The sequence below is a fragment of the Sphingomonas sp. FW306-05-A genome (assembly GCF_058782275.1).
Genome location: NZ_JBYSXN010000001.1, coordinates 1,601,152 through 1,647,872, shown reverse-complemented (window position 1 = coordinate 1,647,872; position 46,721 = coordinate 1,601,152). Strand labels below are relative to the sequence as shown.

Here is a 46,721-nt window from a genome sequence, read left to right as displayed (position 1 = left end):
AGCGGGTGTAGCTCAGTTGGTTAGAGCGCCGGCCTGTCACGCCGGAGGTCGCGGGTTCGAGCCCCGTCACTCGCGCCATCCTTCCGAAATTTTCGGTGCAGGGTGGTGTGGAACGTGTCATAATCCGTATCTCGGGCCCTAACCGGTCCGATCTGCGCGGGTGTAGCTCAGTTGGTTAGAGCGCCGGCCTGTCACGCCGGAGGTCGCGGGTTCGAGCCCCGTCACTCGCGCCATTCCTTGCCCCTCGGGCGGCGGGAATGGCGCTTCGCACTATGGTTCGATCAGCGCGGCGCGTTCAGCCCCAGCGTCCGGTTTCCATCCAGACCAGCATGCGCCTGAGCGGCAGCACCCAGATCCACGCAATCCCTGCGACCAGATAATAGACCGCCTGCAGCAGCGGATGCCATCCGCCCACGACGGTGGACAGGCTTGCGGCGAGCACGCACCAGATCGTCACTGCAGCGAGAATCACGAGCATCCCCACCGGTTTGCGCCAACTCGGGGTCATTGTGCTGAGTCCATCGTTCGGGCGATCCATCCGCGTTCGGTGATGATCGCGTGGAGCGGCATGTCCCACGCGTCGGTCGGCAGGATGTCGACCTGTTGCACGCTCCACGCAACCCCGATCCTGCGCGCTTCCGGATAGGCCGCGAACGCGCGATCGTAATAGCCCGCGCCCTGACCGAGCCGGTCGAGCTTCTCGTCGAACGCGAGGAGCGGGGTGAGGATGATGTCGGGCGCGAGGGCGAGTGATTCGGCATGGGGCTGGCTGAGGCCGAACGGGCCGGGGTGGAGATCCTCCGCCGGATCCCAGGCAAGGAAGCGCATCGGCGCGGCGCGCGTGGTGACGTGCGGCAGCGCGATGCGGCATCCCGCGGCCAGGGCGGCGCGGACGAGCGGGGCGGGGTCTGCCTCGCTGCCGACGAAAATGTAGGCGGTGAGGGTGAGGCCGGGCTTGAGGAGCGCCAGGAAGGGGGCAGGCGGGGTGAGTTCGGGGGCGGCGGCGGCGTGGAACGCGTCGCGCGTGGCGCGGACCTTGGCGCGGAGCGCGGGTTTGTCGGTTGCGGGGGTGGCGGGGGGCTTCATTTGGCGAGTGATAGGCTGAAGCCGCGTTGGGCGTCGATAGCGTCGCGGCCACCCACCGCACCCCGTCACCCTGAACTTGTTTCAGGGTCCACTGTGGTGCGCGCTCTGCGGCCGCAGGATTGGCGGCACGGTGGATCCTGAAACGAGTTCAGGATGACGGTTGTGTTGGCGTGGGCGCTGTCATTGCGACGGCGTGGTCGCGGCTCGCGCTCACCTGCCTCGAAGCCCTCATCGACGCGGACGGACGCAATTACAATAAGCGGGTGGCGGGACCGCCGTGGCCGTGTGCCGGGTTATCCTCTGACGCACGGTACGTCAGGTGGGGATCATGTGCGTCGGGCCAGGGCCCGGGCAGGGACAACCCCCTTGGATGAAGAATAGCCTCAGGGATAATAAAGGCTCGTACCGGGCAGTGCCCGCCACCGATGGATATAGGCGCTCGCGTCCTATTGCTCAAGCCGGTGCGCGAGCAATTCGAGTTGCTCGGCCACCAGCCCGAGCAGGACTTCGTCGGTATTGATCGCCGGGGCGACCGCGGGGCGGCGATCGGCCTCGTCGAGCGCATCGGCGAGCATCAGCGCGATGAACAGCATCGTGCGCTCCCCGCTCAGTCCGGCCGAGGCGCGTTCCGCGACCTCATATTTGCTGGCGAGCATCGCACCGAGGCGGCGGAGGTGTTCTTCCTGCCCGTCGGGGCAAGCGACGGTGTGACGGCGCGTGCCGATCGTGAGCGTAACCTCGGCCATCAGGCGTCTTCCCCCTTGTCGACAGTCCTGTTGTCATCGCTTTCGGCGTCGCCATCAGCCCCAGCCTCGGCCTCGGCTTCAGCCGCGTTGGCGGCATCCGCCGCGGCAAGGACCGTATCGAGCGTCGTGATCGCCTGGGTCATCCTGTCGCGCAACACGTCGTGACGCTGCTCCATTCTGGTCATGTCGTCCACGCGCTTGCGCGTCGCGACGTCGATCCGCGTGAGCGCATCCTCGATGCGATCGATCAAGATCCTTTGCGCGTCTTCGGGGGATACTGCTGAGGGTGCCTGGGTGGCGGTGGGGTCTGCCATCGTCGCGAGATAGCATGGCGCAGCGCCGCGACAAGGCGCATTTGTGACGTCTTTGCGTCATGCCGGGCGGTTGACGCGCCCGCTTGCGCCCCGCAAAGACGCGCACGTCCAATAAGAGTCGGCGCTGGCCCGTGGCCGCGCCCGGCACAAGCTTGAGGAGCGCATCACGATGACGGTCAAGGTAGCGATCAACGGTTTCGGGCGCATCGGTCGCCTCGTCGCGCGCGCCATTCTCGAACGCGCCGATTGCGGACTCGAACTCGTCACGATCAACGATCTCGCCGACGCCAAGTCGAACGCGTGGCTGTTCAGCCGCGATTCGGTCCACGGCCGCTATCCGGGCGAAGTCTCGGCCGAGGGCAATGACCTGGTCGTCGACGGCAAGCGCATCCGCGTCACCGCCGAGCGTGACCCCGCCAATCTGCCGCACGCCGAGCAGGGCATCGACATCGTGCTCGAATGCACCGGCTTCTTCACCGATCGCGAGAGCTGCCAAAAGCATATCGACGCGGGCGCCAAGCGCGTGCTGATCTCGGCACCGGGCAAGGGCGTCGACCTGACGGTCGTCTACGGCGTCAACCACGACAAGCTCGAAGCGGGTCACACGATCGTGTCGAACGCCTCGTGCACGACCAACTGCCTCGCGCCGGTGGCCAAGGTGCTCAATGATTCGATCGGGATCGAACGCGGCCTGATGACGACGGTCCACGCCTATACCAACGACCAGAAGATCCTCGATCAGATCCACCCCGATCTGCGCCGCGCGCGTGCCGCCGCCATGTCGATGATCCCGACCACCACCGGTGCTGCCCGCGCGGTCGGCGAGGTTCTGCCCGAGCTCAAGGGCCGGCTCGACGGGTCGGCGATCCGCGTTCCCGTGCCGGACGGCAGCCTGGTCGACCTGACCTTCATGCCCAAGCGCGACACGACCAAGGAAGAGGTCAACGCGATCCTCAAGGCAGCATCCGAAAGCGGCCCGCTCAAGGGCGTGCTGGTGTATTCGGACGAGCCGCTGGTTTCGATCGACATCGTCCACACGCCCGCGTCGTCGACGATCGACAGCCTCGAGACCACCGTGCTCGACGGCAAGCTCGTCCGCGTCGTCAGCTGGTACGACAATGAGTGGGGCTTCTCGAACCGCATGATCGACACCGCGGGGGCGATGGGCAAGTTCCTCTGATGGGAACGCTGGCGGGGATCGCTCGCCACGGTCGCCCCAAGGGACCGATGGAGACCATCGACCACGTCGAGGTGACGCTGGAAGGCGGTCTCCACGGAGACTTTCGGGGGGCGATCAAGCCCGGCGGCAGAGGGCGGCGTCAGGTGACGCTGCTCGAGCGCGGCGACTGGGAGGCTGCGCTGGCCGAGGTCGGGCATAGCCTGCCGTGGCAGGAACGGCGCGCCAACCTGCTGGTCGACGGGCTCGACCTGCCGCAGGTGGCGGGCGCGCGGGTGCGGATCGGCGATACGGTCGAGCTGATGATCACGCGCGAGACCGATCCGTGCGAGCGGATGGACGCGCTCGCGCCGGGCCTGCGCGCGGCGCTGACGCCCGACTGGCGTGGCGGCGCGTGTTCGCGCGTGGTGGTCGGCGGGACGATCCGCGTCGGCGATACGATTATAGTTCTCGAGGAGTGACGACATGACACGGGCCTTCAAGACGCTGGACGATATCGGTGACGTTCGGGGCAAGCGCGTGCTGGTGCGCGAGGATCTCAACGTGCCGATGCAGGACGGCGCGGTCAGCGACGACACGCGGTTGCGTTCCACGCTGCCGACCGTCACCGAGCTGGCCGACAAGGGCGCGATCGTCCTGATTCTTGCGCATTTCGGGCGTCCCAAGGGCAATCCTTCCGCCGAGCTGTCGCTTGAGCAACTGGTCGAGCCTTATGCCAATGTGCTCGGGCGGCCGGTTACCTATGTCGACTGGGAAGGCGATGCGGCGGCGGTTGCCGCGCTTGCACCGGGCGATGTCGCGATCCTCGAGAATACGCGCTTCTTCGGTGGCGAGGAGAAGAACGATCCGGCGGTGGTCGATCGGTTTGCGGCGCTTGGCGACTTTTACGTCAACGACGCTTTTTCCGCCGCGCACCGCGCACATGCCTCGACCGAGGGGCTGGCGCACAAGCTGCCCGCATTCGCCGGCCGCGCGATGGAGGCCGAACTCGATGCGCTCGACAAGGCGCTCGGCAACCCCGAGCATCCGGTTGCGGCGGTCGTTGGCGGGGCGAAGGTTTCGACCAAGCTCGACGTGCTCAAGCATCTCGTGACCCGCGTCGATCATCTCATCATCGGCGGTGGCATGGCGAACACCTTCCTCGCGGCGCGCGGTGTGAACGTCGGCAAGTCGCTGTGCGAGCATGAGTTGACCGGCACCGCGGACGAGATCTTCGCGGCGGCGGACGGGGCCAATTGCACGATCCATCTGCCTTATGACGTGGTGGTCGCGAAGGAATTCCGCGCCAACCCGCCGATCCGCACGGTCAACGTGCATGAGGTCGCAGCGGACGAGATGATCCTCGACGTCGGCCCCGCCGCGACCGAGGCTTTGGCCGATGTTCTCAAGAACTGCCGAACCTTGGTGTGGAACGGGCCACTTGGCGCGTTCGAGACGCCGCCGTTCGATACGGCGACGGTTGCCCTGGCGAAAACCGCGGCGGCGCTGACCAAAAGCGGGTCGCTCGTTTCGGTCGCCGGCGGCGGGGATACCGTTGCTGCGCTCAATCAGGCGGGCGTGGCGGACGACTTCACCTTCGTCTCGACCGCTGGCGGCGCGTTCCTCGAGTGGATGGAAGGCAAGGACCTTCCCGGCGTCGCGTCGCTCGCGCGCGGCTAAGCTTTCGGCATATTTGAACGACTTCTGTTCTCCCGCGAAAGCGGGAGTTCTGCAAAACCGTTCGTCATCCTGAACTTGTTTCAGGATCCAGTCCACCGCGAGTCCGGACTATGCCTGTTCCGCGGTGGATGTTGAAACAAGTTCAGCATGACGGCAGCTTTTGGGGCGCGGGCTGGCGATCAAACCGCCGACTACCGTTATGCAGAGGTCTCGCGAAAGCGGGAGTCCAGGGGGCCGGGAACAACAGGTGTTGAACGGCTAGGCCTTCACGGGACCACAGCTACGTCAGGCGGGCTTTAACCGCGCCTGGATCTCCTGAATGCGTGCCGCTTGCCTCTGAAGTGCGGCCTGCGCCTTCTGCCGCAAGGTCGCGATCGCGGGATAATCCGGCTTGCCGGCCGCGGCCCGGGTCAGCGCCAACTCATCCAGATCGGTAATCGCGGACGACGTCGTGGCGCGCAGCCCGTCGAGCTGCCCCAGCGCTGTCTGCGCAGCGATCCAGCGCTCGCTGCCCACCGCATCCCCCTGCGCAGCTCTGGCGAGGCGGTCCGCGCCGTCCGCAGCGGCTTCGAACGTCTTGCCCGCAGCATCGATCGCCTTCTCCAGATCGACCAGCGTCGCATCGGTGGCGGGTTCGGCCTCGATGATCGTGACCGGCGCGACCGGCTCGGCATCGCTGCGCGATTCGATCGGGCGGGGCAGCAGCGATGGGAAGCTGGCAGCGCGCGGTGCGGCGCATCCGCCGGTCAACAGGAGCAGTGCCACGACAATGCGGCGCGGATGTGGACGGTTGGTCATCTGCAATCGCTCTATGCGGATGCTTCCGCGTTCGCAACGTTCGAGGATCACCACAAAAAAATGCGGCAATGCGGAAAAGTTCTTGCGCCCCCCGAACGGCCCGGCTAACAGCGCGTCTCCAGGCACCCATAGCTCAGCTGGATAGAGCATCAGACTACGAATCTGAGGGTCGGGCGTTCGAATCGCTCTGGGTGCACCATCTATTTCCGCGGGAGCGGGCAGGGGTCGGGACAGCAATGTTCCGGCCCTTTTTGCGTCCAGGCGCAGTGGTTTGCCGTGTTCCTGCACAGGCAGGAACCCAGAGTAGCATACGCTATCAGGCGTTGTTCGGTTGAACCCTGGGCTCCTGCCTTCGCAGGAGCGCTGCAACGATCAACTGTGCCGCAGACGGCAGCTTACGCGCTTGCCTTGGCAACCTCGGCCAACACGCGCTCGGCATATTCGGGACGGCAGATCAGCACGTCGGGCAGCAACGGATCGCGGCAATTATAGACGAGATCGCTCCCGTCGATCCGCGACGTATGCAGCCCGGCGGCGCGTGCGACCGCGACGGGGGCGCAATTGTCCCATTCATACTGTCCGCCCGCGTGAAGGTAGATTTCAGCGCGGCCGTCGACCACCGCCATTGCCTTCGCCCCGGCCGACCCCATCGGGATCAGTTCGGCGCCAATCGCCACGGCGACTGCGGTGACGATCGGGTGCGCGCGCGTGCGGCTGACGACCATCCTGGGGCGCGCCGGGGCGGCGTCCCATTGCGGCGGCGCATCGTCGGAGGCGAAGACCCGCTCCGCTGCGGGGAGTGCGACCGCCCCGACCGCGGGCACGCTGTCGATCGAGAGCCCGATATGCACTGCCCAGTCGTCACGCCGCTCGCGGAATTCGCGCGTGCCGTCGAGCGGATCGACGACCCACACCCGCCGTTCCGCGCAGCGAAGCCCGTCATCTGCGGATTCTTCGGAAAGGATGAAGTCGTCGGGGCGTGCCTGGCGTAGCAGGTCGAGGATCAGGACATTCGCCTCGGCATCGCCACGCGGACCGAGATCCGCATCCGCGCACGCCCCGGCCACGCACAGATCGCGCAACAATGCCGCCGCCGCCAGCGCGACGCTCCTCGCGACCTGCGCATCTGTCTGATCGAGGTGGCTCAAAGATCGGGGCTCCACACACCAAGGATATGTTCGACAATTCGCTCGGCCGCAGCTTCGGGGCTTTCGCGGGTGGTGTCGATCCGGATGTCGGGACGCTCTGGCGCCTCATATGGGCTACTGATGCCGGTGAAGTTGGCGATCTCGCCGCTGCGCGCCTTGGCGTAGAGCCCCTTGACGTCGCGTGCCTCGGCTTCCGCCAGCGGGGTGTCCACGAAGATCTCGACGAATTCGCCCGGCAGCATCGCCCGCACCATGTCGCGCTCGGCGCGGAACGGCGAGATGAACGCGGTCAGCACGATCAGCCCGGCGTCGGTCATCAACCGCGCGACCTCGCCGATCCGCCGGATATTCTCGACCCGGTCGGCATCGGTGAAGCCCAGGTCCTTGTTAAGCCCGTGACGCACATTGTCGCCGTCGAGCAGGAAGCTGTGGCGGCCGAGCGCGAACAGCTTCTTCTCGACCAGATTCGCGATGGTCGACTTGCCCGACCCCGACAGGCCGGTGAACCACAGCAGGCGAGGGGTCTGCCCCTTCTGTTGCGCATGTGCTTCGCGCGTGATGTCGATCGCCTGCCAGTGGACATTCTGCGCGCGGCGCAACGAGAAGCTTAGAAGCCCGGCGGCGACGGTCGCGTTGGTGGTGCGGTCGATCAGGATGAACCCGCCCAGGTCCGCGCCGTCCTCGAACGGTTCGAACACCAGCGGGCGATCGGTATAGACTTCCGCCACCCCGATGTCGTTGAGGCTGAGCGTCTTGACCGAGAGTTCGGCCATCGTGTTGACGTCGATCGCGTGGCGCGGCTCCTGCACCGTTGCGCCGACGGTCTGCGTGCCCAGCTTGAGCCAGTAGCTCCGCCCGGGCAGCAACGCGGTTTCGCCGAGCCACACGATCGTCGCCTGGAACTGGTCGGCGACTTGCGGCGGCGCATCGGCGGTGGCGAGAACGTCGCCGCGCGAACAGTCGATCTCGTCCGCGAGCGTCAGCGTGACCGACTGGCCCGCGACCGCCTGGGGCAGGTCGCCGTCCATCGTCACGATCCGCGCAACCCGCGACGTGCGACCGCTCGGCAGGACGCGGACGGGATCGCCGGGGCGGACGGTCCCGCTCGCGATCAGCCCGGAGAAGCCACGGAAGTCGAGGCTCGGGCGGTTGACCCATTGCACCGGCAGTCGAAACGCGCGCTGCTGCGCGGCGTCGGTGCCGATATCGACGGTCTCGAGATGCTCGATCAGCGTCGGCCCGGCGTACCACGGCATCGTGTCCGATCCCGCGGCGATATTGTCGCCCCCGAGACCCGAGATCGGAATGGCGGTGAAGTCCGCGATGCCGATCGAGTCCGCAAAAGCGCGATAGTCGGCGACGATCCGGTCGAACACCGCCTGGTCATAGCCGACGAGGTCCATCTTGTTCACTGCGAGCACGACGTGGCGCAGCTTGAGCAGGTGGACGAGGAAGCTGTGTCGGCGGGTCTGAGTCAGCACGCCCTTGCGCGCATCGATCAGGATCACCGCGGCGTCGGCGGTCGAGGCGCCCGTCACCATGTTGCGGGTATATTGTTCGTGCCCGGGCGTGTCCGCCACGATGAACTTGCGCTGCGCTGTCGAGAAGAAGCGGTACGCGACGTCGATCGTGATGCCCTGCTCGCGTTCGGCCGCAAGGCCGTCGACCAGCAGCGCGAAATCGATGTTCTGCCCCTGCGTGCCGACTCGCTTGCTGTCCGCCTCGAGCGCGGAAAGCTGATCGGCGAAGATCGCGCGGGTGTCGTAGAGCAGGCGGCCGATCAGTGTCGACTTGCCGTCATCGACCGACCCGCAGGTGATGAAGCGGAGCAGCGACTTGTTTTGGTGCTGGAGGAGATAGGCGCCGATGTCCTCCGCGATGAGGGCGTCGGGCCGATACTCCCTCTCCCCGCTTGCGGGGAGAGGGCCGGGGAGAGGGGCAGTATCGAGCGGTGTCGCCATTGGCAGCCCCTCTCCCCGACCCTCTCCCCGGAGGGGAGAGGGAGAAAATGTGGTGCCGCTCATCAGAAATACCCCTCCGCCTTCTTCTTTTCCATGCTCGCGCTCTGGTCGTGGTCGATCGCGCGGCCCTGGCGTTCGCTCGTCGTGGTCAGCAGCATTTCCTGGATCACCTGCGACAGGTCGCTCGCCTCGCTCTCGACTGCGCCGGTCAAGGGATAGCAACCCAGCGTGCGGAAGCGGATCGAACGCTCGACCGGTACTTCGCCGGGGGCGAGCCGGAAGCGGTCGTCGTCTACCATCAGCAGCATTCCGTCGCGCTCCACGGTCGGGCGCGGCGCGGCGAGATACAAGGGCACGATCTCGATCTGCTCGGCCAGAATATATTGCCAGATGTCGAGCTCGGTCCAGTTGGACAGCGGGAAGACGCGCATGCTTTCGCCGCGCGCCTTGCGCGCATTGTAGAGCCGCCACAGTTCGGGGCGTTGCGCTTTCGGGTCCCAGCGTTGATGCGCGTTGCGGAAGCTGAAGATCCGCTCCTTCGCGCGGCTCTTCTCCTCGTCGCGCCGCGCCCCGCCGAACGCCGCATCATAGCCGCCCGCGGTGAGCGCCTGCTTGAGCCCTTCGGTCTTCCACAGATCGGTGTGGAGGCTGCCATGATCGAACGGGTTGATCCCCTGCGCCTCGGCGTCGGGGTTCTTGTGGACGATCAGCTCCATTCCGGCGTCGGCGGCGGCACGATCGCGCAGCTCGTACATCGCGCGGAATTTCCACGTCGTGTCGACATGGAGCAGCGGGAAGGGCGGCGTGCCCGGGAAGAATGCCTTCTTGGCCAGATGCAGCATTACCGCCGAATCCTTCCCGACCGAGTAGAGCATCACCGGCCGTTCGGCTTCGGCGACGACTTCGCGCAGGATGTGGATGCTTTCGGCCTCTAGGCGCTGCAAGTGAGTAAGCGAGACGGTCATGGTTGGCCTGAATAAGGCACATTCGGGACAAGGCGACCAACTTCTACTGTTGGCTAAGAAAGCTGACGGCACCTTGGCCTGCCGTTGTGGGACACCGCCGTGCCGCGAGTCGCTTGCGCCGTACGTGCCCGACAGGTAGCGATGATCCGTCGTGTTCCCAGTAGCGTAGCGTAGAGTATTGATGGATAATATTCCAAGTATCGCGCCACGCGCAGGGCGCAGTGCGTCCAATCGCATCGGGTTCGTGATCCTGTCGCATGGGGATCAGGCGTTGCTGGCGCGGCTCGTCGCGCGGCTCGACGACCTGTACGGCAAGCCGCCGATCGCCTGCCATCACGACTTTTCGCAATCCCGCATCGACACAGCGGCGTTCGCGGACAACGTCCGTTTCGTGAAGCCGTCGGTCGCGACCGGCTGGGGGAAGCTGTCGGTCGTGACGGCGGGGCTGGCGGCGCTGCGGCTGCTGGTCGAGACCGCCGACCCAGACTGGTTCGTGTTGCTCAGCGCAACCGACTATCCGGTGCGCTCCGCCGAGGCGGTGCTTGCCGAACTCGAATCGGCGCCGTTCGACGCCTATCTCGATGCGCGGCCCGTGCGCGGGCAGGCGCCCGGCGCCGCGACGTTCGGCGGTGCGCCCAATCCCAAGCTCGATCACTTTGTCCTGCCAAGCAATATCCAGCTCAAATGGCGGTTCTACGTCGGGGCACAATTGTGGGTGCCGGTCGTCAAGAACAAGCCGCACTGGCGGCTCGGGCGCGTGACTTTCCCGCTGCCGTTCGCCGCGTCGGGGCCATTCGGGCCAAGCTTTTCAGCCTATTACGGAGATCATTGGTTTACCGCCAACCGTCGCGCGGCGGCCGCGTTGCTGAAGGACGATGACCGGGCGCAGGCGCTGCGCAAGCATCTGGTCCGCCGCGCGCAGGCGGACGAATGCTATTACCAGACGATCCTCGCCAATACGCCCGGCTTACGGATCTGCCTCGACAACAAGCGCTATGCCGAGTGGAATGGCGGCGGCGCGCATCCGGTGGCGGTGGAGGTCGACCACGTGCCCGCGATCCTCGCCTCGGGCCAGCATTTCGCGCGCAAGTTCGCGCTCAAGTCGCCCGCGATCGCCGAGATCGACCGCGCCGTCGATGCCGGCGTGGCGGATGTCAGCCGTGATCGAGCTCGACCGAATCCAATATCCGCGCGCCGGCCATGAAGACCGCGATCGGGCAGACCGCAAACAGAAGCCAGCCGCCGAAACCGGGATATTGCTCGAGATAATGCGCCCCGCGCTCGACGGCGCCGACCGCCAGGGCGTAGATCACCCCAAAGGCTTCAAATTTGTTCTTGATGACGAACAAGCTGGCGAATTTGCTCCACATGCAACCATAACAGCAACAACCGAGCCAACCGCGGATTGCGGTCGGTTCACCTTAACGGCCGTGGTTAATCGTAAGCTAACGCGACGATAGTACGCCGATCCGTCAGGTGAGGACGCTCAGATCCAGGGATGCCAGCAAGGCGTTCCGTGCCGCACGGATCGTGCTCACCAGTGCGAGATCGGGTACCTCGCCGAGGATCTGCGACGGCACGATCGTTTCGGGCCAATAGTCTGCGATGATCGCGGAGATGCGGTCGAGCTTTGCCGCATCGACGAGAAAACGCGGATCGATCGTGGCCGGATCCGCAACGACGCGGAGCCGTAGACAGGCTGGCCCGCCGCCGTTCGCCATCGATTGCCGCACGTCCACCGTCCTGAACGCGCGGATCGGGCCGTTGCTCTCGGTCATCTCGGTCAGGTACGCCGCGACCGCCGGATCACCGGATGCTTCGGCGGGGACGATGAGGGTCATCCGTCCATCCGCTGGCGTGACGAGCTGCGCATTGAACAGATAGGACTTCACCGCCTGAGCCAGCGATACCCGGTTGGCGGGAACCTCGACGATCTCGACGAACGGCGCCGCTGCCCTGATCGCGGCGTAAGCGGTGGCGGGATCGGCGAACGCCTGTTCGTGGACGAACAGTACGCGTTCGTTGGCGACCGCGACGACATCGTTGTGGAATGCGCCCGCCGCGATCGCCTCGGGCGATTGTTCGATGAACACGGTCCGAGCAGGGTCGAGGCGGTGCGCGCGCGCGATTGCCGCGCTGGCGTCGCGCGACTGGCGCGCGGGGAAGGCGCCACCCGTGACGCCATAGACGAACAGTTCGACACCCGCCTCGCCGTGCGCAGGCGCCAGACGCATATGGTTCGCAGCACCCTCATCGCCGAACGGCGCGGGGATCGGCGCATGATGTACGAAGCACGCAGGATCCGCAAAGGCGAGCGCGAGCTGGCGCGCGGTCTGCGCGGCTTCGTGGCTGCGATGCGGCATGGTGACGAGATTGGCGGGGGTAAAGTGGCACCGCCCGTCCGCGCTATCCGCGGCGGGGGAGACCGTTGCGGCATTGGCCGCCCACATCGCCGACGCGGACATCGCCTGAGCGCGCAGGATAGGCGGTGCGTCAGCATAGGTCGTGGCCAAAGACGCGAGCCAGCGATCGTCGGGGCGGTCGTGCGGCAGCAGGATTCCCTGCACCAGACCGAGCGACAGAGCAGTGCGCATCTTGTCGATCCCCTCCAGCGCGGCGCGGCGCGGGTAGGATGGCGTGCCCGCATTCTGGGTCGCCGCCAGATTGCCGTGGCTCAGCCCCGCATAATTATGGCTCGGGCCGATGATCCCGTCGAAGTTAATTTCGGTCGTCATCATACTCTCGCGACATGGCAGACATCGGTATCCTCGGCGATCTCGAGCGCGCGCGCGGATTTGGGGGATATCACCACGCCACCGGTACACGGCCGGACATCTCCATAAACGCACCGAAACTCCGACAGCCGACCGCTGGCGATCAGCGACGGATCGCCGCCATCGAAATCCAGCGCGACGACGTTGGCGGACCGGACGTCTCGGATCGTGCGGACCGAATCCGTCCGCGCAATCATGGTCGGGCCGCCATCGAAGATGTCGACGTAATTCTCATACGCAAACCCTTCGTTTTCCAGCATTCTCATTGCCGCGCGGCCGGAGGGATGCGGCAATCCGATCACCGCGCGCGCGGTCTCGGGCAGCATCGCGGTGTAGATCGGATGCTTCGGGAACAGGTCGGCGATGAACTGATGCCCCTGGACCGCATTGAACTGGTCGGCATCCTGGAAGTTCATCCCGAAGAACCGCCCAGCAAGCCCGTCCCAGAACGGCGATCCGCCTGCCTCGTCGATGATCCCGCGAAGTTCGGCGAGCACCCGGTCGGCGAACCGCTGGCGGTGCTTGGCGATGAACAGATAGCGGCTCCGCGCAAGCAGCAGCCCAAGGCCCCCCGCACGTTCGCCGGGATGAAGGAACAACCCGCCGACCTCGCTGCAGCCCTCAAGGTCGGTGGTCAGCCCGAGCATATCCGCCCGGAAGGTGCGGTTGAGTTCCTTGGAATGCTGGGTCAGCGTGCCCAGCCGGTAGCTGTAGAAGGGGTAGCTTTGCCCAACATGCGTGAAGATCTGGCAGGTGCCCCGCACCTCGCCGGTCTCGGTATTCTCCAGCACCAGCACAAAGAGGTCGTCTGCCTTGGCATTGTCATCCCGTGCGAACGCCGCAGCGCTCCGCTCGAGCTTGGTGGCAAGCGCGGTGCGATCCGGCGGGAGGTTGGTGAAACCGCCGCCCGTCAGTTTTGCCATTTCGTACAAGGGCTTGAGGTCGGCGTCGCGCGCGGCGCGGATACGGTAGGTCACAACTGGCCCTTTTCGGCGATACGCAAGATGGTGAGCGCGGACAGCGCCGCACGTTCGGGAAGGGAGTCGACGATCAGATACTCGTCGGGCGAATGGATCGCGCCGCCGCGCGCACCCATCGTGTCCACGACGGGAATGCCGCACGCCGCGATCGTGTTGCCGTCGCACACGCCCCCGGTGGCGCGCCAGCCGATGTCGAGGCCGAGGTCGGCGCCGCAGGCCTTGACCAGATCGAACAGCTTTGCGGCACCTTCGTCGATCGGTTTTGGCGGGCGGTTGAAGCTGCCGTGGAGCGCGATGGTGACGTCATGCTGCGCCGCGACCGCAGCGATCGTCGTGTCGAGCAACGCCTGCGCGCGGGCGATCGCACCGTGATCGGCGGGGCGGAAGTTGAGCCGCAGCACGGCGTGGTCGGGAATGACGTTGTTGGGGCCACCGCCTTCGATCCGCGCCGGGTTGACCGCGAGGCCAGCACCCCGCGCCGCATGGAGCCGCACAGCAAGGTCCGCCGCCGCGACGATCGCATTGCGACCCTCCTCGGGATTGCGTCCGGCATGTGCACTGCGCCCGGTGACGACGATCGAGAAATTGCCCGTCCCCCCGCGCGCGCCAGCGAGCGTGCCGTCGGGAAGGGCGGGTTCGTAGGTCAGCGCGGCGATCTTGCCCTGTGCGCAGTGCCGGATCAGCGCGGTGGACGAGAAGGAGCCGGTCTCCTCATCGGAATTGATGACGACATCATAGCCGATCCGTTCCGCAAGCGGGCTGCTTTCGACCGCGATCAGCGCGGCGAGCATCACCGCGAGCCCGCCCTTCATGTCCGCGACGCCGGGTCCGTTGAGGCTCCCGTCGTCCCGCATCGTCAGCAACTGGAACGCGTGATCGACCGGATAGACCGTGTCCATATGTCCCGTCAGCAATAGCTGGACTGGCGCGTCAGGCCGGACGCGAAGATGCAGGTGTCGGCCATGATCAAGCACCGCGACACTTCCATCCGAGCCTACGCTCTCGGCAGTATCCCCCTCGACGAGCGTGACTTTTCCGGGAAGCTTACCGAATGCCGCAATGAGCCTTTCCGCAACCTCCGCCAGCCCGCCAAGATTGCGCGTTCCGGAATTGACCGTCGACCATTGCTCGACCTGCCGCAGCATCGGCTGCGCGCGCGCGACCGCGATCGCCGCGATTTCGTGTTCGTTTAATCCCCTCATCCGAGCAGCCTAGCGTTTCATCTCGATCGGCTCCAGCCCGTTGCAAACGAAACGATCTGCGGCCCCGGCAAGAAGGTGGTCGTGGTCGAGCTTCCGCAACGCATCACCCCAGGGCCATCCCGAAGTGATGCATCCTTGCGAGGAAGACTGCTTTCAACCGAGATGGTCGGCAAACGCCTCAAGGACTTGCCGATACAGCGGTGCCTTGAATGCGACGATGATGTCGGGAAGCGCCGCCGGGTCCACCCACATCCATTCCTTGAATTCCTCATGCTCGGTCGCGATGTCGATGTCGCTGTCCAAGCCCTTGAAGCGATAGAGAAACCACGTCTGTCGCTGGCCGCGCCACTTGCCCTTCCACACGCGCCCGACCAGCTCGTCCGGCAGGTCGTAGAACAGCTCTTCGGGCGACACTGCGATCAGGTCGACCTTGTCCGCGGTGATCCCGGTCTCCTCGCGCAACTCGCGCAGGGCTGCCGTTTCCGCATCCTCGCCGTCGTCGATCCCACCCTGCGGCATCTGCCACGCCTCGACCTCGGTATCGATCCGCTGGCCGACGAACGCCTTGCCCTCGGCATTGAGGATCATCAGCCCGGCACACGGGCGATAGGGAAGTGTCCTTGGGTCGGTCATGCGGCTTGCTCCATCACGCGCTGGGCTTCGGCCTCGGCGATGATCGCCTTTGCGGCGGTCAACGCGCCTGCGACGTCGCCGACCGACGACGGGATCGCCTTTCGCAGCGTGATGAAGCCGTGGATGTTCCCGACGGCCTCGCGGAACACCACCGCAACCCCGGCCTCCGCCAGAGCCGCGGCATAGGCGCGACCCTGGTCGCGGATCGGATCGAGGCTGGCGGTGACGATGACGGCGGGGGGCATGCCGCGCAGATCGCCTTTGAGCGGGGAGGCGCGGACATGCTCCGCCTCGGCCTGATAGGCGGCGTTGAACCAGTCCATGCTCGCCCGCGTCAGCAGATACCCCTCGGCAAAGGCCGAATAAGACGGATATTCCCGCGTCGTGTCGGTTGCGGGGTAAAAGGGCAGGTGCGCGATCACCGGCACGGCGGCAGGCGCGTCGCGCAGGGCGGCGGTCACGACGATCGCCAGGTTACCGCCCGCGCTGTCGCCGCACGGGATCAGCGCGGTCACGCTCCGTCCGAGCTCTGCGGGCGATCCCGCCGCCCAGCGGGCTGCGGCTTCGCAATCGTCCGGCGCGGCGGGCCACGGTGCCTCGGGCGCCAGCCGATAATCGACCGCGAGCACGGGCAGATCGAGCGTACGCGACACCTCGGCGCAGAAGCTGGCGTGGGTGTCGAGATCGCCAATCACGAACCCGCCGCCGTGGTAGAACATCACGAGCGGGCCGGGCAGGCGGCTTTCCTGCACGTCGAACAACCGCGCCGGGATCGCCCCGGCGGGACCGGGAATCGCGATATCCCGGATCGTCCCCAGTTCGCCGACCGGCGGGTCCGCGACGTCCTTCATCGCCTTGTAGGTCGCACGTGCCGCTGGCGGCTCCATTTCGTGCGTGCGCGGGCCGGGGAGGTTGTTGAGGAACGCGAGGAAGCCCGCGACATCGGGGCGAACATAGGGGGAAGGGGTTTGGGGCGGGGTGCTGCTGTCGGCCATGCGGCGCTCTCCATTGGTCTCTGCCAGTCTCATGCCTACCTAGGCAGGATGATCCCGGTCGTCCATCACCCCGCCTATGTCGCTACCGGACAGGCAAACAATCCCAGCCAGCTCAGCAAGAACGCGGCGATCCGCAATCGCCTGGAGGCGGAAGGCGCGGGGGTCGCGTGGCATGTGCCCGACGCGATGCCGCTATATTGGCTCGAGGCGGTGCACGACGCCGACTATGTCGCTGAAGTGCTCGGCGCCCGCGTCCCCCGCGAGAAGGAGCGCCGGATCGGCTTCGCGGTGACCGAGTCGGTCGCGGCGCGCGCGGCGGTGGTGCCCGGCGGCACGTGGCTTGCCGGAAAGATCGCGCTGGAACGCGGGTTCGCCGCCAATACCGCGGGCGGCAGCCATCACGCGCTCGCGGCGACGGGGGCGGGCTATTGCGTCTTCAACGATCTCGCGATCGCGGCCGTGCGGCTCGCGGAGGAGGACGGCTTGCGCGTGCTGGTGGTCGATTGCGACGTCCATCAGGGCGACGGTACCGCTGCACTGACCGCCGGCTATCCCCAGATCGCGACCTACTCGATCCACGCCGAGAAGAACTTCCCGGTGCGTAAGGCGCGCTCGACACTCGATGTCGGCCTGCCCGATGCGACCGGCGACGCGGCCTATCTCGCGACGCTCGAGTCGACGCTGGTGCCGATGCTCGACGAGGTTCGACCGCAGATCATTCTCTACCAAGCCGGAATCGATCCGCTCGCGAACGACCGGCTGGGGCGGCTCGCGCTGACCGATGAGGGGCTGGTCGCGCGCGAGAATCTCGTCGCGCGGATTGCGATCGATCGGGGCATTCCACTGGCGAGTACGGTCGGTGGCGGCTATGGCGCGGACACGGTCGCGCTTGCCGAACGGCATGTGCGGGCGATCCTGACGCTCGGCACGGCCTTCGCCGCGGCCGGGTGACCGGAAAGCAGCGGTTGCACCGCCCTTTACTGAAACTACCTTGGCCCTGCGCCGTTCGAGGCATAAGGGCATGACAACGATTACCCGTAGGACAAGACGCTGATGGCGACCGCCGCGCACGAAGTTACCCCCCAAGAAGCCTCCGCCCACCCCACCGCAGAGTCCGTCGTCGTCCGGTTCGCCGGCGACTCGGGTGACGGTATGCAGTTGACCGGGGGGCAGTTCACGCTGTCGACCGCGCTGTCGGGCAATGATCTGGCGACCTTCCCGGATTTCCCCGCCGAAATCCGCGCGCCGCAAGGCACGCTGTTCGGTGTGTCCGCGTTCCAGATCAACTTCGGCTCGACCGCGATCGAGACTGCGGGCGACGCGCCCGACGTGCTGATCGCGATGAACCCGGCGGCTTTGAAGGTGAACGCGCCTGCGCTGAAGGCCGGTGGCCTGATCATCGCGGACGAAGGCGAGTTCGGCGAGCGCAACCTCGCCAAGGCGAAATACGCCGCCAACCCGCTGACCGACGGCAGCCTCGCCAAGTGGCAGCTCCTCAGCTTCAACATCTCGCAGCTGACGCTCGACGCGGTGAAGCCGTTCGGCCTTGGCAACAAGGAAGCGCTCCGCTGCAAGAACATGTGGACGTTGGGGCTCGCGCTCTGGATGTTCGATCGGGATCGCGCGCCGATCGTCGACTGGCTCAAGACCAAGTTCGCCAAGGCCCCAGTGCTGGCGGAAGCCAACATCGCCGCCTTGAACGCTGGCCATGCTTACGGCGAGACCGCCGAACTGGCGGGCCCGATGAAGCAGCATCACATCGGCGTCGCACCGACCGCACCCGGTCTGTACCGCACCGTCACCGGTGCCGAGTCGATCTCGCTCGGGCTGGTGGCAGGCGTCCAGCTTGCCGATGTTCCGATGTTCTTCGGCGGCTATCCGATCACGCCTGCGTCGGCGATCCTGCACTTCCTGTCGCGCCTCAAGGAATATGGCGTCACCACCTTCCAGGCGGAGGACGAGATCGCCGCGATCGCCTCGGCGATCGGTGCGTCCTATGCAGGCCAGCTTGGCGTCACCTCGTCGTCGGGCCCGGGCATCGCGCTCAAGGGCGAGGCGATGGGTCTCGCGATCATGACCGAGCTGCCGCTCGTCATTGTCAACTCGCAGCGTGGCGGCCCGTCGACCGGCCTGCCGACCAAGACCGAGCAGTCGGATCTGTATCAGGCGGTCTATGGCCGTAACGGCGATGCGCCGATGCCGGTTCTCGCCGCACGCTCGCCGTCGGATTGCTTCGACGTCGCGATCGAGGCGGTGCGGATCGCGGTCCAGTACATGACCCCGGTGATGCTGCTGACCGACGGCTATATCGCTAATGCGGCCGAGCCGTGGCTCGTCCCCGACATGTCGACCTATGCGCCGTTCCCGGTCGAGTATCTCGAAGAAGTGCCCGAGGGTGGCTTCCTGCCCTATGCGCGCGACGAGAATCTCAAGCGTCCATGGGTCAAGCCCGGCACGCCCGGCCTGCTCCACCGCATCGGCGGGATCGAGAAGGCGATCGGCACCGGAAACATCGATTATGGTGCCGAAAACCACCAGAAGATGACCGAAATCCGCCGCGACAAGGTCGCGAACATCGCGGTGCCCGACCAGACCGTCGAGCTCGGCGAGACCTCGGGCAAGCTCGCGATCGTCGGCTGGGGTTCGACTTTCGGGCCGATCCACCAGGCGGTCCGCCGTGCGCGCGCCAAGGGCCGCGACGTGGCACACATCCACATCCGTCACATCTGGCCGATGCCCGCAAATCTCGGTGACTTGCTAAAGGGTTACGACACGATCGTCGTTCCGGAAATGAACACCGGGCAGCTCAAGACGGTGCTCCGCGACCAGTTCCTGGTCGATGCCAAGCCGCTCAACAAGGTGTCGGGCCAACCGTTCCTCATCTCCGAGATCGAGGACGCGATCGACGGGCATCTGCCCCCCGAGGGCGAACTGCTGCCCGCCGACAACCAGCAACTGACCACCGACGAATCCGGCCACGACGACGGGACGCTGCACGGCCATGCCGACGCGCCGCCGTCGCTCGATCCGGTTGACGCCCTGTCCGACAAGGGACCTTTCGCATGAACGACATGACCCCCATCGCCAAGACGACGCCGAAGGACTGGGAAACCGATCAGGAAGTCCGCTGGTGCCCCGGCTGCGGCGACTATGCCGTGCTCAAGGCGGTCCAGCGCACCATGCCCGAAATCGGCGCGCGTCCGGAAAACACCGTGTTCGTCAGTGGCATCGGCTGCTCGTCGCGCTTCCCTTATTACATGGAAACCTACGGCTTCCACACGATCCACGGCCGCGCGCCGGCGGTGGCAACGGGCGTCAAACTCGCTAACCCCGATCTCGACGTCTGGATCATCACCGGGGACGGCGATGCGCTGTCGATCGGCGGCAACCACACGATGCACCTGATCCGCCGCAATCTCGATTGCCAGGTGCTGCTGTTCAACAACGAGATCTACGGCCTGACCAAGGGGCAATATTCGCCGACATCGCGCGTCGGCACGCGCACGCCCTCGACCCCGTTCGGCTCGGTCGACACCCCTGCCAACCCGTGTGCGTTTGCGCTCGGGGCAGGCGGCCGGTTCATCGCGCGCGCGATCGACATCCACAAGAACCTCGTCGGCGTGTTGAAGGCAGCACATGCGCACAAGGGCACCGGGTTCGTCGAGATCTTCCAGAACTGCATCGTCTATAACGACGACGTCTTCGCGCCCTTCACCGAGAAAAAGAACGCGGGCGCAAACCAGTTGTGGGTCGAGCACGGCAAGCCGTTGCTGTTCGAGGCCGGCACCAAGGGCTTGGCGATGGACATGGAGCGGCTGGTGCTCAAGGTCGTCGACGTCGTCGACGGCGACTGGGCGGCGGCTGGCGTGATTGTGCATGACCAGACCAACCGTGGGTTGGCGCACATGCTGGTCGAGATGCCCTTCGGTATGTTCCCGATGGCGCTCGGCGTGTTGTTCGACGATCCGCGCCCGACCTTCGAAAGCGCTGTCGTGACGCAGAATGCGGAAGCGGCGAAGGGCAAGACGCCCGACCTGCAGAAGCTGCTCTCGCAGGGGCAGACGTGGCAGGTGGAGAAAGAACCGCATTCGATGTGATCTTTCTGCCTTCGAAGGCAGAAGGGTTTGATCACGCAAAGGCGCAAAGACGCTAAAAGAGAAGAGGCGGTTGAGCGAAGCTCTGGAATCCTTGGCGCGGCATTCAGTGGACTGTGGGTTCAAGCTGCATGCTGCGCTTGGGCCTGGATTGCTTGAATCCGTCTATGAAGTCTGTCTCTTCGAAAGCCTCGCCAAGCGAGGCTTTTTTGTTGAGCGACAGAAGCCGATCCCGATCCGGTTCGACGGACTGGTTATCACCGAAGGGTTCCGGGCCGATCTGTTGATCGAACGGCAAATGCTTGTGGAACTCAAATCGACCGAAAGCTTTGCGCCTGTGCATGCCAAGCAGGTGCTAACCTACCTGCGCCTGATGGACCTACCGCTTGGTTTGCTGATCAATTTTGGTGCCAGCACCTTCAAAGAAGGCGTTCGGCGCGTTGTAAACAACTATGCCGGTTGATCCGGTGCCTTCGCGCCTTTGCGCCTTTGCGTGAGTAAAGCTTCTTGACCACCCCCACCATCCTCTGGCTCCGCCGAGACCTTCGCCTTGCCGATCAACCCGCCCTCCTCGCCGCGATCAACGAAGGCGCGGTGATTCCGGTCTACATCCTCGACGACGACACCCCCGACAAATACCATATGGGCGGTGCCTCGCGCTGGTGGCTGCACCACAGCCTCGAGAGCCTCGATGCCGACCTGCGCGAGAAGGGCTCGCGGCTGATCCTCCGGCGCGGGAGATGCGTCGAGGTGCTGGCGCAGCTCGCCGAGGAAACCGGCGCGACCCAAGTACATTGCATTCGCCATTTCGAACCGTGGTGGCGCAAGGCCGAGGAAGCGATCGCCGAGACGCTCGACCTCGTCTGCCACGACGGCAATTACCTCGCGCCGCCGGGGTCGATCACGACCGGCAGCGGCGGGCAGTACAAGATCTACACCCCGTTCTGGCGCGCGCTCAAGCAGCACATGCCGCCGCCTGCGCCGATCCACAAACCCGGCAAGATCCCTGCGCCGTCCAAATGGCCCAAAAGCGACAAACTCGCCGACTGGACGCTGCTGCCGACCAAGCCCGACTGGTCGACCGGCTTCTCGGACGACTGGACGCCCGGCGAGGACGCCGCGCACGATCGCCTGAACGCCTTCAAGAAGCAGGCGGATGACTATGACGACACGCGCAACTTCCCCTCGCAGGAGGGCAGCTCGCGCCTGTCCCCGCATCTTCACTTCGGGGAGCTGTCGGCGGCGCAGGTGTGGCACGCGGTTGCCGATGTCGGCGGATCGGTCGATGTCTTCCTGAGCGAGATCGGCTGGCGCGACTATGCGCAGACCGTCATCCTGCAATATCCGGAATACGGCTCGAAGAACGCCCGCGAGAAGTATGACGCGATGCCGTGGCGCAGCGGCTCGGACGCCGATGCCGACCTCAAGGCATGGCAGCAGGGCCGCACCGGCTATCCGATCGTCGATGCTGGGATGCGGCAGCTCTGGAAAACCGGCTGGATGCACAACCGCGTCCGCATGATCACCGCGAGCTTCCTCATCAAGCATCTCCTGATCGACTGGCGCGAGGGCGAGCGGTGGTTCTGGGATTGCCTGGTCGACGGCGACTATGGGTCCAACTCGGTCAACTGGCAGTGGACCGCGGGCACGGGGATCGATTCGAACATGTTCGTCCGGATCATGGCGCCGCTTACGCAGTCGCCGAAATTCGACGCGGCAGACTATATCCGCCAGTGGGTGCCCGAACTTGCCGACGTGGAGGGCGACGCGATCCACGACCCTGAGGAAGCCGGGTGCCTCCCGAAAGATTATCCCGCCAAGATCATCGGCCACCGCGAGGCGCGCGAGCGCGCATTGCAGGCGGTAAAACAGGTGCGCTGAGCGGCTTGGCAACCACGCCCCGGAATGCGAGGGGGGCGCGATGTTTGGGGTATTTGCAAAACCGTTCAACGCCGTGCTCGACCGGATCGATTCCGGTCTGGTCGAGGGATCGCTCGCGGCGACCTTGCCGGGGGGACGCAAGCGGCTGCTCGGCGGACGTGCGCCCGGGCCGGCGGCAGTGGTCGATCTGGTCAGCTGGCGCGCGCTGCTGCGGTTGGTGACGGGGGGCTCGGCGGGTTGGTATGTCGGCTGGTCGAAGGGGGAGTGGACCAGTCCAGATCCGACCGTGCTGTTCGAGCTGTTCATGCGCAACCGCGTCAGTCTGGGTGGGACGGCGCGGTCCGGCGGGAAGATCCGGATGCTGCGCGGATGGCGCAACGGCCTACGTCGTAATTCGCGCGCGGGATCGCGGCGCAACATCCATTTCCATTACGATCTGGGCAACGATTTTTACAGCCTGTGGCTCGATCCGAGCATGATGTATTCGGCCGCTTTGTTCGACGAAGCGGCGATGACGACCGAGACTCTGACTGCGGCACAGGGGCGCAAGAACGCTGCGATCCTCGATCGGCTGGACCTGGCGCCCGGGCAGACTGTGCTCGAGATCGGCTGCGGCTGGGGTGGCTTTGCCGAGGCGGCGGCGCGGCGTGGGTTGCGCGTCGACGCGATCACGCTGTCGAGCGAACAGGAACGCGCGGTCAACGACCGGATCGCGGATGCCGGCCTGTCGGGCGTCACCGTCTCACGGACCGATTACCGCGATGTCACCGGCCAGTATGACGGCATCGCGAGCATCGAGATGGTCGAGGCGGTCGGGCAGGATTATTGGGGCATGTATCTCGCGGCGGTGGCCCGCGCGCTCAAGCCCGGCGGGCGAGCGGCGATCCAGTATATCACGATCGATGACGCGATCTTCGAGGCCTATGCCGCGAACGTCGATTTCATCCAGCGGTTCGTTTTCCCGGGCGGGATGCTGCTGTCAGAAAGCCGCTTCCGCGCGCTGGCGGCGGAGCATGGGCTCGAGTGGCGCGACAATCACAGCTTCGGATTGCATTATGCCGAGACACTGCGGCGCTGGCGTGTTGCGTTCGATGCGGCGGTTGCGGCGGGTCGGTTGCCTACGAAGTTCGACCGCAAGTTCATCAACTTGTGGCGCTATTATCTGATGTACTGCGAAGGCGGATTCCGCGGGCAGGGGATCGATGTGGCGCAAGTGACGCTGGTGAAGGCGGGGAACTAACCAAGAAAGGTCTGAACGAAGAGGTCCCGGCTCACACCACTATCCTCCGTCATCCTGAACTTGTTTCAGGATCCAGCCCTCCACGAGTCCGGACTATGCCTGTTGCACGGTGGATGCTGAAACGAGTTCAGCATGACGGCAGCTTTCGAGCACGGACGACGAGCGAACGTCCGACTGCCTTTAGAAAAAGATCTAGCCTTCGCGTCAATTAGGCGGTTGGGCCACGGAGTTGCTCAACGACCAACCGACCTCAAGCGACCCGTTCGAAATGCCCTGTCGCGAAATCCTCGGTCAGCAGCGCGACGATCCGGTCCGCGACGACGCGCGGTTCCTTGACCGACTTGGGGTCTTCCCCAGGATAGGCGCGACGGCGCATGTCGGTCCGCGTCGCGCCGGGGTCAAGGATTGCGGTGCGGATCTGGCTGACATGCTCCATCTCGTCGCCATACGCCGAGACGATCGTCTCGAACGCTGCCTTCGAGGCTCCGTACAGCCCCCAATACGCCCGCGGCTTGCGCCCCACGCTGGAGGTCATGCCGATGACACGGGCGCGCTTCGACTTGCGCAGCATCGGGTCGAACGCCGCGATCAGCGCGGCTTGCGCGCTGATGTTGAGCGTCAGCACCGCCGCCATTTCCTTGGGGTCGATCGCCGGTACCGGGGCAAGCGTCCCTAGCATCGCCGCGTTGAGCACCAGGATATCGAGCGCCGGCCAGCGTTCACCGATCGCCGTGCCGAGCCGTGCGATGGCGTCGGCCTGGGTCAGGTCGAGCGGCGCGATCGTCGCCGAGCCGCCCGCGTCGAAGATCGCATTCTCGACCGCTTCGAGCGATGCCGCGGTCCGCGCGGTCAGTACGACATGCGCACCCGCCGCCGCCAGCGCGATTGCGGTAGCCGCGCCGATCCCCTTGCTAGCACCGGTGACAAGCGCGATCTGGCCGGCCAGCGGACGATCGACCGCGGCAGCAGCAGCGTTGATATCAGTCATCGCAGGAGTCCTCAGCTGACGCGTTCGGCCAATAGCGCGAACTGGTCGACCGACGAGACATCGTCCTGATCGGTCAGCGTCGTCGGATAATCCCCGGTGAAGCAGGCATCGCAATGGCTCGGCCGGATCGCGTTGCGCTGCGGCTCGCCGAGCGCCTTGTACAGGCCGTCGATCGAGACGAACGCGAGGCTGTCGGCCTTGATATAGGCCGCCATCTCCTCGAGATTCTTGGTCGCGGCGAGCAGCTTGGCGCGTTCAGGCGTATCGACGCCGTAGAAGCACGAATGCCGCGTCGGCGGGCTCGCGATCCGCATGTGGACTTCGGCCGCGCCCGCTTCACGCATCATCTCGACGATCTTGAGGCTGGTCGTCCCGCGCACGATCGAATCATCGATCAGCACGATCTTCTTGCCCGCGATCAGCGCGCGATTGGCGTTGTGCTTGAGCTTGACGCCGAGGTGACGAACCTTGTCGCCCGGCTGGATGAAGGTGCGCCCGACATAATGCGAGCGGATGATCCCGAGTTCGAACGGAATGCCCGACTCTTGCGCGTAACCGAGCGCCGCCGGGGTGCCCGAATCGGGAACCGGGATGACAAGATCCGCATCGACCGGACTTTCGATCGCGAGCTGCGCGCCGATCGCCTTGCGCACGGTATAGACGCTGCGGTCCTCCGAGATCGAATCGGGGCGCGAGAAATAGACGAACTCGAAGATGCACGGACGCGCCGACACGGGCGCGAAGGGGCGATGCGAGGTAATCTCGCTGCCCTTGACCATGACGAGCTCGCCCGGATCGATCGAGCGGACGAAGGTCGCACCGACCACGTCCAGCGCGACCGTCTCGGAGGCGAAGATCACCGCCTGGCTGCCGTCCGACTGTTCGATCCGGCCCATCACGAGCGGGCGGATGCCGAGCGGATCGCGGCAGGCGATCATGCCCTCGGGGGTCATCACGATCAGCGAATAGGCGCCTTCGACGCGCTTCAACGCATCGATGAACTTGTCGACGACGGTGCGATAATTGGACGTCGCGACGAGATGGATGATCGTCTCGGTATCGCTGGTCGACTGGAAGATCGAACCCCGCCGAACGAGATCGCGGCGCAACCGCATCGCGTTGGAAATGTTGCCGTTATGCGCAATCGCGAACCCGCCCGAGGCGAGGTCCGCATACAGCGGCTGGACGTTGCGCAGCGCGGTCTCGCCGGTGGTGGAATAGCGCACATGGCCGCAGGCGACCGTACCGCGCAGCGGGACCATGATCTCCTCGCGGTCGAAATTGCCGGCGACGTGACCCATCGCGCGGTGGGTGTGGAATTCGGCACCGTCGAAGCTGGTGATACCAGCCGCTTCCTGGCCGCGATGCTGGAGCGCGTGGAGCCCCAGCGCGACCAGCCGGGCGGCGTCGGCCGCGCCGGAGATACCAAAGACACCGCATTCTTCATGCAGTTTGTCCCCGTTTTCGGGGACTTCGAACGGATTGGTTGTGAGCATTGGCGCCCTTCGGGGGAGGGTAGAGCTTCGAGGCGGCATATAGGGGCGGACTTCGCGTTTGTCGCGCTTTTGTCACATCGTCAGGAGCGATTGGTCGCATTGGTCGTTTCCCGGGCTGCACAGGACGTAATATTGCTCGCTAGGGGAGAAGGAGCATGGCGAAGGATCACGGCCCGAGCATCAAGGACGACAAACTCTACGAGGAATTGCGTGACGACGGCGCATCGCCCGAGAAAGCCGCGCGAATCGCCAACGCCAAAGCTGCCGGGACAATCGATCATCGCGGCGGGGGCAATTTGGAGGATCGCACCAAGGACGATCTGCTCGAGGAAGCGCGCAAGATCGGGATCGAGGGCCGCTCGACGATGACCAAGGACGAACTGGTCGAGGCGATCCGCAAGGGGTGACGGACGGGAGCGACCACTGTAGGTCGTCGGCATGGCAGACCTTCGCGAAACCGGGCTTGTGCTCGACCCCAAATATGACGCCGCCGGCCTTATCACCGCGGTGGCGACCGACCGCGCGACCGGCGAAATGCTGATGCTCGCGCATATGAACGCCGAGGCGCTGCGGCTGACGGTGGAAACCGGCGACGCGCATTTCTGGTCACGCAGCCGCGGCAAGCTGTGGCGCAAGGGCGAAAGCTCGGGCCATGTCCTGCGCGTCCACGACATCCGGATCGACTGCGACCAGGACGCGGTGTGGCTGATCGTCGATCCCGCCGGCCCGGCGTGCCACACCGGCGCACGCAGTTGCTTCTATCGCCGGATCGAGGGCGATCGGCTCGTACGGGTCGTTTGAAACCCGCGCTGTTCGCGGCGCTGGCAGCGCTTGCGGGGTGTCAGGCACCGCAATCGCCGCAGCAGCAGGCGACGCCGACCGGGCTCGAGGCCGCGGCGATTCAGGCGGGGATCATTCCCGATCCCGCCAGCACCGATATCACCGGGCTTTATGCGCGCGAGGCCGACCGGGTCTGCATCGTGCCCAGCGCAACCGCCTACCGCATCGGCGTCACGATCGATTACGACGATAGCGAGCGGTGCAGCGGCAGCGGAGTCGTCACGCGCGACGGCGAGACGCTCCATGTCCGTTTCGACGCACCACGATCGTCCAGCGGGTGCCGTTTCGACGCACGCTTCGAGGGCGACCGGATCGTCTTCCCCGGACGCTTGCCGAGCGGATGTCAGGCCTTGTGCCAGGATCGCGCCTCGATTGCAGGGCTAGCGCTCGATCGACTGAGCGACTCCGTCTCCGAGGCCGCCACGCTGCGTGGCCCGCGCGGCAAGCTGCTGTGCGGAACCTAAAGGTCGCCCAACACCCGCATCGCATATTGACGTTCACGTAAAGGGCAACTACCTTGCCCTGCATGAGCACCGGTGCCGCCTACGCCCTCATCGATCGCCATCCGACGCGCGATCATTTCTCCATCTCCGACCTGTCGGCGGAATTCGACGTCACCGCGCGCGCGTTGCGCTTCTACGAGGATGAAGGCCTGATCGCGCCCGAGCGGCGCGGGACGACTCGCATCTACTCACAGCGCGACCGCGCGCGGCTCGCGTGGATCCTGCGCGGCAAGCGGGTCGGTTTCTCGCTCGGCGAGATCCGCGAGATGATCGACCTGTACGACATTGGCGACGGCCGGAAGATCCAGCGCCAGACGACGATCGAGCGATGCCGCGACCGGATAGCGCTGCTGACCGCGCAGAAGCGCGACATCGACGCGGCGATCCACGAACTCGACGACTTCGTCACCCTGCTCGAAACCCATGGCTCATCCGGCCAGATGAAGGACTGAACCCATGCCCCAGTATACGCCCCCCGTCCGCGACACCCGTTTCATCCTCGATCATGTGATCGCCCTGCAGAGCCACGCCAATCTCCCCGGCTTCCAGAACGCGACCCCCGACGTGGTCGACGCGGTGCTCGAAGAGGGCGGCAAGTTCGTCGCCGAGGTGCTGTTCCCGCTCAACTATTCGGGCGATCAGGAAGGCTGCGTCCGGCATGACGACGGTTCGGTCACGACGCCCAAGGGCTTCAAGGAAGCCTATCAGGCGTTCGTCGAATCGGGCTGGGGCACGCTCAGCGCGCCGGAGGAATTTGGCGGGCAGGGGATGCCGCATGTCGTCTCGACCGCGTTCCAGGAATATATGATCTCCGCCAACATGGCGTTCGCCATGTATCCCGGTCTGTCGCACGGCGCGATTGCAGCGCTACTGGTCAAGGGCTCGGACGAGCAGAAGGCAAAGTACGTCCCCAAGATGGTCAGCGGCGAATGGGGCGGGACGATGAACCTGACCGAACCGCAATGCGGCACCGACCTCGGCCTGATCCGCACCCGCGCCGAGCCGCAGGCGGACGGCTCCTATGCGATCACCGGCACCAAGATCTTCATCTCGTCGGGCGAGCATGACCTGACCAGCAACATCATCCACCTCGTGCTGGCGAAGACGCCGGGCGCGCCCGAAAGCTCGAAGGGCATTTCGCTGTTCGTGGTGCCCAAGTTCATGGTCGGCGACGACGGCGCGATCGGGGAGCGCAACGCGGTCACCTGCGGCTCGATCGAGCACAAGATGGGCATCCACGCCAATTCGACCTGCGTGATGAACTATGACGGCGCGATCGGCTGGCTCGTCGGCGAAGAGATGAAGGGCCTCGCCGCCATGTTCATCATGATGAACGCCGCGCGTCTCGGCGTTGGCTTGCAGGGCCTCGGCGTCGCCGAAGTCGCCTATCAAAATGCGGTGCAATATGCGCAGGACCGCCGCCAGGGCCGCTCGCTCACCGGCGCAAAGGAGCCGGGCGAGAAGGCGGACACATTGTTCGTCCACCCCGACGTCCGCCGCATGCTGATGGAGTCGAAGGCGCTGACCGAAGGCCTTCGCGCCTTGTGCCTGTGGGGCGCGCTCCAGGCCGATCTCGAACATGCCGCGGTCAGCGATGAAGAGAAGCAGCTCGCGGGCGATCTGCTCGGGCTGCTGACGCCGGTCATCAAGGGTTACGGCACCGACAAGGGCTATGACATCGCGACCAACGCGCAGCAGGTGTACGGCGGCCACGGCTACATCGCCGAATGGGGCATGGAGCAGTACGTCCGCGATGCGCGGATCGCGATGATCTACGAAGGCACCAACGGCGTGCAGGCGATGGATCTGGTCGGTCGCAAGCTCGCGCAGAACGGCGGACGCGCGGTGCAGGCCTTGTTCAAGGTGGTCGCCGAGGAAGTCGCTGGCGCCAAGGCCGACCCTGCGACCGCCGTCTTCGCGGGCGCACTGGAGAAGGCGAATGGCGAACTCCAGCAGGCGACCCTGTGGTTCATGCAGAACGGCATGCAGAACCCCGACAATGTCGGCGCGGGCGCGCACAGCTACATGCACCTGATGGGGATCGTCGCGGTCGGGCTGATGTGGCTGCGGATGGCGGTCGCCGCGACCAAGCTGAAGGCAGCGGGCGAGGGGGACGTGAAGTTCCTCGACGCCAAGCTGGTGACGGCGCGCTACTTCGCCGAGCGCGTGATGCCCGAGGCTGGCGCGCTCCGCCGCAAGATCGAGGGCGGGTCCGAGGCGCTCATGGCGCTGTCGCCGGAGATGTTCGAGGCGGCTTGAGGGAGGGGTGGCGCCGTCTCCGAACGGAGGGCGGCGTTTGCTCCGATGCGAGCCTGCCCGCTTGGCAGCTCACATACGGCAACCAAGCTCGGAGTTAGCAAGCCTCGTAAAACGGTTTCGATCAAGGGTAGGACTAATCAAGTTCTACTCCATTTCCAAAAAAACTTTTGAAATCAGAGCGTATTAGACATTCGTTAGCCTTGAACTTTTCATAATGTTCCAGCAAGTCTTCTGTAGCCGGTCTTTCGCCAAAGAATTTTTGCGCCGTGACAACGAATCTGCTCCCCTCAATAAACAGTCCCGGCATCGTCGCATAATGCCATGACTTGAAAAGCATCATTGGGAAGCTCTGTTTGTCAAATATTTGTTCATAATCTACACATGCTCGAAAAACGGCAAAATATACCGTTCTCGGCTCAAATAGCATTACTTTATATGGGTCAGTATTGGCGTGTTTCGAGAAGTTATAGTGCTCTTTTTGATGCAAATGCCATTCGCGTACTTTTTCAGGTTTAATAAGATCGTTTATCGATTCAGCAAGCGTTGGTCTGCCCTCCGCTTTACCGATGTCTCTGAGAACGTCGATTGCTGCCCATGCGAGTAGGTTCGCGCTCACATAGGCATTGTCCTCTAAAAGCAGACCAATAGCCGCGTCAATTTGTTCGCGTAGCGCCTTTTGACGACTAAATAGAATTGGTTCTTTGAACATGCTAAAGTTATTGCATCAACTTGTGCACCTGGGAAGATGCAACGCCCTAACCTGATCAGCACTAGGACCTCCAATGCCCACCACCCTCTACGGCATCCCCGCCTGCGACACCGTCAAGAAAGCCCGCACCTGGCTCGACACCAACGGCGTCGCCTACACCTTTCACAACTACAAGACCGCTGGCGTAGACCCGACGCTCCTGCGCGAATGGATCGACCAGCTCGGCTGGGAAGCCATCCTCAACCGCGCCGGCACCACCTTCCGCAAGCTCCCCGACGCCGACAAGACCGACCTCGACGCCGACAAGGCACTCGCCCTCCTGCTCGCCAACCCCTCCGCCATCAAACGCCCGATCCTCGTCAAGGACGACGTGCTGCTGGCAGGCTTCAAGCCCGATACCTATCTTGAGGCCCTCAAGCCCTGACCTGAAGGACCAAGCCCATGCCGACCGCACGCTGGAACGGAGCCGTGATCGCCCAGTCGGACGAGACCGTGATCGTCGAGGGCAATCATTATTTCCCCGCCGACAGCATCGTCGTCGACCTGTTCGAACCGAGCGCGACCCACTCGCATTGCCCGTGGAAGGGCGACGCGAGCTACAAGACGGTTGTCGTCGACGGCAAACGCAACGTCGACGCGGCGTGGTTCTACCCCGACCCGAAGCCCAAGGCCGCCGAGATCAAGGATCGCTTCGCCTTCTGGAAGGGCGTGACGGTCGACTGAGCTACGAAGCGTCCCACTGGAAGACCGCATCGAGCGGTTTGCCGAACACATGGGCGATCCGAAACGCAGCCTCGAGTGTCGGGGAATATTTCCCGGCCTCGATCGCTGCGACCGTCTGGCGCGTCATGCCGATGCGCGCACCAAGCTCGGCCTGGGTCATCTCGCCCGCCATGAATCGCAACAGCCGGATCTGGTTAGTGATGGGCATCCGCGCCACGCTCAGCCGCGCATCCGATAGCCGACGATCTTGAAGATGCAGCGCGTCAATTCGCCGAGCACCACGGCGGCGAGTACCGCATTGACCAGCACCGCTTGGTTCGCCCCGAAGAACAAGGTTGCCAGCGCGGCGAACACCCCCGCCAGCAGCACCGGATAGGCAAAGGCGACTGCACGCCCGGCGATCCGCACGTCGCGCTCGTCGCTCGGTGCCTGTGCGTCGCGCACGTTGGTGATCGCGACGATGATGGTCGCGACGGTCATGAGGCACGTCAGCACGAGTACCGCGGTCAGGATTCCCGCAGCGTCGGCGGCCCCAAGCGAGGTCGGCGTCCGTTGCAGCACCAGCACGATGAAGAAGTACGGCCCATAGGCGACCGTAATCCCGCCCAACGACACCCACGAAAGCTTTTCCCGGAACGACATAGCGACTCCCATGGTCAAGACACCGACCGCAATGTCAAACAAACCGGACATGGAGTCAAGAACGCTTCCCACCGCTGCGATACGCTGGCGCGTCCAAAGGCAATCGGCTAGGTCTCACGGCCATGTCCACGACCTTCACGATCGACACCGCGACCAGCCGCGCCAACCCGACGCCAGCGCCGATGAAGCGGCTCACCGTCCCCGCGATCCGCGCCAGCAAGGGGAAGGGCGGCAACCCGCTGGTGATGCTCACCGCGTATACCGTCCGCACCGCGCAACTGCTCGATCCGCATTGCGACATGCTGCTGGTCGGCGACAGCCTGGGGCAAGTGATCTACGGCCTGCCGTCGACCATTCCCGTCACGCTCGAGATGATGGCGGCGCACGGCGCGGCAGTCGTGCGCGGCAGCTATCATTCGGTGGTCGTCATCGACATGCCGTTCGGCAGCTATGAAGCCTCCCCCGAAAAGGCGTTCGAAAGCGCCGCCTATTTGCTCAAGCAGACCGGCGCGGCGGCGGTAAAGCTCGAAGGCGGCACCGCGATGGCGCCGACCGTCTGTTTCCTGAGCGAACGCGGCATCCCCGTCGTCGGGCACGTCGGGCTCACCCCGCAGGCGGTCAACGCGCTCGGCGGGTACGGCGCGCGCGGACGCAGCGCGGCGGAGTCCGAGAAGATCGTCGCGGACGGCGTCGCGATCGCCGAGGCCGGTGCCTTCGCATTGGTGATCGAGGGCGTGGTCGAGCCGATCGCAATCGAACTGACCCGGAAAGTCGCCTGCCCGACGATCGGGATCGGCGCTTCCGTGCAGTGCGACGGACAGGTGCTCGTCACCGAGGACATGCTCGGCCTGTTCGAGCGCACCGCGCGCTTCGTGAAGAAATACGATGATCTCGGTGGCCGTATTTCCGCCGCAGCCGCGACCTATGCGGCAGAGGTTCGTTCGCGCGCCTTTCCGGGGGCCGAACAGATTTACGCACCGAAGGATTAAGTCCGATCCGTTTCCGCACCGTACCATAGCGTAACGTTTGCCCGCTTTTGTTTAGGCGGTCGCGCCGCTAAGGTCCGCACCTTCCCGCCCCGATCCGATGGAGTTTCCCCAAGTGGCCGTGCCACCCAACACCGATGCCGCATTCCTCCGGGAAGTCGACGAGGAACTCCGCCGCGAGCAGATGGCGACCGCCTGGCGCCGTTATGGCATCGCCGCGATCGCGATCGTCGTCCTGATCGTCCTCGGCTTTGGCGGATGGCAGATCTACCGCGCGCATCAGCAATCCGTCGCCGGCGACGAGGGCGAGGCGCTGAGCAAGGCGTATGAGGACGCCGGCGCACGCCGTCCGGCCGCCGCCACCGAACTCGGGTCGCTCGCGGATTCGAACGTGAAGGGCTATCGCGCGCTCGCGTTGATGAGCCAGGCCGACCTGCTGCTCCAGAAGAACGACTTGCGCGGTGCCGCCGCCAAGTTTGCGGAAGTCGCCAACGACGGGTCGATCGGCCAGCCGTTCCGCGATTTGGCGCTGATCCGCCAGACCAGCGCCGAGCTCGACACGATCAAGCCCGACGTCGTCGTCGCACGACTGCGCGGTCTCGCGGTCAAGGGCAATCCGTGGTTCGGCAGCGCAGGCGAGATGGTCGCGGTGTCGTATCTCAAGATGGGCCGTCGCGATCTTGCAGGCACCCTCTACGGCCAGATCGCGCGCGAGCCCGATGTGGCCGAATCGGTTCGGCAACGTGCTGTTCAGATGGCGGGCGTATTGGGGGTTGATGCTGTGAATCAGCCGAAGGAACAGAAATCGCAATGAAGATGACCAATCGAGTCCTGCTGGTCGCGGTCTCCGCCATCGCGCTCAGCAGCTGCGCGACCTTCAAGGGGAAGAAGAAGACTCCCGTTCTCGGCAACCGCATCGCGATTCTCCAGGGCGAGAATAGTGTCGTCGCGGACAAGACGATCGGCGAGGTCCAGGTCGCCGTGCCCCCGGCAACGACCAACGACAGCTGGGCACAGCCCGGCGGCAGTTCGTCCAAGTCGATGGGCCAGCTGACGCTTGGCACCTCGCTCAACCGCGCCTGGAGCGTCGAGATTGACGGCGGCAGCAATCGCCAGCGGCTCGGGGCTGCGCCAGTCATCGGCGGCGGCAAGCTGTTCGCGATCGACGTCAACGCAACCGTCCACGCCTATTCCGCCAGCACCGGCGCGTCCGCCTGGGAAGCCAGCATCGCGACCACCGACAAGAAGGCGCGCAGCGCGCGCTTCGGCGGCGGCGTCAGCTTCGACGACGGCAAGGTCTTCGCGACCGACGGTCTCGGCGACGTCGTCGCGCTCGATGCGACGAGCGGCAAGGAATTGTGGCGCGCCAAGCCCGGTGCGCCGCTTCGCGGTGCACCCTCGGTCGCCAACGGCCAGGTCTATGTGCTGAGCCAGGACAACCAGCTCTACGTCCTGTCGCAGACGGATGGCACGGTCGTCTGGACCGCCTCGGGCTCGATCGAGACGCAGGGCGTCTTCGGCGTCGCAGCCCCCGCGGTCAGCCAGGGCACCGTCGTCGCGGGCTTCTCGTCTGGCGAACTCAACGCCTATCGCTACGAGAATGGCCGCACCTTGTGGCAGGACGCGCTGTCGCGCTCGTCGATCTCGACCTCGGTGTCGTCGCTTGCCGATATCGACGCGGATCCGGTGATCGACCGCGGGATCGTCTTCGCGGTCGGGCAGGGCGGTCGCATGGTCGCGCTCGAGATCGTTTCGGGCCAGCGGCTGTGGGAGCAGAATTTCGCTGGCATCTCGACCCCGTGGGTCGCGGGAGAGTGGGTTTTCATTGTCACCGACGATGCCCGCCTCGTCTGCCTCGCGCGCGCGACCGGCAAGGTGCGGTGGATCAGCCAGCTCCGTCACTTCGAGAGTGAGAAGATCCAGAAGGACGGCACGATCAAGGACAAGAAGAAGGCCAATGCGATCACCTGGTACGGCCCGGTGCTCGCAGGCGGTCGTCTCGTCCTGACCAACTCGCTTGGCGAGATCGTGTCGGCTTCGGTCGAGGACGGCAAACTCGGCACGGTGATCGAGTCGAAGGCACCGTTCACGCTGCCGCCGGTCGTTGCCAATTCGACGCTCTATGTGCTCGACCAGAAGGGCCGTTTGGCCGCGTACAAGTAACCTTGTTACGGCGGGGTGACGAAGACGCGCGCTTGCCCTAAGGGAGGCGCATGTCCAGTCTCCCTGTGGTCGCAATTATCGGCCGGCCGAACGTCGGCAAGTCGACGCTCTTCAATCGTCTCGTCGGAAAGAAACTCGCGCTCGTCGATGATCGCCCCGGCGTGACCCGCGATCGGCGCGAGGGTGCGGCAACGCTCGTCGGGCTCGACTTCCGCGTCATCGACACCGCCGGTTACGAAGACAAGGACGCCGCGTCCTTGCCCGGCCGGATGCGCGCGCAAACCGAGGCCGCGGTCGCGCAGGCCGACGTCGCGCTGTTTCTGTTCGATTCGCGCGCGGGCATCGTCCCGCTCGACGAGGAAATCGCACGCTGGCTGCGCGGGTCGACCACCCCGGTCATCCTCGTCGCCAACAAGGCCGAGGGCAAGGCCGGGGCCGATGGCATCCTCGAGTCGCTGTCGCTCGGTTTCGGCGATCCGGTCGAACTGTCGGCTGAACATGGCGAGGGCCTCGTCGAACTGTTCGACGCACTGCTCCCCTTCATCGAACCCGAGAAGGACGCCGCGGGCGATGACATTCCCAATGCCGACGTCGATGAAGAATATGCCCCCGACGCGCCGCTCAAGCTCGCGATCATCGGGCGTCCGAACGCAGGCAAATCAACGCTGATCAACCGTATTCTTGGCGAAGACCGCCTGATTACCGGCCCGGAAGCGGGCATCACGCGCGATTCGATCGCGGTCGACTGGATCTGGCACGACCCCGAGCGCGAGCCCGGCGAGGATGCGCGGAAAGTCCGGCTGATTGACACCGCGGGCATGCGCAAGCGCGCCAACGTGCAGGACAAGCTCGAGAAGCTGTCGGTCGCCGATGCGCTCCACGCGATCGATTTCGCCGAAGTCGTCGTGCTGTTGCTCGATGCTACGCGCGGGCTTGAATCGCAGGACCTCCGCATCGCCGACGCGGCGCTGCAGGAAGGCCGCGCGCTGATCGTCGCTATCAACAAATGGGACGTGGCGGAGAATGCGTCCAGCCTGTTCAACGGTATCCGCACCGCGCTCGAGGATGGCCTCAGCCAGATCAAGGGCATGCCGGTGCTGACCGTCTCGGCGGCGACCGGCAAGGGGCTCGATACTTTGCTCAAAGTCGCGTTCGACACGCGCGATGCATGGTCGCGCCGCGTCGGCACGGGCGAACTCAACCGCTGGTTCGAACGCGCGGTCGAGGCCAACCCGCCGCCCGCGCCGGGGGGCAAGCGGATCAAGCTGCGCTATCTGACACAGGCGAAGACGCGCCCGCCGGGTTTCGTGCTGTTCGGCACGCGAGTCGACCAGTTGCCGACGAGCTATCAACGCTATCTGATCAACGGCATCCGGCGCGATCTCGGGTTCGGCGCGGTGCCGGTGCGCCTCACGCTCCGCGCGCCGAAGAACCCGTTCGACCGGTAAACTATCCCCGTTCGCCCTGAGCGCAGTCGAAGGGTCTTGCGTTACGTAGGGGCTTCGACTGCGCTCAGCCCGAACGGAGTTGCACGCGTGACGGGACCTGACACCGCCGCAAGATACCGTTCGCCCTGAGCGAAGTCGAAGGGCTCTGCGTTGCGCAAGAGCTTCGACTTCGCTCAGCCCGAACGGAGTTTGCAGGCGTGACGGTATCGGACACCGCCCGGAGATACCGTTCGCCCTGAGCGAAGTCGAAGGGCCCTGCGTTGTGCAAGAGCTTCGACTTCGCTCAGCCCGAACGGAATTTGCAGGCGTGACGGGACCTGACACCGCCGCAAGATACCGTTCGCCCTGAGCGAAGTCGAAGGGCCCTGCGTTGCGCAAGAGCTTCGACTTCGCTCAGCCCGAACGGGATTTGCCGGCGTGACGGTATCTGACGCCGCCCCAAGATACTGTTCGCCCTGAGCGAAGTCGAAAAGCCCTGCGTTGCGCGTGGAGGCTTCGACTACGCTCAGCCCGAACGGAATGGGTTGCGAAGTCCATCTCCCACCCGTTCGTTTCGAGCGTAGTCGAGAAACCTGCGCTGTGCCGGGTTTCTCGACTACGCTCGAAACGAACGGGGGAGGGGCGCAAATATTATGCTTCCGGCTGCGCGCCCAGCACCTGATACGCCATCACCGCAGTCGCCACCGCCGCGTTGAGGCTGTCCGCCTTGCCGAGCATCGGGATCTTCACCAGCGTGTCGCACTCGGCAGCGTAAGCGTCCGGCATACCTTGCGCTTCGTTGCCGGTCAGCAGGAAGGTGGGTGCCCGATACGCCGCCGCACGGTAATCGGTCGTGGTGTCGAGGCTCAACCCGACCAACTGGCCCGCACCGCCGCGCAGCCACGGCACGAACGCATCCCATTCGCACTGCACCACCGGCACCGTGAACAGCGCCCCCATGCTCGCACGCACCGCCTCGACCGAGAAGGGGTCGACGCACTCCCCGATCAGGATCAGTCCGCCCGCACCGACTGCGTCGCCGGTGCGCAGGATCGTCCCCAGATTGCCCGGGTCGCGCATCCGCTCGGCGACGAGCCAGATCGCGGCGGAGTCGCGGTCGAGGCTGTCGAGCGTGCGGGAGAACTCCGCGAACACCCCGACCACCGCCTGCGGATTGTCCTTGCCCGACAGTTTGGACAGGATGTCGGGTACGGTTTCGATCGCTTCGCCTCCGGCCGCCTCGACCGCGTCGACCAGCGCCAGCACCAGCGGATGCGCCGCGCTGTCCCGTGCGAAGAACAGGAATTCGGGAATACGCCCGGCTTCACGCGCTTCGGTCAGGATGCGCAGGCCTTCAGCAAGGAACAGACCCTCTTCACGCCGATGCCGCTTTTCGCGCAGCGATCGCATCCGCTTGATCAGCGGGTTGGAATAAGCGGTAATTTCACGGGGCATTGCGGCGTTCAATCCTCGCCGAACTTGGCCTCGACCAGTTCGCAAAGCGCACTGACGGCAGTTTCGGCATGCTCGCCTTCGGCCGAGATGACGATCGTGTCGCCCATCGCCGCGCCCAGCATCATCAGGCCCATGATCGACGTTCCCGTCACCGATCCCGCACCGTCTTTCTCGACGTGCAACTCGCACGGCTGCGTGGCGGCAAGGGTGACGAACTTGGCACTGGCGCGCGCGTGGAGGCCACGACGGTTGGTGATGAGGACGCTGCGGGTGACCGACATCAGGCGGCTGCCTCGCCCAGAACCTCGGACGCGACCGAGATATACTTCCGTCCCGCCTCGCGCGCGGCGGCGACTGCATCGACCACCTTCATCGCCTTGCGTGCGGATTCGAGCCGGATCAGCATCGGCAAATTGATCCCGGCGATCACTTCGATCCGCCCGCGTTCGAGCAGGGAAATGGCCAGGTTCGACGGCGTACCCCCGAACAAGTCGGTCAGCAGGATGACTCCGCGCCCGGCATCGACCGCAGCGATTGCGCTGGCGATATCGTTGCGGCGTTCCTCCATGTCGTCCTCGGGGCCGATGCAGACCGTCGCAACGCGCTCCTGCTTGCCGACGACATGCTCCATCGCCGTCACGAATTCCTCGGCCAGCCGGCCATGCGTCACGAGAACCAGCCCGATCATCGTACCGCCCCAATCATGCAACCGCCCATTTCACGCTAATGCCGTTCCGTCTTGCTGGCGATCATCGGGCACCCCTTCGAGCGAGTCCTGGGGGGCGGCGGCGAGATCGCGGTGGGTAACCGTGGGCGAAAATCCGGCGTTGCGCAACCGCGCCGCGACGCGTTCGGTGACATGGACCGAGCGGTGTCTCCCACCGGTACACCCGAAGGCGACCGTCAAATAGGACTTGCCTTCAGCACGGTACCGCGGAAGCAACAGCTCGAGCAGTTCCTCGATCCGCCCGACCGCCGCCTCATAGGCGGGGTCCTCGGCGACATACGCCGAGACGTCGGCATCCAGCCCCGTACCGGGACGCAACGCGGGAACCCAATGCGGATTGCGCAGGAAGCGCATGTCGAACACCAGATCCGCACCGCGCGGCACACCGCGCGCGAACCCGAACGACATGATTGCCAGCGTCGGTCCGTCCTGATGCTCGCGCGAGAAGGTGTCGCGGACCTGTTGCGCAAGCTGGTTGGCGGTCAGGTCGGTGGTATCGATCAGCCGGTTCGCCCAGCGCCTGAGCGGCGCGAGCAGGTCGCGCTCGCGCGCGATCCCGTCGGCGGCGGGGCGATCGAGCGCGAGCGGATGGCGCCGTCGCGTCTCCGAATAGCGCCGCTCGAGTTCACCGCCCGCACAATCGAGGAACAGCGTGCCGACGTCATGGCCATAGGCTTCGCGCAAATGCTTGATGCGATCGACGATCCGGTCCGAGTCGAAATCGCGAGTCCGTGCGCCGATGCCGATCGCGAGCGGCTGGCGGGATTGCTCCGCACCCATCGGCAGCGGCGAACTGAGCAACCGGTCGAGCAACGGCAAGGGAAGGTTGTCGACCACTTCCCAACCGAGATCCTCGAGCGTGCGGAGCACGGTCGACTTGCCCGCACCGGACAGGCCGGTGACGAGCAGGATTTCCTTGGGGTCAAGCGTCATGCCGTCTCTCTAGCGTGCCGCAGCGCCAATTCCACCTTGATCGGTGCCGAAAGCTCGAATGGGTCGATTGCGACCTCGTAAATCGGAATACCATGATAGTCGGCGCGCGTCTGTGACGGCATCCGTTCGACCGGTCGGTCGAGCCGAACCGCAAGCATGACCGGCACGTTACCGATCCGGTCGAGCGCGACGATCCCGAGCCCGCGCACCTCGATCTTGCCTGAAATTGTCGGCGGCGCATTTGCGATGAGTTGTCCGTCCAATGGCGTCAGCAGCGTATAGTCATCGCTTACCAACGTCGCCCCGCGGTCGATCAGCCGCAGCGCCAGGTCCGATTTGCCCGACCCGGACGGACCGAGCAGCAACACCGCCGCGCCGTCGATTGCCACCGTGGTGGCATGGATCGGCGGGGCACTCACCGCGCTTCGCCCACGGGCAGGCTTACCACGAACCGTGCGCCGGTCACGCCGCCACGTCGTGCCTCGGCGGTGATCTGCCCCTGGTGCGCCTCGACGATCGTCCGCGCGATCGCAAGACCCAGCCCCGAATGCTTGCCGAACGCCTCGTCGGCGGGGCGGAGCGACTGAAAGCGCTGGAACACCTTCTCGCGTGCGTCCGGGGGAACGCCGGGGCCTTCGTCCTCCACTTCGATCACGACCTCGTCGGTCCCACGCGACATGGTGATGCCGATCGTGCCTCCCTCGGGGGAGAAGGACACGGCATTGTCGATCAGATTGTCGATCACCCTTTCCAGCCGCCCGCCTTCGCCCATCACAACGAACCCTGCGCCGCTGTCATCATGCAGGTCGAGCCGCAGCCGGATCGCACGGTCGATCCCGCGTTCCTCGCGCCCGGCGATCAGCGCGGCGATCATCGTGCGCAGATCGACTGGCTCGAACTTGGCGCGGCTGAGTTGCGCGTCGAGCCGCGACGCTTCGGCGATGTCGGTGATCAGCCGGTCGAGCCGGTGGACGTCGTCGCGCACGATCGCGAGCAGGCGCTCCTGAAGTTCGGGGTCCTTGACCAGCGCGAGGCCCTCGACCGCCGAGCGGAGCGATGCGAGCGGGTTCTTCATCTCGTGCGTCACGTCCGCCGCGAACGCCTCGATCGCGTCAATCCGCGCGCGCAGCGCAAGGCTCATGTCCGACAGCGCGCGTGCGAGCATCCCGATCTCGTCGCGGCGATAGGGTAGGCGGGGCACGACCACTTCGCGCGCCCGGCCCATCCGCACCCGCACTGCGGCATAGGCCAGCCGGCGCAGCGGTCGCACGATCGTCCGCGCGAGGAACAGCGACAGCAGGACCGAGACGATCGATACGATCATCAGCACGATGCCGAGCCGGAAGCGTTCGACCCGCACGGTCTGGGTGATGTCGCGAACATTGTTGGTGGTCATCACCACCCCGCCGTGCGGCAACTGTGCCGCGGCGGTGATGACGGGCGTGCGGTCGGGCGCGCGCCACACCGTCGCGGCCCCCGTGGTGGTCGCGCGGACCGTGCGCACGTCGGGCCAGTTGAGGCCCGAGCGATGCTCTCGGTACAGAGGCGCGCGCGGCGTACCGACGACCGTGTCGATGATCGCGTCGAGGATGCGCGCGGACTCCTGGCCGCCGTCCTGCTTGTCCGGGTCCTGCAGCACGAAATTGCGCAAGCCCAGCGTTCGCGTATCGATCACGGGCAAGTCGCGATCGTCGTAGATCCGCAACCGCGCACCGGTCGCGCGCGCGAGCCGCAGCGCCAGATCGGTGCGCTGGTCATCGGGCACCGAGACCAGCGCCTCGGCGACCAACCGGGCTTCGCGGATGGATTGCCGCACGCGGTCGTCGACGATCCGGCTCCGGTAGGAATCGAGGTAGAAGAATCCGCCAGCGAGCATCGCCAGCGCGAAGACGTTGACGAACAGGATCCGCGGGGTGAGCGAGACCCGTGCAGACCAGCGGAGCGACAGCGCGCGGGCATCCTCCTCGCGCGCGGGCTCGTCATTCCTCGGAGAATCGATAGCCCGCTCCATAGAGTGTCTCGATCGCGTCAAAGCTGGCGTCAACTTGCCGGAACTTGCGTCGAACGCGCTTGATATGGCTGTCGATCGTGCGGTCATCGACGTAAATGTCGTCATGATACGCCGCATCCATCAGCTGGTTGCGGGTCTTCACGATGCCGGGGCGCTGCGCCAGCGTCTCGAGGATCAGGAATTCGGTGACCGTCAGCGTGACTGGCGCACCGTCCCAGGTCACGCGGTGACGCGCGGTATCCATCGCGAGCCGCCCGCGCGTCAGGCTGGTTTCCGCGGTCGCCTCTTCGGTCCCCGCGCCGCCTTGCGACACTTCGGCACGCCGCAAAATCGCACGAATTCGCGCAATCAGAAGACGTTGCGAGAAGGGCTTCGCGATATAATCGTCCGCCCCCATCGCCAGCCCCAGCGCCTCGTCGAGTTCGTCGTCCTTCGATGTCAGGAAGATCACCGGCACCATGCTCTTCTCGCGCAGGCGGCGGAGCAGTTCGAGCCCGTCCATCCGCGGCATCTTGATGTCGAGGATCGCAATGTCGGGCGGATTGTCGATCAGCGCCTTGAGCGCGGTTTCGCCATCCGAATATAGCCGGGTGACGAAACCCTCGGCCTGCAGCGTGATCGACACCGATGTCAGGATGTTACGGTCGTCATCGACCAGGGCAATCGTTGCCGTCATCGGCGGAGGGGCCTCGTGTCGTTGGGGATCCGGCCTAATCCATTACGCTGCCAGCCTCAATCCACGCTGAACAAAGCTGTCCCACATTGCGCGCCGTCGTCGATCGTGCCCGTTTGACCGCAGAACGGCCCGGCGATATGCGGCGAGGAACCGATGCCGCCCCCATGATGGTCGGCACAGTAGGAGAGAATGTTGTGAGTGACCGCATCCCCGTTGCGGGGCTTGACGCGCAGGGTATCGAGACCCGCGCGAGCCTGCACTGGAACCTCGTTACCGCGCGCCTGATCCAAGCCGCGATCTCGCGCGGCGAGGGCAAATTGTCCGCTGATGGCCCGCTGGTGGTCGAGACCGGCGCGCATACCGGGCGTTCGGCGCAGGACAAGTTCATCGTCCGCGATGCCGAAACCGAATCGACCGTGTGGTGGGGCAAAAGCAACAAGGCAATGTCGCCTGAGCATTTCGCCGCGCTGAAGGCGGATTTCCTCGCGGCGCTCCGCCACAAGGAAGACCTGTTTGTCCAGGATCTGTTCGGCGGGTCGCAGCCCGAGCACCGCGTGAAGGTGCGCGTCGTCAACGAACTCGCGTGGCACAACAGCTTCATCCGCACGATGCTGGTCCGCCCGGAGGAATCGGAGCTGCGCGATTTCGTGCCCGATTACACGATCATCGATCTCCCGAGTTTCCGCGCCTCGCCCGAGCGCCACGGTTGCCGCAGCGAGACCGTGATCGCGGTCAACTTCACCGAGAAGCTGATCCTCATCGGCGGGACGCGCTACGCCGGCGAAATGAAGAAGTCGGTGTTCAGTCTGCTCAATTACCTCCTCCCGCCGACCGGGGTGATGCCGATGCACTGCTCGGCCAACATGGGGCTGGATGGCGACACGGCGGTGTTTTTCGGCCTGTCGGGGACGGGCAAGACGACGCTCAGCGCCGACGCGAGCCGCACGCTGATCGGCGATGACGAGCACGGCTGGTCGGACACCGCGGTCTTCAATTTCGAGGGCGGCTGTTACGCCAAGATGATCCGCCTGTCGGCTGACGCGGAACCCGAGATTTTTGCGACGACCAAGCGGTTCGGGACGATCCTGGAGAATGTCGTGATGGACCCGGTGACGCGTCAGCTTGACCTCGACGACGCGAGCCTCGCCGAGAACAGCCGCGGGGCCTATCCGATCGACTTCATCCCCAATGTGTCCGAAAAGAACATGGGGCCGGTGCCGCGCAACATCGTGATGCTGACCGCGGACGCCTATGGGATCCTGCCGCCGATCGCGAAGCTAACACCGGAACAGGCGATGTACCACTTCCTCTCGGGGTATACGGCACGCGTGGCTGGCACCGAAATCGGCGTGACTGAGCCGGACGCGACCTTCTCGACGTGCTTCGGCGCGCCGTTCATGGCGCGGCATCCCTCGGTTTACGGCAATCTGCTCAAGGAGCGGATCGCCAAAGGCGGGGTCGATTGCTGGCTGGTCAACACCGGCTGGACTGGCGGCAAGTACGGCGTAGGCAGTCGCATGCCCATCAAGGCGACGCGCGCGCTGCTGAATGCGGCGCTGGACGGCAGCCTCAACGATGCCGAGTTCCGGACCGACCCGAACTTCGGGTTCAAGGTGCCGGTCGCGGTGCCGGGGGTCGACAGCGCGATCCTCGACCCGCGCGCGACCTGGGCAGACAAGGACGCGTATGACGCCACCGCGGCGAAGCTGGTCGATCTGTTCGTTGAAAACTTCGCGCAGTTCGCGGAGCATGTCGACGAAGGCGTTCGCCAATCCGCGCCGAAGGTCCACGCGCCGGCCTGATCCGCCCGGGAACCGGCACCGGCCACTTCGCGGAGGTTCCGATGCCGACTGCCGATCCAGAACCAGGACTGTTCCCCGATGACGCCGCGATCCAGCGCATCGGGGAGGGGTTGTTGGCTTGCACGCTGCCGAAGGCCGACTGGACGCACGCAGCGCATATCGCGGCAACGTGCTGGCTGCTGCGCGATCGGCCCGACGTGAACGTCGATGCGGAGATCGCGACCATCATCTGCCGCTACAACGAGTCGGTCGGCGGGGTGAATGACGATACCAGCGGGTTTCACGCGACGATCACCCGGACGTTCGTCGCCGGGATCCGCTTCTATCTCGCATCGCCGGCGGCGTCGGGATCGCTCGTCGCGACCGTAAACGCCCTGTTGCGGCGGCCCGAAGGGCAGCGCGACTGGCCGTTGTGCTTTTACAGCCGCGAGCGTCTGTTCTCGGTTGCGGCACGACGCGCGTTTGTAGAACCCGATCTCGCGCCCTTGCCGGACCAGTGATAGGTCCGGCACCCATAGTATTAGCGTAAGTGAGTAGATCGATGGGAATGTTCGACGGCGTGCTGGGACAGGTGCTGCAAAATGTCGACGTGGCGACGCTCGCCACCAAGGTCGGGCTGACCCCGCAACAGGTCGAGCTCGCGTTGCAGGCGCTGGGGCAGGCGCACGCCGCGCCGGGGGATACGGTCGGCACCGCGGCGGCAAACACCGGACTTTCGCCCGCGACGCTGCAACAGCTGCTCCAGATGATCGGGGGCGAGGAAACGCTCGCCAAGGTTGCGGCGATGCTCGGCGCGCAGGGTGGGGTGCTTGGGCAGCTTGGCACGCTCGCTTCGGGGTTCTTCGCCAAGCGCTGACGCAAATCCCGGCGCTGCACTGGCGCTTTGCGGGGTCGGCGGTTACATGGACCGCCACGACTCGCTTTTCTATCCCCGCGCAGGAACTGGCATCCCATGGACATTCGCCTCGGACTCACTTTCGACGATGTCCTCTTGGTGCCCGCTGAATCGGACATCGTCCCGAGCCAGACCAACACCGCGACCCGTGTGACGCGGGGAATCTCGCTCGACATCCCGATCCTCTCGTCCGCGATGGACACCGTGACCGAAGCCGACATGGCGATCGTCATGGCACAGCTTGGCGGCATCGGCGTGCTCCACCGCAACATGGAAGTCGATGAACAGGTCGCCGCGGTCCGCGCGGTCAAGCGCTTCGAAAGCGGCATGGTCGTCAACCCGATCACGATCGAGCCGCACGCGACGCTGGCGGACGCGCAGGCGTTGATGAAGCATCACCGGATCAGTGGCATCCCGGTCGTCCGCGCCGACGGCGTGCTCGTCGGCATCCTCACCAACCGCGACGTCCGCTTCGCCGAGAACCCGCGCCAGCCCGTGTCCGAGCTGATGACGCACGAAAATCTCGCGACGGTTTCGCCGGGCGTCACGCAGGAAGAGGCACGTCGCCTGCTGCACCACCGCCGTATCGAGAAGCTGCTCGTGGTGGACGAAGCGTATCGCTGCATCGGCCTGATCACCGTCAAGGACATCGAAAAGGCCGTCACTTACCCGAACGCGACCAAGGATGCCGCCGGGCGGCTCCGAGTCGCAGCCGCGACGACGGTCGGCGACAAGGGGTTCGATCGCACCGCCGCATTGGTCGATGCCGAGCTCGACCTCGTCGTCATCGACACCGCGCACGGCCACAACCGCGACGTCGCGCGCGCGGTCGAGCGGGTCAAGAAGCTCAGCAATTCGGTCCAGGTCATCGCGGGCAACGTCGCGACCGCCGAGGCCACGCGCGCGCTGATCGATGCGGGCGCGGACGGGATCAAGGTCGGGATCGGCCCGGGCTCGATCTGCACCACGCGCGTCGTCGCAGGCGTCGGCGTGCCGCAGCTCACCGCCGTCATGGACTGCGCCGAAGTCGGCCAGAAGATGGGCGTGCCGGTCATTGCCGACGGCGGCCTGCGCACCTCGGGCGATCTCGCCAAGGCACTCGCGGCGGGCGCGTCGGCGTGCATGATCGGCTCGCTGCTCGCGGGCACCGAGGAAGCCCCGGGCGATACCTTCCTGTTCCAGGGCCGCGCCTACAAATCGTATCGCGGCATGGGCTCGGTCGGCGCGATGGGCCGCGGCTCGGCGGATCGCTATTTCCAGGGCGATATCAAGGACCAGATGAAGCTCGTTCCCGAAGGGATCGAAGGGCAGGTCGCGTTCAAGGGCCCGGCACGCGACGTGATCCACCAGCTCGTCGGCGGCATCCGCGCGGCGATGGGCTATACCGGTTCGTCGAGCATCACCGCGCTGCAGGAGCGCGCGCGCTTCGTCCAGATCACCGGCGCTGGCCTCAAGGAAAGCCACGTCCACGACGTCGACATCACGCGCGAGGCCCCCAATTACCCGACGCGGTAAGGGGAGTCCTCGAACGACCAGGGGCCTCGGTGTCCACTGACAGACGCCTGAATTGACGATAAGCATGGGCAAAGAGAACCGCCCATGTCTCGCGCACACCGCCTCCTCGACCTGATCCAGCTGCTTCGTCAGCATCGCAGACCGGTCGCGGGTGCCGTGCTTGCCGAGGAGCTCGGTGTATCCTTGCGCACCGTCTATCGCGACATCGAGAGCCTGCGGGCGCAGGGCGCGGATATTGCGGGGGAAGCGGGCCTCGGATATGTCCTTCGGCCGGGGTTTCTGCTGCCGCCGCTGATGTTCTCCGAGGAGGAAATCGAA

Annotated in this window: 52 protein-coding genes and 3 tRNA genes (1 of these 55 running past the window's edge); 29 read left to right on the top strand and 26 right to left on the bottom strand. The window is 65.3% G+C overall.

What is annotated here, in order from left to right:
- The first annotated feature begins 1 nt into the window (after position 1).
- Both AC3WJR_RS07525 and AC3WJR_RS07520 read left to right on the top strand, forming a co-directional pair.
- Positions 2-78, top strand: a tRNA-Asp gene (locus AC3WJR_RS07525).
- A 78-nt stretch (positions 79-156) separates the two neighbouring features.
- Positions 157-233 (top strand) — tRNA-Asp (locus AC3WJR_RS07520).
- Between the two features lie 62 nt (positions 234-295).
- Here the strand turns inward: AC3WJR_RS07520 and AC3WJR_RS07515 are convergent.
- The 4 genes from AC3WJR_RS07515 to AC3WJR_RS07500 all read right to left on the bottom strand — a co-directional run bounded on the left by AC3WJR_RS07515 (position 296) and on the right by AC3WJR_RS07500 (position 2,146).
- On the bottom strand, positions 296-508 hold the full coding sequence (locus AC3WJR_RS07515; RefSeq protein WP_492723559.1) for a DUF2842 domain-containing protein: 213 nt from the start codon (positions 506-508) through the stop codon (positions 296-298).
- Complete coding sequence (locus AC3WJR_RS07510; RefSeq protein ID WP_492723557.1) at positions 505-1,086, bottom strand: 5-formyltetrahydrofolate cyclo-ligase; 582 nt, start codon at positions 1,084-1,086, stop codon at positions 505-507. The genes AC3WJR_RS07515 and AC3WJR_RS07510 overlap by 4 nt, the downstream gene beginning before the upstream one ends.
- A gap of 446 nt (positions 1,087-1,532) precedes the next feature.
- A complete protein-coding gene (locus AC3WJR_RS07505; RefSeq protein ID WP_492723555.1) occupies positions 1,533-1,832 on the bottom strand; it encodes a cell division protein ZapA in 300 nt (99 codons plus the stop codon).
- Positions 1,832-2,146: a hypothetical protein gene (locus tag AC3WJR_RS07500; protein WP_492723553.1), complete on the bottom strand. Its 315-nt coding sequence runs from the start codon at positions 2,144-2,146 to the stop codon at positions 1,832-1,834. The genes AC3WJR_RS07505 and AC3WJR_RS07500 overlap by 1 nt, the downstream gene beginning before the upstream one ends.
- A gap of 169 nt (positions 2,147-2,315) precedes the next feature.
- Between AC3WJR_RS07500 and gap the strand changes: the two genes are divergently transcribed.
- From gap to AC3WJR_RS07485, 3 genes are read left to right on the top strand one after another with little or no spacing between them, the layout of a single operon-like run.
- A complete protein-coding gene (gene gap, locus AC3WJR_RS07495) occupies positions 2,316-3,326 on the top strand; it encodes a type I glyceraldehyde-3-phosphate dehydrogenase (RefSeq protein WP_492723551.1) in 1,011 nt (336 codons plus the stop codon).
- Complete coding sequence (locus AC3WJR_RS07490; protein WP_492723549.1) at positions 3,326-3,784, top strand: MOSC domain-containing protein; 459 nt, start codon at positions 3,326-3,328, stop codon at positions 3,782-3,784. The genes gap and AC3WJR_RS07490 overlap by 1 nt, the downstream gene beginning before the upstream one ends.
- Positions 3,785-3,788: 4 nt before the next feature.
- Complete coding sequence (locus tag AC3WJR_RS07485; RefSeq protein WP_492723547.1) at positions 3,789-4,982, top strand: phosphoglycerate kinase; 1,194 nt, start codon at positions 3,789-3,791, stop codon at positions 4,980-4,982.
- A gap of 285 nt (positions 4,983-5,267) precedes the next feature.
- Here AC3WJR_RS07485 and AC3WJR_RS07480 read toward each other — a convergent pair whose 3' ends face one another.
- Positions 5,268-5,780 (bottom strand): hypothetical protein, encoded by a 513-nt coding sequence (locus tag AC3WJR_RS07480; RefSeq protein ID WP_492723545.1) that lies wholly within the window; start codon positions 5,778-5,780, stop codon positions 5,268-5,270.
- A gap of 122 nt (positions 5,781-5,902) precedes the next feature.
- Between AC3WJR_RS07480 and AC3WJR_RS07475 the strand changes: the two genes are divergently transcribed.
- Positions 5,903-5,979, top strand: a tRNA-Arg gene (locus AC3WJR_RS07475).
- 196 nt (positions 5,980-6,175) lie between these two features.
- On the opposite strand, the gene AC3WJR_RS07470 is transcribed toward AC3WJR_RS07475, so the two are convergent.
- From AC3WJR_RS07470 to cysD, 3 genes are all read right to left on the bottom strand, one after another.
- A complete protein-coding gene (locus tag AC3WJR_RS07470; protein WP_492723543.1) occupies positions 6,176-6,928 on the bottom strand; it encodes a 3'(2'),5'-bisphosphate nucleotidase CysQ in 753 nt (250 codons plus the stop codon).
- A complete protein-coding gene (gene cysN, locus AC3WJR_RS07465) occupies positions 6,925-8,889 on the bottom strand; it encodes a sulfate adenylyltransferase subunit CysN (RefSeq protein ID WP_492723541.1) in 1,965 nt (654 codons plus the stop codon). Before cysN ends, AC3WJR_RS07470 begins: the two co-directional genes overlap by 4 nt.
- Positions 8,890-8,951: 62 nt before the next feature.
- Positions 8,952-9,854: a sulfate adenylyltransferase subunit CysD gene (gene cysD / locus AC3WJR_RS07460; protein ID WP_492723539.1), complete on the bottom strand. Its 903-nt coding sequence runs from the start codon at positions 9,852-9,854 to the stop codon at positions 8,952-8,954.
- Positions 9,855-10,035: 181 nt separating this feature from the next.
- On the opposite strand from cysD, the gene AC3WJR_RS07455 reads away from it, so the two are divergent.
- A complete protein-coding gene (locus tag AC3WJR_RS07455; protein WP_492723537.1) occupies positions 10,036-11,058 on the top strand; it encodes a beta-1,6-N-acetylglucosaminyltransferase in 1,023 nt (340 codons plus the stop codon).
- Here AC3WJR_RS07455 and AC3WJR_RS07450 read toward each other — a convergent pair.
- From AC3WJR_RS07450 to AC3WJR_RS07425, 6 genes are all read right to left on the bottom strand, one after another.
- Entirely contained in the window at positions 11,009-11,224 is a 216-nt protein-coding gene (locus tag AC3WJR_RS07450; RefSeq protein ID WP_354280712.1) for a hypothetical protein, read from the bottom strand. The two genes, AC3WJR_RS07455 and AC3WJR_RS07450, sit on opposite strands and share 50 nt — an antisense overlap.
- Before the next feature lie 102 nt (positions 11,225-11,326).
- Complete coding sequence (locus AC3WJR_RS07445) at positions 11,327-12,592, bottom strand: N-succinylarginine dihydrolase (RefSeq protein WP_492723534.1); 1,266 nt, start codon at positions 12,590-12,592, stop codon at positions 11,327-11,329.
- Positions 12,589-13,605 carry an arginine N-succinyltransferase gene (locus AC3WJR_RS07440; RefSeq protein ID WP_492723532.1) on the bottom strand — a complete coding sequence of 339 codons (1,017 nt, stop codon included), beginning with the start codon at positions 13,603-13,605 and terminating at the stop codon, positions 12,589-12,591. Before AC3WJR_RS07440 ends, AC3WJR_RS07445 begins: the two co-directional genes overlap by 4 nt.
- Positions 13,602-14,810 carry a hydrolase gene (locus AC3WJR_RS07435; protein ID WP_492723530.1) on the bottom strand — a complete coding sequence of 403 codons (1,209 nt, stop codon included), beginning with the start codon at positions 14,808-14,810 and terminating at the stop codon, positions 13,602-13,604. Before AC3WJR_RS07435 ends, AC3WJR_RS07440 begins: the two co-directional genes overlap by 4 nt.
- A 153-nt stretch (positions 14,811-14,963) precedes the next feature.
- Positions 14,964-15,443 (bottom strand): RNA pyrophosphohydrolase, encoded by a 480-nt coding sequence (locus AC3WJR_RS07430; protein WP_492723528.1) that lies wholly within the window; start codon positions 15,441-15,443, stop codon positions 14,964-14,966.
- Entirely contained in the window at positions 15,440-16,438 is a 999-nt protein-coding gene (locus tag AC3WJR_RS07425) for an alpha/beta hydrolase (protein WP_492723526.1), read from the bottom strand. The genes AC3WJR_RS07430 and AC3WJR_RS07425 overlap by 4 nt, the downstream gene beginning before the upstream one ends.
- Before the next feature lie 48 nt (positions 16,439-16,486).
- Here AC3WJR_RS07425 and AC3WJR_RS07420 point away from each other — a divergent pair, with 48 nt between their 5' ends.
- The 6 genes from AC3WJR_RS07420 (at position 16,487) to AC3WJR_RS07395 (ending at position 23,653) form a co-directional block, all read left to right on the top strand.
- On the top strand, positions 16,487-17,389 hold the full coding sequence (locus AC3WJR_RS07420; RefSeq protein ID WP_492723524.1) for a histone deacetylase family protein: 903 nt from the start codon (positions 16,487-16,489) through the stop codon (positions 17,387-17,389).
- 102 nt (positions 17,390-17,491) lie between these two features.
- The gene (locus AC3WJR_RS07415; RefSeq protein WP_492723522.1) at positions 17,492-19,504 is read left to right on the top strand and encodes a 2-oxoacid:acceptor oxidoreductase subunit alpha; all 2,013 of its coding nucleotides are present in this window, start codon (positions 17,492-17,494) and stop codon (positions 19,502-19,504) included.
- Positions 19,501-20,535 (top strand): thiamine pyrophosphate-dependent enzyme, encoded by a 1,035-nt coding sequence (locus AC3WJR_RS07410; RefSeq protein WP_131527783.1) that lies wholly within the window; start codon positions 19,501-19,503, stop codon positions 20,533-20,535. Before AC3WJR_RS07415 ends, AC3WJR_RS07410 begins: the two co-directional genes overlap by 4 nt.
- Before the next feature lie 70 nt (positions 20,536-20,605).
- Positions 20,606-20,995, top strand: a complete 390-nt coding sequence (locus tag AC3WJR_RS07405; RefSeq protein ID WP_492723519.1) for a GxxExxY protein — start codon at positions 20,606-20,608, stop codon at positions 20,993-20,995.
- Between the two features lie 44 nt (positions 20,996-21,039).
- Entirely contained in the window at positions 21,040-22,413 is a 1,374-nt protein-coding gene (locus tag AC3WJR_RS07400; RefSeq protein ID WP_492723517.1) for a cryptochrome/photolyase family protein, read from the top strand.
- Between the two features lie 40 nt (positions 22,414-22,453).
- Entirely contained in the window at positions 22,454-23,653 is a 1,200-nt protein-coding gene (locus AC3WJR_RS07395) for a class I SAM-dependent methyltransferase (RefSeq protein ID WP_492723515.1), read from the top strand.
- Between the two features lie 250 nt (positions 23,654-23,903).
- On the opposite strand, the gene AC3WJR_RS07390 is transcribed toward AC3WJR_RS07395, so the two are convergent.
- Together AC3WJR_RS07390 and purF are read right to left on the bottom strand one after the other, a co-directional pair.
- Positions 23,904-24,641: an SDR family NAD(P)-dependent oxidoreductase gene (locus tag AC3WJR_RS07390; protein ID WP_492723513.1), complete on the bottom strand. Its 738-nt coding sequence runs from the start codon at positions 24,639-24,641 to the stop codon at positions 23,904-23,906.
- Positions 24,642-24,652: 11 nt separating this feature from the next.
- On the bottom strand, positions 24,653-26,137 hold the full coding sequence (purF, locus tag AC3WJR_RS07385; protein WP_492723511.1) for an amidophosphoribosyltransferase: 1,485 nt from the start codon (positions 26,135-26,137) through the stop codon (positions 24,653-24,655).
- Positions 26,138-26,292: 155 nt separating this feature from the next.
- On the opposite strand from purF, the gene AC3WJR_RS07380 reads away from it, so the two are divergent.
- From AC3WJR_RS07380 to AC3WJR_RS07360, 5 genes are all read left to right on the top strand, one after another.
- Positions 26,293-26,544 (top strand): Rho termination factor N-terminal domain-containing protein, encoded by a 252-nt coding sequence (locus tag AC3WJR_RS07380; RefSeq protein WP_354280739.1) that lies wholly within the window; start codon positions 26,293-26,295, stop codon positions 26,542-26,544.
- A gap of 31 nt (positions 26,545-26,575) precedes the next feature.
- Entirely contained in the window at positions 26,576-26,938 is a 363-nt protein-coding gene (gene hisI / locus AC3WJR_RS07375) for a phosphoribosyl-AMP cyclohydrolase (protein WP_492723508.1), read from the top strand.
- Positions 26,935-27,441, top strand: a complete 507-nt coding sequence (locus tag AC3WJR_RS07370; protein ID WP_492723506.1) for a hypothetical protein — start codon at positions 26,935-26,937, stop codon at positions 27,439-27,441. Before hisI ends, AC3WJR_RS07370 begins: the two co-directional genes overlap by 4 nt.
- Positions 27,442-27,503: 62 nt before the next feature.
- Positions 27,504-27,932, top strand: a complete 429-nt coding sequence (locus tag AC3WJR_RS07365; RefSeq protein WP_354280744.1) for a MerR family transcriptional regulator — start codon at positions 27,504-27,506, stop codon at positions 27,930-27,932.
- Between the two features lie 4 nt (positions 27,933-27,936).
- Positions 27,937-29,739 carry an acyl-CoA dehydrogenase C-terminal domain-containing protein gene (locus tag AC3WJR_RS07360; RefSeq protein ID WP_492723503.1) on the top strand — a complete coding sequence of 601 codons (1,803 nt, stop codon included), beginning with the start codon at positions 27,937-27,939 and terminating at the stop codon, positions 29,737-29,739.
- A 133-nt stretch (positions 29,740-29,872) separates the two neighbouring features.
- Here AC3WJR_RS07360 and AC3WJR_RS07355 read toward each other — a convergent pair whose 3' ends face one another.
- Positions 29,873-30,448: a hypothetical protein gene (locus AC3WJR_RS07355; RefSeq protein WP_492723501.1), complete on the bottom strand. Its 576-nt coding sequence runs from the start codon at positions 30,446-30,448 to the stop codon at positions 29,873-29,875.
- Positions 30,449-30,521: 73 nt separating this feature from the next.
- Here AC3WJR_RS07355 and AC3WJR_RS07350 point away from each other — a divergent pair, with 73 nt between their 5' ends.
- Both AC3WJR_RS07350 and AC3WJR_RS07345 read left to right on the top strand, forming a co-directional pair.
- Positions 30,522-30,872 (top strand): ArsC family reductase, encoded by a 351-nt coding sequence (locus AC3WJR_RS07350; RefSeq protein ID WP_492723499.1) that lies wholly within the window; start codon positions 30,522-30,524, stop codon positions 30,870-30,872.
- 17 nt (positions 30,873-30,889) lie between these two features.
- Positions 30,890-31,171, top strand: coding sequence for a DUF427 domain-containing protein (locus AC3WJR_RS07345; protein WP_492723497.1), 282 nt, complete (start codon positions 30,890-30,892; stop codon positions 31,169-31,171).
- A 1-nt stretch (position 31,172) separates the two neighbouring features.
- Here AC3WJR_RS07345 and AC3WJR_RS07340 read toward each other — a convergent pair whose 3' ends face one another.
- Together AC3WJR_RS07340 and AC3WJR_RS07335 are read right to left on the bottom strand one after the other, a co-directional pair.
- The gene (locus AC3WJR_RS07340) at positions 31,173-31,379 is read right to left on the bottom strand and encodes a helix-turn-helix transcriptional regulator (protein WP_492724220.1); all 207 of its coding nucleotides are present in this window, start codon (positions 31,377-31,379) and stop codon (positions 31,173-31,175) included.
- An 11-nt stretch (positions 31,380-31,390) separates the two neighbouring features.
- Positions 31,391-31,813 (bottom strand): hypothetical protein, encoded by a 423-nt coding sequence (locus AC3WJR_RS07335; RefSeq protein ID WP_492723495.1) that lies wholly within the window; start codon positions 31,811-31,813, stop codon positions 31,391-31,393.
- 122 nt (positions 31,814-31,935) lie between these two features.
- On the opposite strand from AC3WJR_RS07335, the gene panB reads away from it, so the two are divergent.
- From panB to der, 4 genes are all read left to right on the top strand, one after another.
- A complete protein-coding gene (panB, locus tag AC3WJR_RS07330; protein WP_492723492.1) occupies positions 31,936-32,802 on the top strand; it encodes a 3-methyl-2-oxobutanoate hydroxymethyltransferase in 867 nt (288 codons plus the stop codon).
- Between the two features lie 112 nt (positions 32,803-32,914).
- Positions 32,915-33,613 (top strand): tetratricopeptide repeat protein, encoded by a 699-nt coding sequence (locus AC3WJR_RS07325; RefSeq protein WP_492723490.1) that lies wholly within the window; start codon positions 32,915-32,917, stop codon positions 33,611-33,613.
- Positions 33,610-34,962, top strand: coding sequence for a PQQ-binding-like beta-propeller repeat protein (locus AC3WJR_RS07320; RefSeq protein ID WP_492723488.1), 1,353 nt, complete (start codon positions 33,610-33,612; stop codon positions 34,960-34,962). Before AC3WJR_RS07325 ends, AC3WJR_RS07320 begins: the two co-directional genes overlap by 4 nt.
- 50 nt (positions 34,963-35,012) lie before the next feature.
- Complete coding sequence (gene der / locus AC3WJR_RS07315; RefSeq protein WP_242186904.1) at positions 35,013-36,410, top strand: ribosome biogenesis GTPase Der; 1,398 nt, start codon at positions 35,013-35,015, stop codon at positions 36,408-36,410.
- Between the two features lie 630 nt (positions 36,411-37,040).
- On the opposite strand, the gene AC3WJR_RS07310 is transcribed toward der, so the two are convergent.
- The 7 genes from AC3WJR_RS07310 to AC3WJR_RS07280 are packed head-to-tail and all read right to left on the bottom strand — an operon-like array spanning position 37,041 to position 42,191.
- Positions 37,041-37,844, bottom strand: a complete 804-nt coding sequence (locus tag AC3WJR_RS07310; RefSeq protein ID WP_492723485.1) for a TrmH family RNA methyltransferase — start codon at positions 37,842-37,844, stop codon at positions 37,041-37,043.
- An 8-nt stretch (positions 37,845-37,852) separates the two neighbouring features.
- Positions 37,853-38,125: an HPr family phosphocarrier protein gene (locus AC3WJR_RS07305; protein ID WP_492723483.1), complete on the bottom strand. Its 273-nt coding sequence runs from the start codon at positions 38,123-38,125 to the stop codon at positions 37,853-37,855.
- A complete protein-coding gene (locus AC3WJR_RS07300; RefSeq protein WP_354280767.1) occupies positions 38,125-38,532 on the bottom strand; it encodes a PTS sugar transporter subunit IIA in 408 nt (135 codons plus the stop codon). The genes AC3WJR_RS07305 and AC3WJR_RS07300 overlap by 1 nt, the downstream gene beginning before the upstream one ends.
- 30 nt (positions 38,533-38,562) lie before the next feature.
- Positions 38,563-39,504, bottom strand: coding sequence for an RNase adapter RapZ (rapZ, locus tag AC3WJR_RS07295; RefSeq protein ID WP_492723481.1), 942 nt, complete (start codon positions 39,502-39,504; stop codon positions 38,563-38,565).
- The gene (locus AC3WJR_RS07290) at positions 39,501-39,923 is read right to left on the bottom strand and encodes an HPr kinase/phosphorylase (protein WP_492723479.1); all 423 of its coding nucleotides are present in this window, start codon (positions 39,921-39,923) and stop codon (positions 39,501-39,503) included. Before AC3WJR_RS07290 ends, rapZ begins: the two co-directional genes overlap by 4 nt.
- Complete coding sequence (locus tag AC3WJR_RS07285; RefSeq protein ID WP_492723477.1) at positions 39,920-41,515, bottom strand: sensor histidine kinase; 1,596 nt, start codon at positions 41,513-41,515, stop codon at positions 39,920-39,922. Before AC3WJR_RS07285 ends, AC3WJR_RS07290 begins: the two co-directional genes overlap by 4 nt.
- Entirely contained in the window at positions 41,484-42,191 is a 708-nt protein-coding gene (locus tag AC3WJR_RS07280) for a response regulator (protein WP_492723475.1), read from the bottom strand. Before AC3WJR_RS07280 ends, AC3WJR_RS07285 begins: the two co-directional genes overlap by 32 nt.
- 167 nt (positions 42,192-42,358) lie before the next feature.
- On the opposite strand from AC3WJR_RS07280, the gene AC3WJR_RS07275 reads away from it, so the two are divergent.
- The 5 genes from AC3WJR_RS07275 to AC3WJR_RS07255 form a co-directional block, all read left to right on the top strand.
- On the top strand, positions 42,359-43,993 hold the full coding sequence (locus tag AC3WJR_RS07275) for a phosphoenolpyruvate carboxykinase (RefSeq protein ID WP_492724218.1): 1,635 nt from the start codon (positions 42,359-42,361) through the stop codon (positions 43,991-43,993).
- A gap of 41 nt (positions 43,994-44,034) precedes the next feature.
- Positions 44,035-44,493, top strand: coding sequence for a hypothetical protein (locus tag AC3WJR_RS07270; RefSeq protein ID WP_492723474.1), 459 nt, complete (start codon positions 44,035-44,037; stop codon positions 44,491-44,493).
- A 41-nt stretch (positions 44,494-44,534) separates the two neighbouring features.
- The gene (locus AC3WJR_RS07265; RefSeq protein WP_492723472.1) at positions 44,535-44,849 is read left to right on the top strand and encodes a hypothetical protein; all 315 of its coding nucleotides are present in this window, start codon (positions 44,535-44,537) and stop codon (positions 44,847-44,849) included.
- Positions 44,850-44,945: 96 nt separating this feature from the next.
- Positions 44,946-46,403, top strand: a complete 1,458-nt coding sequence (guaB, locus tag AC3WJR_RS07260) for an IMP dehydrogenase (protein ID WP_242139100.1) — start codon at positions 44,946-44,948, stop codon at positions 46,401-46,403.
- An 84-nt stretch (positions 46,404-46,487) separates the two neighbouring features.
- Positions 46,488-46,721, top strand: the 5' end (the start) of a protein-coding gene (locus AC3WJR_RS07255; RefSeq protein ID WP_492723469.1) for a helix-turn-helix transcriptional regulator. It continues 456 nt past the right edge of the window; 234 of the gene's 690 nt are visible here — the first part of the coding sequence; it begins with the start codon at positions 46,488-46,490; its stop codon lies beyond the right edge, outside the window.

What these genes read in the sequence shown, in the direction of transcription:
- AC3WJR_RS07415 (WP_492723522.1), top strand. Translation starts at nt 17,492, where the DNA reads ATGGCGACCGCCGCGCACGAAGTTACCCCCCAAGAAGCCTCCGCCCAC.
- AC3WJR_RS07335 (WP_492723495.1), bottom strand. Translation starts at nt 31,813, where the DNA reads ATGTCGTTCCGGGAAAAGCTTTCGTGGGTGTCGTTGGGCGGGATTACG.
- AC3WJR_RS07265 (WP_492723472.1), top strand. Translation starts at nt 44,535, where the DNA reads ATGGGAATGTTCGACGGCGTGCTGGGACAGGTGCTGCAAAATGTCGAC.
- AC3WJR_RS07435 (WP_492723530.1), bottom strand. Translation starts at nt 14,810, where the DNA reads ATGAGGGGATTAAACGAACACGAAATCGCGGCGATCGCGGTCGCGCGC.
- AC3WJR_RS07320 (WP_492723488.1), top strand. Translation starts at nt 33,610, where the DNA reads ATGAAGATGACCAATCGAGTCCTGCTGGTCGCGGTCTCCGCCATCGCG.
- AC3WJR_RS07305 (WP_492723483.1), bottom strand. Translation starts at nt 38,125, where the DNA reads ATGTCGGTCACCCGCAGCGTCCTCATCACCAACCGTCGTGGCCTCCAC.
- AC3WJR_RS07445 (WP_492723534.1), bottom strand. Translation starts at nt 12,592, where the DNA reads ATGATGACGACCGAAATTAACTTCGACGGGATCATCGGCCCGAGCCAT.
- AC3WJR_RS07345 (WP_492723497.1), top strand. Translation starts at nt 30,890, where the DNA reads ATGCCGACCGCACGCTGGAACGGAGCCGTGATCGCCCAGTCGGACGAG.
- der (WP_242186904.1), top strand. Translation starts at nt 35,013, where the DNA reads ATGTCCAGTCTCCCTGTGGTCGCAATTATCGGCCGGCCGAACGTCGGC.
- AC3WJR_RS07360 (WP_492723503.1), top strand. Translation starts at nt 27,937, where the DNA reads ATGCCCCAGTATACGCCCCCCGTCCGCGACACCCGTTTCATCCTCGAT.
- AC3WJR_RS07410 (WP_131527783.1), top strand. Translation starts at nt 19,501, where the DNA reads ATGAACGACATGACCCCCATCGCCAAGACGACGCCGAAGGACTGGGAA.
- AC3WJR_RS07420 (WP_492723524.1), top strand. Translation starts at nt 16,487, where the DNA reads ATGATCCCGGTCGTCCATCACCCCGCCTATGTCGCTACCGGACAGGCA.
- AC3WJR_RS07505 (WP_492723555.1), bottom strand. Translation starts at nt 1,832, where the DNA reads ATGGCCGAGGTTACGCTCACGATCGGCACGCGCCGTCACACCGTCGCT.
- AC3WJR_RS07510 (WP_492723557.1), bottom strand. Translation starts at nt 1,086, where the DNA reads ATGAAGCCCCCCGCCACCCCCGCAACCGACAAACCCGCGCTCCGCGCC.
- AC3WJR_RS07485 (WP_492723547.1), top strand. Translation starts at nt 3,789, where the DNA reads ATGACACGGGCCTTCAAGACGCTGGACGATATCGGTGACGTTCGGGGC.
- cysD (WP_492723539.1), bottom strand. Translation starts at nt 9,854, where the DNA reads ATGACCGTCTCGCTTACTCACTTGCAGCGCCTAGAGGCCGAAAGCATC.
- AC3WJR_RS07280 (WP_492723475.1), bottom strand. Translation starts at nt 42,191, where the DNA reads ATGACGGCAACGATTGCCCTGGTCGATGACGACCGTAACATCCTGACA.
- AC3WJR_RS07455 (WP_492723537.1), top strand. Translation starts at nt 10,036, where the DNA reads ATGGATAATATTCCAAGTATCGCGCCACGCGCAGGGCGCAGTGCGTCC.
- AC3WJR_RS07285 (WP_492723477.1), bottom strand. Translation starts at nt 41,515, where the DNA reads ATGGAGCGGGCTATCGATTCTCCGAGGAATGACGAGCCCGCGCGCGAG.
- AC3WJR_RS07480 (WP_492723545.1), bottom strand. Translation starts at nt 5,780, where the DNA reads ATGACCAACCGTCCACATCCGCGCCGCATTGTCGTGGCACTGCTCCTG.
- AC3WJR_RS07380 (WP_354280739.1), top strand. Translation starts at nt 26,293, where the DNA reads ATGGCGAAGGATCACGGCCCGAGCATCAAGGACGACAAACTCTACGAG.
- AC3WJR_RS07515 (WP_492723559.1), bottom strand. Translation starts at nt 508, where the DNA reads ATGACCCCGAGTTGGCGCAAACCGGTGGGGATGCTCGTGATTCTCGCT.
- panB (WP_492723492.1), top strand. Translation starts at nt 31,936, where the DNA reads ATGTCCACGACCTTCACGATCGACACCGCGACCAGCCGCGCCAACCCG.
- AC3WJR_RS07275 (WP_492724218.1), top strand. Translation starts at nt 42,359, where the DNA reads ATGGTCGGCACAGTAGGAGAGAATGTTGTGAGTGACCGCATCCCCGTT.
- AC3WJR_RS07425 (WP_492723526.1), bottom strand. Translation starts at nt 16,438, where the DNA reads ATGGCCGACAGCAGCACCCCGCCCCAAACCCCTTCCCCCTATGTTCGC.
- AC3WJR_RS07310 (WP_492723485.1), bottom strand. Translation starts at nt 37,844, where the DNA reads ATGCCCCGTGAAATTACCGCTTATTCCAACCCGCTGATCAAGCGGATG.
- AC3WJR_RS07355 (WP_492723501.1), bottom strand. Translation starts at nt 30,448, where the DNA reads ATGTTCAAAGAACCAATTCTATTTAGTCGTCAAAAGGCGCTACGCGAA.
- gap (WP_492723551.1), top strand. Translation starts at nt 2,316, where the DNA reads ATGACGGTCAAGGTAGCGATCAACGGTTTCGGGCGCATCGGTCGCCTC.
- purF (WP_492723511.1), bottom strand. Translation starts at nt 26,137, where the DNA reads ATGCTCACAACCAATCCGTTCGAAGTCCCCGAAAACGGGGACAAACTG.
- rapZ (WP_492723481.1), bottom strand. Translation starts at nt 39,504, where the DNA reads ATGACGCTTGACCCCAAGGAAATCCTGCTCGTCACCGGCCTGTCCGGT.
- AC3WJR_RS07390 (WP_492723513.1), bottom strand. Translation starts at nt 24,641, where the DNA reads ATGACTGATATCAACGCTGCTGCTGCCGCGGTCGATCGTCCGCTGGCC.
- AC3WJR_RS07430 (WP_492723528.1), bottom strand. Translation starts at nt 15,443, where the DNA reads ATGACCGACCCAAGGACACTTCCCTATCGCCCGTGTGCCGGGCTGATG.
- AC3WJR_RS07450 (WP_354280712.1), bottom strand. Translation starts at nt 11,224, where the DNA reads ATGTGGAGCAAATTCGCCAGCTTGTTCGTCATCAAGAACAAATTTGAA.
- AC3WJR_RS07350 (WP_492723499.1), top strand. Translation starts at nt 30,522, where the DNA reads ATGCCCACCACCCTCTACGGCATCCCCGCCTGCGACACCGTCAAGAAA.
- cysN (WP_492723541.1), bottom strand. Translation starts at nt 8,889, where the DNA reads ATGGCGACACCGCTCGATACTGCCCCTCTCCCCGGCCCTCTCCCCGCA.
- AC3WJR_RS07300 (WP_354280767.1), bottom strand. Translation starts at nt 38,532, where the DNA reads ATGATCGGGCTGGTTCTCGTGACGCATGGCCGGCTGGCCGAGGAATTC.
- AC3WJR_RS07490 (WP_492723549.1), top strand. Translation starts at nt 3,326, where the DNA reads ATGGGAACGCTGGCGGGGATCGCTCGCCACGGTCGCCCCAAGGGACCG.
- AC3WJR_RS07340 (WP_492724220.1), bottom strand. Translation starts at nt 31,379, where the DNA reads ATGCCCATCACTAACCAGATCCGGCTGTTGCGATTCATGGCGGGCGAG.
- hisI (WP_492723508.1), top strand. Translation starts at nt 26,576, where the DNA reads ATGGCAGACCTTCGCGAAACCGGGCTTGTGCTCGACCCCAAATATGAC.
- guaB (WP_242139100.1), top strand. Translation starts at nt 44,946, where the DNA reads ATGGACATTCGCCTCGGACTCACTTTCGACGATGTCCTCTTGGTGCCC.
- AC3WJR_RS07365 (WP_354280744.1), top strand. Translation starts at nt 27,504, where the DNA reads ATGAGCACCGGTGCCGCCTACGCCCTCATCGATCGCCATCCGACGCGC.
- AC3WJR_RS07500 (WP_492723553.1), bottom strand. Translation starts at nt 2,146, where the DNA reads ATGGCAGACCCCACCGCCACCCAGGCACCCTCAGCAGTATCCCCCGAA.
- AC3WJR_RS07270 (WP_492723474.1), top strand. Translation starts at nt 44,035, where the DNA reads ATGCCGACTGCCGATCCAGAACCAGGACTGTTCCCCGATGACGCCGCG.
- AC3WJR_RS07395 (WP_492723515.1), top strand. Translation starts at nt 22,454, where the DNA reads ATGTTTGGGGTATTTGCAAAACCGTTCAACGCCGTGCTCGACCGGATC.